Below are 57450 nucleotides of genomic sequence, written 5' to 3' on the forward strand. Positions count from 1 at the left end.
CACGAAAATCGGCCATGTCAGAGCAAAGAGCGTCAGTTTCTTATCCATCTGGTCTCCACTCATCTCTTCTCTAGAAATAAAAACAAAGCCTAGTATACCACTTGACGGACTGCCCTGACACCTGACGACATTTCCCTGAATTCCCCGGGAAATATCGACAGCCTCTGCAAAAAAGGCAACACTCCCCACACAGTATGGGAAGCATTGCCTTCCTATTCTTATCGGATCAACTCCGCGATCTTCTCTTCATCAAGCCCGACGACGATCCCTTTTTCCGTTTGAATGATCGGCCGCTTGATCAGAGTCGGCTCGCAGGCCATCACGTCGGCCAGATCCTGCTCCGTCATCGCCAGCAGCTCTTCCTTGCGCTCCTTGTATACCGGCGAGTTGGATCGTACCAGATCATGCACCCGCAGACCCATCGCCTGCGCGACCTCCAGGATCTCACCGGCATTCAACATGCTGTCCACCAGATTCCGTTCGACAACTTCCGCTCCCGAGAGAACCTCTCTCGTCTTTTTGGTCTTGCTTCAGGTCGGGTGATACATCATCGTGATCGACATACAGACCAACTCCTTTTTTCTTTTATTCTATCATTTCCACCGATCCTTTTGGTATATTTCCCCCGCTCCCGGAGTAGACTGCTACCATATCCCGCAGCCGCAAAAGGAGCGTATCTCTCATGACCCCGACCAAACATCAGCGTCAACTCATCCTCGCCTTCATCCAAAAGAAAATCAGCGAAGACACCCTCCGCCAATCCTTGAAAAAATGATCCCAGGCCCTTCCAAACAGACCTGCCGCCAAAAAGCGCCCCTCGAAAAGCACCGGAGACGCCGTGACTTTCCAAGAGGCGCTTTTTCCGTCGCTCAACTCGACTTGCGCATCTGCGCCTGCTTCTCCTCCTCCGCCTCCTTGCGGGCTGCGGCGAGCTTCTTTTTCCTCAAAAAGCCGGCTGCAAAGACGAGCATCGGCACCCCGAACGCCACCGCGAGCGCGGCCGGCGGCCAGTAGTCGGACAACAGACGCATCGCGCGGCCGTGATCGAGCACCACCCAATAGCCAAATCCGCCGAGCACCAGCGTTGTCGGCAGGATCACCGGGCGATAGTCTTTCAGACCGAGCACATGCGAGACCGACATGCAGGCGCACATCAGGCTCATCATCGTCTGCACCAGCGCCGACGTCGCGAAAAAGGCGATCATGATCATCTCGTAGCGGTGGATAAACTGCCCGATCTCCGCGCTGCGGGCGAGTTGCATGCAAGCGACGATGTACTGCCCCGTCATCTCCGGCGAGAGCACCCCCGCTTCCAAGATCGGCCACTGGAGGACAAACAGCCCGCCGTACACGATCGCCAGCGGCGCAGACTTTTTCCACGTCAGACGATCTCTCACCAGCGGCAAAATCAACGCCGTCATCAACGTGGCCATCGCCCAGTCGGTGTCATTGTGGCGAGACGCCTTGATCGTATTCACAAAGCCGTTTTGAAAGACCGGCAGCAGTTCGCGAATATCAAACTGATAGATCGACCCGAACAACACCAGCACGTTCAGCGCAATGATCGAAAAACTACCGACCAGCGCCATCCGCGCGATCACCTCCAGCCCTTGATACACCGCGTAGACCGCAACCGCGCCTCCGACCAAGATGAACACGATCACCGGCACCTCAGGCAAAAAATAATCCATCAGATGATACACAAACGTGATCATCACCGTGCCAAACGCACCGAGGAAAAAGAGAAAGAGCAAGGCGGCGATCAACTTGCCGCCCCATTTCCCCAGCAACAGTGCCGCCTGCTCCACCATGTTCTTCTCCGGCAACCGCAGCATGACGATCACCGTGATCAGCATCACCGCCATCCCTTGCAGCGTCGATAAGATCGTCGCCATCCACATGTCACTGCCCGCCTCGCGGGCCATGATCCCTTGCGTTAGCCCAATCGCCTTGGCATAGACCATATTCACCACCAAGCCCATCAGCATCCCGTTGGTGATGCGCACCTTCATGAGATCACTTCCTTGATTTTGTCGCCTTGTGCAGCAAAACCGGGCTGTTGATATTGGCTTCCACCGTCACCCGCACCTGCGCCTTTTCAAACGCATCGTCCCAGCTCTGCGCCATCTGCCGCCACTCGGCCGGGTAGTGATTTTCAAACACCTTGCCGAGCTCCAGAAAATCCACGTGATAGCGCTTCTGAGCGGCTTCCAGCACACTCTCGATCTCCCCGCGCAGAAGATCGGCCGCCTCCTTCTCCGCTTGCTGCATCCACACATACTGATCCTCGACATCGGGGCACCCGAGTTCCACCAGATCGATCATGGCCTTCACCCGCACGTCGAACTCGACCTTCCCCTTCTCATACACCGGCTTCACCTGAAATTTCGCGTTCTTCATCTCCAGCGTCGAACTGCGCTCCCGTTGACCTGCGCAAGGCAATGTGATCACTCGTGATTCCACATGTTCGACGAACCAGAGCAGCCCGTGACTCTCCTTGGTCGACAGCCAGCCGACCATCTTGTCCCGGTTAAACACCGCCGTCCCGGACAGTTCCACCTGCGGATTGGACCCAAACTCCCCGTTCGCCTTGGCGGAGATCTGTCGGTTCTTCGGCGATACGCGAGCCAGCACCGGATGCGTCGTGCGGCTGAGATAGGCGGCTTGCAACGTTCTCATATCGGTGCGCGGCGCTTCCGCCACGATCTCGCTGTAGCGAAACAGTTTGTCCATCGACACGCCGGGGATCACCTCAAGACCGGTCTTTGTCGTGATCAAGTGACTGGCCTCATCCTCCGTCACCACCACCCAGGTGCGCATCCGCAACTCATGATTGCGCGAAAAAAAGTCGATGATCTCGCTCACCCCTTCGCGAGCCACCTCCTCGTTGATCACGATCACCTGATTGTGAGCCCAAAACACCCGCCTTGACGAATAGCGAGCCAGATTGCGAATCGCCTCAAAGATCGACCGCCCCTCCGCGCTCGCCGTCCAGATCGGCTGCCCCGTCCCGGCTGTCGGCGCTCCGGTCTGGCCGCGCACATCGCCGGGACGGGCGATCTGCGCCGTCACCTTGATCGTGCCCGGCTCCTTGCCTTTGTCGAGCCCGACCGCCATCACCATCGCCAAATCATCGATCTCACGCGACCCCAGACACCCCGTCATCAGCAGCGATGAGATCACCAGCCACAGAACCAGCGTCGTTCCCTTTACGACTTTCCGCTTCTCCACGGCCGACTCCCCTTTCGCTTCCCTTTGCCAGCGTTTGGCGCCTCCTCCTCATCCGCCATCCGCGATTCCGCACTCTCGTCTCCCTCCCCCTCCTCATCGGGGGGAGCCGGCATCTGATTCGGGCCCATCCTCGTATCATCCGCCCCCGCGACCGCCGGCCGTCGATTCATCATCCAGATCGGCATCCGCAGCACCAGATCCTGTTGCTCGGACGGTTGAAACGGCGCCGCGGGCGACAGGTAGGACTGTCCGAACGAGCGCAAGGACAGCGCATGCAACACCAACAGCGAAAACACCGCCGCAAATCCGAGCAGCCCCAGCGCCCCCGACGCCAGCAACAGCGGAAAGCGCAACACCCGGATCGAAAACGACGCCGCATAATTGGGGATCGCAAACGACGAGATCCCCGTGATCGCCACCACGATCACCATCGTCGGCGACACCAGCCCGGCCTGCACCGCCGCCTGCCCGACGACCAGCGACCCGACAATCGACACCGCCTGCCCGACCGGACGCGGCATGCGCAGCCCCGCCTCACGCATCAGCTCAAACGCCACCTCCATCACCATTGCTTCGAGAAGAGCCGGAAACGGCACAGACTCGCGCCCGGCCGCAATCGACAAGGCAAGTGCCGTCGGGATCATCTCTTGATGAAACGACACCAGCATCACATACATCGACGGAAACGTCAGCGAGATAAAAAACGCGATAAACCGAACCAACCGAAAAAACGACCCGGCCCAATACCGCGAATAAAAATCATCGCTCGCCTGCAAAAACTGCCAAAACGTTGTCGGCAAGATCAGCACAAACGGCGTATTGTCCACAAAGATCGCGACGCGCCCTTCCAGCAGCGACGACGCCACCTTATCCGGTCGCTCCGTACTTTGGATCGTCGTAAACGGCGACAGCGGTGCATCCTCGATCAACTCTTCGATATACCCGCTCTCCAAAATCCCGTCGATCCGAATGCTCTGCAGCCGCTTGTAAACCTCCTCCACCAGACCTTCCCGCACGACGCCTTTGATATAGGCCACATTGATATCCGTGCGCGTCCGATCCCCGATCTGGAGACCCTCGATCTGCAGATTCGCATCCCTGATCCGCCGGCGCATCAGGGCCGTATTCGTCCGGATATTCTCCGTAAACCCGTCGCGCGGCCCGCGGACGACCGGTTCCGTGGTCGGCTCATCGATCGAGCGGGCCTCCCACCCCCTCGTCGAGATGAGAAACCCCTCTCCGCAGCCTTCCAAAAACAGCACCGTATCCCCCGACAACAGCCCGTTGATCGCTGTATCTATCTTGTCAAACAACAGAATTCCCGTATTGGTCAACACATGCTTCTTTATCTCTTCTGCAAACTGCGGCCCGAGATGCGCATGCTGAAACCGCTCCAACTCCGCCGTATGCATCGTCAACGGACGCATGATGCTGTGGTCGATCTCCTTGGGACTCACCAAGCCATCCACAAAAAACACGATCCCGGTCAAATTCCGCTGCTCGTGATACACAAACTCGCGCTTGATCAAATCGGCGTTCCCGCCCAACACATCCTCGACACAGCAGACATTGTCGGCCAGATCAGTCGACACGCGTTCCTTGAGAAGTTCCCCAACATCCCGCATCCCAAACCAACCCTCTTTTTCCATCGTTTTGCTTATCATTCCAAAAACAGGGCAACTTAATCCAAATACTGCGTATCCGGAGGAACGCCAATGGATCTCTATCACAACTGGGTCTACGTCCACGTCCTGAACACCCCTTGGTTTGTCTGGGGCATCGTCCTCATCGTCCTCACCTTCAACCTCCTCTCCCCGGTGATCCTCTGGATCACCTTCAGCGGCCGCAAGATCCGCTGGCAAAGCATCAAAAAACAACTCTGAACTGCGAAAGGAGACCTTCCTCATGAACCAAGCATTCAAATTCCGCGACCGCACCCGCTACATCATCAACACCGACCGGGACGGCCAGCCGTCCCAAAGCGGCCAAGTCCACAGCAGCCCCGAACAACTCCAATCGGTCATCGCCAACATCCTCGACTTCTTTGCCCATCAAGACAACCAAAACACCCCGCCGCGCCTGCTCTTCTACTGCCACGGCGGCCTCGTCGACGAAGCCCGCGCCCTCCAGATCATGCAGCGCCAATACCGCAACTACCTGCAAAACAACATCTACCCCGTCTTCTTCATCTGGGAATCCGGGTTCTTTGACATCCTCGAAGACGTCGGCAACTCCCTCGTCAGCGAAATCTTCGACCCCGTCGCGCCCCAACACACCCGTTTCTTCTCCCACATCTTCCGAGGCGAAGGCCCCCTCGACGAGACCATCGAAGAGCTCGCCAAAGGCTTCTCCGGCGGGTGGTCGGCTTGCAAAGAGCGTGCAAGCCGCGTCTTTGGCGACGGCGGTTTCGGTTGGCAGTTTCTCACCCAACTCCTCACCGCCCTCCGCTCCCGCAACCTCCATCCCGAGTTCCACGTCGTCGGCCACAGCGCGGGCGCGCTCGTCCTCGGCGAGTTGCTGCGCAACCTGCGCACCCACCGGATCGACCTCCCGATCCGCACCTGTTCCCTCTACGCCCCAGCGTGCTCCCTCGCCTACTTCGACGACACCTACATCCCGGAGATCACCGCCCCCACCCAGCGCATCGCCGAATTCTACCTCTACACCTTGACCGACGACGAAGAAAAAGCGGACGCCTGCATCCCCGTCCGCTTCTATCGCTACACCCTCTTTTCCATCTACCGCAAATCCCTGCTCTACCTCATCTCCCGCGGCCTCGAAGGAGCGGCAGAAGACGTGCCGCTCCTCGGCATGGAGCGCTACGCCGTCGAATCGGCCAACCTCGCCCACATCTGGGCGGCAGCCCGAGGTGCCCATGTCACCTCCGGCACGGATGTCACCTGCACCTCCGCCGTCGACGCCTGCACCTTGCATCTCTCCTTCAGCCAGCACACCCACGGCGGCTTCGGCGAGACCGCACAGGTTCTGAGCAGCACCTTAAAGACCATCCGCCGCGAGGACGCCCTCACCTACCCATTTTGACAAAATCCGCGCCCAACCGACAAAAAACGCGCCACACCTCCGAACCATCTCGATGGATAGATTTTCTTTCTGGGGGCCAACAACATGAACAAACAAAAAACAAAACAAAAGCGCCACGCCATCATCCTCTCCTTCATCCAAAAAAAAGTCGACGAAACCACCCTCCGCAACACCCTAAAGAAATAAAAAAGGTGTCCCCAAAAACCGGGACACCTTCTTCCTTTTCTTTTCCGCCGTCAGGCCCCACCCGCCCGCCACCGAGACAATCGCAGGCGGGGGGAGGGGAGGTCCTTTGGAGGAGCGAGTTTTTTACGACACCGTCTTAAATGTCTGAGCGGGGCAAAGGACCTCCCCTCCCCCCGCCGTCACCAGACTAACGCCTACTTCTTCTTCACAAGCCCAATCTCAACCAACCGCTCATACAGGAAATCCCCCGCCGTAATCGCTTCCCACTTCTCCGGATTCTCCTCCGTCACACAAGCCGGAATCGTCTCCAACAGAGCCGCACTGTACGGATGCACAAAATAAGGCATCGAATACCGCGACGTATTTTCCCCCTTCGGATTGACCACCCGATGAGTCGTAGCCGGGATCACACCGTTGGTGACGCGCTGCAACATATCCCCCGCATCAACGACGATCTGCCCTTTCAACGCCTCAACCGGATACCACTCACCTTCACGAGTCAGCAGTTCCAACCCGGAAGCGGTCGCCTCGCACAGCAACGTGATCAAGTTGATATCCTCATGCTGCGCCGCCCGCACTGCATTCGGGTCCATCCCTTCCTCCAGCGGCGGATAGTGAATCGCCCGCAGCACATGGTTGCCGTTGTGAATCATATCGGTAAAGAAATTCAACCGCAGATCAAAATGCAGCGCCAACGCTTCCAGCATATTGCGAGCCACACGCTCCAGCTCATAATACAAATTCAACGCCTGCTTGCGAAGTTCCGGCAATTCCTCCACCCAGATATTCGCCGGATAATCGTCCGTCCCATGAAGCGGATGCCCGACCGGCAGTTCCTGGCCAACATGCCAAAACTCCTTCAGATCGCCGACCGTCCGGTTCTTCGCATGTTCCTTCCCAAACGGCGTATACCCGCGCTGCCCGGAAACAACCGTCACATACTTCCGCTTCGTCTCCTCATCAAGCGAGAAGAACTCCTGAAACAGCGCATAGTTGTTCTTGATGAGATTCGGGTCAATCCCATGACCTTCCAACGTAATAAATCCGGTCTCTTTCAGACCAGCCGCAAACTCATCCGCAAACTTCGCACGCTCGGAAGCATTCCCGTGCGTATAAGATTTCAAATTCAACGTGCGCACCAAATTTTGAGTCATCACCAGATCCCCTTTCAACTGCTGAAAACGGTTTCAAATCACACAAAACACAAAAACTCTTCCTACTAAGTATACCCTTACCATCTCACCTCCTACTCTACCACGCCCCCTACCCCCTCGCAACAAAAATTTGTCCAGACGTCTGACATCTAACCTCTCATTCTCACACTTGTATTCTCTCTCCTGTCCGTGCTATACTGTTTCTCGTGCATTTGAAACGTGCATACCTTGCTCCCACGGGGGCCAAACGTCCAAAAGGAGGGCACGCAATGCGTACCTACGAAACCATGCTTGTTATCAAGACGAGCCTCGAAGAAGAAGCTCGCGACGCAGTGATCGCCAAGTTCGAAGGCGTGATCGCGAAGGAAGGCGGCAACGTACTTCCGACCACGAAACTCGGGAAGCGTCGTCTGGCGTACGAGATCAACAAAAACCGCGAAGGGTTCTACGCTCTGTTGAACTACGAAGCGAACTCGACCACTCCGGCTGAGCTGGAACGCCTGATGAAGATCGATGAGAACATCATCCGCTACCTGACCGTCGTCAAAGAAGAAGTTACGAAAGCCTAATTCCATCAGTGATCAAGGAGGTTCCTTCCATGAGCGAACAACGCGAAGAACGTCAACATCAACCGCGTGAACAACGCGAATCCCGTCCGGGTGGCTTCAACAAGAAGCGCCGCGGCAAGCGCCGCAAAGTCTGCAACTTCTGCGTAGACAAAGTAAAAGTTGTCGACTACAAGGACATCAACCGTCTGGGTCGCTACGTTTCCGAACGTGGCAAGATCCTGCCGCGCCGCATCACCGGCAACTGCGCAGCTCACCAGCGCGCTGTTACCCTGGCGATCAAGAACTCTCGCATCGTAGCTCTGATGCCGTACACCACGGAAGTTTAAGAGCTTAGACATAAAAAGGAAGAGCCTCTCCTCAGAGGACTCTTCCTTTTTTGTGTTGCCGAACCCGTCATCACATTCGCTTAGCGGCGGTGCTCAAACAGATCGATCGCACCGAGCACCACGTGAGCCAGTCCAAAACCGGCCACGCCCCAAGCGACAGCCGGATCGACTTTATCCGTGCCGCGCAGCACAAGGCCCGTGGCGGTGACAGCCGTGCCCAAGACCACCGGGATCAACCCTTCGCGAGTATCCATCACCATGTCTTGACCCATCATGTCACATTCCCCCTCTGCGAGATGTGGAGTTCTTCCCTATCCTCTCTCGCAGCGGGGCCGCTTATGCACTTGTCATAGAATGTTGCGTTGTCGCCACCATCTACCACTTTCGCCATGACCCCCGTAAAGTTACAATAGAATCCTAACTATCTAGTTGGGGGGCACTCTACTCAACAGGGGGCAATATATTGATGAACCAACCGCAACCGTTTGACTTGTTGCGCGAAACTGTTGGCAAACCGCTGAAAAAAGCGATGCAAGACCTCGGCTGCCCGTCGTTGCCGAACGGTCTTTTGACGACAGAACACCGCGTGTTCCTAGATGCAAAACTGGATCACCTGCCGAGCGACCTCGACGCTTTGGACCGTCTGGTCGTCAAGCAAGCGATGAACGGCAAAGTGATCCGCGTCGGCCATGCGCCTGCCGGGGAGAGCCTGTTTACCGTGCGCTTCCCGTTGCAAAAGGCAGCCTGCGTGATCACATTCGCCTACTACCTCGACCAATGGAGTGTACACAGCATCGATGCGATCCAGACCCGCGCGTTTCAACTCAGCCGCGTGCTGATCGGCGGCGCGGTCGGGTCGGCCGTCTCCTTTGTCGTCGCGTTCCTACTCTTTGGCACCCCGGGTGACGACATCGTCGCCCAAGCGAACAAAGAAGGCTACGTCGTCCTGACCAAAGAACAATACGAAGCGAAGACCGGCGAACCGGCACCGGTCCAAAGCGGCGAGTCGAAGGCGAAGACCGCACCGGGTACGTCCGTTCCGACTCACACCGATACCGCCGCCAAAGACAAAGACGGCAACGATCCGAAAAAGGATCAGAAAACAGACGAGCCGGTCTCTTTCACGCTCCAATCCGGCATGACCGTCAACGACCTGACCTCCTTCCTCAAACAAGAAGGCCTGATCGCAGACCAAGCCGCCTTCAACCAAAAGCTCACCCAAGAAGGCATCGACACCAAGATCCAACCCAAAACCTACAATTTCAAAAAAGGCATGACCGAGCAGGAAGTCCTCAACGTCCTGCAAGGCTGACCCCAGACGAAAGCTCCCTCTCCATATGGACAGGGAGCTTTTTCTCATACATATTCCCCTAAACTTTGGAAAAGATAGGATCGACAACACATTTCGGGAAGAGGGATTTCATGAACCCTGTGATCGCATCGGTTGGAACTGCCATACCCCCTTACGAGATCGCGCAGGAAGCGTCCCGTGAGTTCGCCCGCCGACTGTTCGCAGACGCGTACCGCGACATCGACCGGCTGCTGACCGTCTTTGAATCGGCACAGATCGAGAGCCGACGCTTTTGCGTGCCGCTCGACTGGTTTGGCGAAGGGCATACGTTTGCAGAGAAAAACCGCCTGTACATCGCAAACGCGATCTCGCTCGCGATCGAATCGATCCAAAACGCCCTGCGTCCGCTCGGCCTGAGCCCGCAGGACGTCGACCACCTCGTCTTCGTCTCATCGACCGGCATCTCCACGCCGAGCATCGACGCTCACGTCTTCAACCGCCTGCAGATGCGCTCCGATCTCAAGCGCACACCGATCTGGGGCCTCGGCTGCGCAGGCGGTGCGGCCGGGCTCGCTCGCGGCTTCGATCTGGCGGCCGCTCACCCGGAGGAGATCGTCGTCGTCGTCGCGCTGGAACTGTGCGGGCTGACCTTCCTCCACGCCGACCGCTCCAAAAGCAACCTGATCGCCACCTCGCTGTTTGGCGACGGTGCGGCGGCCGTCGTCCTGCTCGGCAGCGAAGCGGCTCGCCATCGCAGCGTCAAAGGGGCGGAAGTGCTCGCCTCGCAATCGACGATCTGGCCGGACACGCTGGACATCATGGGCTGGGATGTGAACGAGCAGGGCCTTGGCGTCATCTTCTCCCGCGATATCCCAAGCCTCGTCGAGTCCAAGGTGCGGCCGGAGGTGGAGCGGCTGTTCGACCGCTGCGGCGTGCCGATCACAGACCTCAAACGCCTGACCGCGCACCCGGGGGGCGCCAAAGTGCTCACCGCCTATGAACACGCCCTCGGCCTGCCTGCGGAGGCGTTCCGCCATTCGCGTGACGTGCTGCAGGCTCACGGCAACATGTCGTCTTGCACCGTGCTGTTCGTGCTGGAGCGCGAACTGCAAGAGACGCACGAAACGGGCGAGCCCGGCCTTGTCCTCGCGCTCGGACCGGGATTTGCCTGCGAACAAGTCTTGCTGCGGTGGTGATGACACATGTCTTGGTTCTGGGTCCTCTTTTTATTCGTGATCCTGCAACGCCTCGCCGAACTGCTGATCGCGCGGCGCAACGCCGCCTGCATCCGCTCGCTGGGCGGCTATGAAGTCGGAGCGGAGCACTACCGCTACATCGTCTGCCTGCACATCGGATTTTTCCTCGCTCTGCTGACAGAAGTCTATGCAAGGGGTTTGGAAGATGCCGTCCCGATGAGCCTGCCGCTGGCGGTCTTTCTCGTCGCCCAAGGGTTGCGCGTCTGGGTGCTGTCCTCGCTCGGGCGGTTCTGGAACACGCGGATCTTCGTCCTGCCCGGTAGCGAGCCGGTGCGTCGCGGCCCGTATCAGTTTCTGCGCCATCCCAACTATGCGGTGGTCGCCCTGGAACTGCTGACCCTGCCGCTGGTCTTTCAAGCCGTGTACACCGCTCTGCTGTTCACCTTGCTCAACGCCTTTGTCCTGCGCGTGCGCATCCGGGCCGAGGAGCGGGCGCTGTGCGAGGCGACCGCCTATGGCGAAGCGATGGCCGAACAGCCGCGCTTTCTCCCCCTGCGGCGCAAATAGCTCCTCAAAAAAAGCCGCTCGGTATCGCACCGAACGGCTTTTGCGTGAAATGGTCCTATGAGGGTTCGTGTTGCACGTCGCCGTTTCCTTCTTCTGCAGGCGCCGCATCCACGGCGAGTTGGTACGCGTCGAGCAGCGATTGGAGCTCCTCAGGATCTTGGATGCCGACCAGCTCTTGATCGTCTCCTTCGCCTTCGACCTTCATCAGCATCGTGTCCTCATCGGAGGCCAGCAACACATAGGACTGGTCGTTCATCTCAAACAGCCCTTCGATCCCAAACTCGCGCTGTTGACCCTGTTCATCTTCCACCACGATCACGTCTCGGATCATCCTTATCACCTCCAGCCCTAGCGTTCCCGGAACTCGCAACCACTACCCAAAACAAAGGAGCGTCGACCATGCGCAAATGGACAGGCCCGCTCGTCTTCCTGCTGTTCTTTCTCGTCCCGTATCTCAATCTGTTTCGCATCGACATTCCGACCGGTCACTACTACTGGTTCACGCGCCGGTTCCCGTTCTCGGAAGCCTTGCCGCTGCTCTTGACGGTGCTCTTGCTCGTCTTCACCGTGTTCGGCCTGTCTTTCTTCCGCCCGCGCCTGTTCTGCTCGCACATGTGCCCGCACAACACGACCTCGCGCTGGTTGCGCAAACTGATGCAATGGAAGCTCGACATCCCGGTCGGCATCCTGCTCTCCCCGCTGGTTTCGTTCACCCTGCTGAGCTACTTCGCCGCTCCGGCCACCGTCTGGGCCGCCCTGACGCGAGGCACGTCCACGATCCTGCTGGTCGCCTTCGTCGTGCTGACAGTGTTCGTCGGCTATCTGCTGCTCCGGTTGCGTCAGGACTTTTGTAAAATGGTTTGCCCGTACGGTTTCTTTCAGCACCTCTTTGCACCGGACGCGCCCAAACGCAGCCAGCAGTGGATCGTCGTCATCGTGCTTCTCCTGCTGACGGCGGGCATGGTCACCACCGCCACGCTGACCTCAAGCGTCGAGATCTCGCTGGTCAGCGGCACCCGCGTCCCGACTCCAAATGCGGTCACGTATACCTACACCGTGACGCTCGCCAACGACAGCGCCGTGCCGGAGACGTTTACCCTGCGCCACCTCGCCGGACCGCCCCCGGCCGGCAGCCCGTTTCTGCCGCCGCCGCTGGTTGCCCCGGGCGAGAGCAAAGGCGTGCCCGTCGCGTTTCAAGTAGCTCGTACAGAAGTTGTACATTTCGAGGTCTGCGCCACGCAGTCGGCGATCTGCAAACCGTTCTCCATCTCCCTCTCCGGCCCCTGAACAGGCCTAAAAAACGGAGTCCCGCGCACCGGCACGGGACTCCGTTTTTTAGGCCATTCGCTTCGACACAAACGAAGCCGCACCGGTCGCCACCACCGAAACGACGTGGAACGCCCCTTCCGGCACCTGCAACGGTGCGAGCATAGCGGCGACAAACTGCTCCTCGACGATCATCGACGAACCGGTCCACGACAGCACCGCCACCCCGGCAAACAGCACGATGGGATAGCGGTGCAACAGCCGCCCGATCAGGCGGCTGCCCCACAGGATGCAAGGGATCGAGACCAAGATCCCGATCGAGAGCAAAAACCAATCGCCGTCCGCGATGCCGACGATGGCGAGCACATTGTCGAGCGACACCATAAAGTCGGCGAGGATGATCACCTGGATCGCCGCGATCAGCCCTTTTCCTTTGCGCATGTCGTGCATCTCCTGCTCATCGCCGAGCATCTTGAACGCGATGTAGAGCAGAAACAGACCGCCGATCAGCTTCAAATACGGCGTATTGATCAACACCACCGCCACCGCAGACAACGCAATGCGCAGCAGGACTGCTCCCATCGTGCCCCAGAAGATCGCCTTCTGACGGATCGGTTCCGGCAAATGACGGGTCGCAAGTCCAATCACCAACGCGTTGTCCACGGAGAGAATGGCCGAGATCAGCAAAATTTCAATCGCCAGCAGCGCCTCGTGCAATCCGACCGCCTCCCTGTCCACCCTTCTACAGGTAAGCGTATGACGGGAATCGCCGGAACTTGTCTACCGCAGCTTTGAAAATACCCCGATGGCAAACTCGCACCAATCGATCCACGTCTGCACAAAGCGCGTCCCGTACTCGATGGTCAGGTATTCACCGATCTCCTGCGGCACCGGGTGATCGTCAGGAAAATGTTCTTGCTTCCACAGATTCATCAGCGAGATGATCTCCTGATGCGCCCGCTTGCTCTCTTCCAAAAAAGCGATCGCCCGCTCCGGCGGGATCAAGTGAAACAAAGAGACGCGCAGCAGAGACTCATTTTTCATCTTCGGCGGCTTCGGACTCTCCGACAGCCACGTCAGCAGCGCTTCCAGACCGGCATCTGTCAGCGAGTAGATCTTTTTATCCGGACGGTCCGACTGCTCCACCACCTGATGATGCAGCAAGCCCTCGTCCTCCAACTTTTGCAATTCGCGATAGATCTGCGTGTGATGGGCGTTCCAAAAATGACTGACCTCCTGCGTAAACCGCTGCGTCAGATCATAGCCGGACATCTCCGCTTTCGAAAGCAACCCGAGCACCGCATAGCGCAAGGCCATCTTTCATCCCTCCTGCCCCTACGAGCATATCACGTTCTGCACCGATTCGTAAAACTTATACAAAATCTATACAAACAGACTTGCCGAAACCAGAACATGGTGATAAGATGATCTCGAATCATATGTGAGTTTGCACATATGGACGACACTCCTACCGGGAAGGAATGACGACACGAGATGAATGCCCTAACTCGCGTATCGCTCAAAAATCCGATCGCGATCTTTATCCTGTCCTTTTTGCTGATCGTCAGCGGCACGTATGCGTTTCAGTCGCTGAAAGTCGACCTGCTGCCCAACATCGATGTGCCGCAGTTGTCGATTGAGGCCGTCTATCCGGGGGCTTCTCCCGATGTGATCGAAAAGCAAGTCACGAGCAAGCTGGAATCGCAACTGAAAAATGTGGAGGGTGTCGACCAGATCACCTCGCAGACGTTTGAGAGCGTCGCGCTGATCCAGCTCACCTTCCCCTTTGACACCGACATGAACGCCACCCAGCAAAAGGTGGAGGACCTGATCGGCAAGACTGTCCTGCCGTCCGAGGTCAAACCGGAAGTCAGCCGCTTCTCCTTCGGCTCCTTCCCGATCATCAACGCGGCGATCACCGCCAAAGGCTCCACCGACGTGCAGAAACTGCTGGAAGAAGAGATCCAGCCCGAATTGGAAAAGATCCCGGGCGTCAACTCCGTCGCCGTCGGCGGCACCGCCAAAGAACTGGTCACGATCACGCTGAACAAAGAGCAGGCGTTAAAATCCGGCCTGACGCTCTCCAAAGTCCAAGAAGCGATCAAAACCAAGTTCCTTTCCATGCCGGCGGGCACCGTGGTCAACGACTCGATCCTCGTGCCGATCCGCGTCGAGGAGAGCCTCGACACCGTCGCCGATCTGGAGTCGCTGAAAATCAACGAAACGCTCACCCTCAAAGACATCGCCACCATCAAAAAAACGACCTCCAAACCGGAGATCATCCGCTACAACGACCAAGAGTCGATCGCCTTGACCGTCACCAAAAAACAGGATGCCAACACGGTCGAACTGGCTGACCAAACGCTCGCGGTCCTCGATTCCTACAGTGACCAAATCGAGTACGGCCTCGTCCTCAACCAGGCGGATTCGATCAAAAAGTCGGTCGAGTCGCTGATCAAAGAAGGACTGCTCGGTGCCCTGTTCGCCTCGCTTGCCGTGCTGCTCTTCCTGCGCAACATCCGGGCGACGATCATCGCCGTGCTCTCGATTCCGCTGTCCCTGCTCGTCTCGGCGATCTTCCTCGCCCAGGCGAACATCACGCTCAACGTGATGACGCTCGGCGGCATGGCGGTCGCGGTCGGTCGCGTCGTCGATGACTCCATCGTCGTCATCGAGAACATCTTCCGCCGCATGAAAAACAACCGCGAGGGGCTGGACCGTCGGGAGTTGACCATCCAAGCCACCGCCGAGATGCTCAAAGCGATCACCTCTTCCACGCTGACGACCATCGTCGTCTTCCTGCCGCTCGGCTTTGTCGGCGGCATCACCGGCGAGTTCTTCCTGCCGTTCGCGCTGACCATCGTCTTTGCCCTGCTCACGTCGCTGATCGTCTCGATCACGCTGACGCCAGTGCTGGCCAAACTGTCGTTCTCCAAAGTCACGCACGAAGAAAAAGAAGACGCGCTTCAACGCTTCTACGCCCGCGTCATCGAAGCGTCGCTCCGCCGCAAATGGGTCGTCTACGTCGTCTCGCTGGTGCTGCTCGTCGGCTCGCTGTCCCTGACCAGCCAACTCGGCTTTGTCTTCCTGCCGAACGAGTCGCAAAAGCTGCTCTCCGCGACCGTCACCCTGCCGCCGTCGACCGTCATTTCCAAAACGAACGACGTGTCGCTGCAGATCGAAAAGATGCTCAAAGAACACGACACCGTCGAAACGGTCTTCGTCGGCCTTGGCTCCCGCAATTTCCAAACGGGTCTCAAGCAAGAAAACACCGCCTCCTACTTCATCTCGCTGCAGGGAGATGCGGTCGTCCAAGAGGAAGTCGACGCCATCGAAGCCAAAATGAGCGAGATCGTCAAACAATCGGCGGAGAAATCCACCGTCTCCGTCATGGAGATGAGCACCGGCGGTCCGCCGAGCAACAACAACGTCAACATCGACCTCTACTCCAACGACCAAGACAAACTGATCGCAGCGTCGCAACAGGTCGAGGAGTTCCTCACCAAACGGGAAGACCTGCGCTATGTGACGAACAACATGCGCGAAAAGCAAAAGACGTGGGTCATCGAGATCGACCCGCAAAAAGCGTCCGACTACGGCGTCTCCGCCTTTACCGTGCTCGGCTTGACGGCCGACCAGACCCGTCCGGTCTCCGTCGGCAACCTGACGCTCGACGGCAAAGACCAATCGGTCGAACTGGTCTATGACCGTCCGCTCGCCTCGAAGAGCGAACTGGAAGACCTGACCCTCTTTGGCACCAAAGGTCCGGTCCCGCTCAAAGAAGTGGCCGCCGTCAAAGAAGTCGAAGCGATCTCCACGATCCAAAAGTTTGACGCCAAAGTGTTCGCCCGCGTCTCCGCAACCATCGACGCGCCGAACGTGCAAGCAGTCTCCGCCGCCACCATCGCTGCCGTCAAAGCGGAAGTCGAACTCCCGGAAGGCGTCTCCTTGGAGGCAGGCGGCGGCAGTGACGAAACCACGCAGACTTTCAAAGACCTCGGCCTCGCGATGCTGGTCGCCGTCGGTCTCGTCTACCTCGTCATGCTGTTCACCTTCGGCCAAGCGCGAGTGCCGATCATCATCCTGTCCTCGCTGCTCTTTGTGCCGGTGGGCGCGGTCCTCGGCCTGTACGTCATGAACGAACCGCTGTCGATCTCGGCGATGATCGGCGTGCTGATGCTGATCGGCATCGTCGTCACCAACGCCATCGTCCTCGTCGACCGCGTCGGCCAAAACCGCGAGCAGGGGATGAAGATCCGCGACGCGCTGATCGAAGCGGGCAAAACGCGCCTGCGCCCGATCCTGATGACCGCCTTTGCCACGATCTGCGCACTGATCCCGCTGGCGCTGACCTCCGCAGAAGGCAACGTCATCTCCAAAGGCCTCGCCGTCGTCGTCATCGGCGGTCTCTTGTTCGCCACCCTGCTGACCTTGGTCATCGTGCCGGTCACCTACGAACTGTTCTTCCTGCGCACGCACCGCAAAGAGCAAGCGGCAAACGAAAACAGCAGGCAATAAAAAAAGCCAACGCGACCGGAAATCCGGAAGCGTTGGCGTTTTTTTTAGGTTTGATTACGCTTTGTAGACGTTAGCAGCTTGCGGGCCGCGGTTGCCGTCAACGATTTCGAAAGTAACAGCTTGACCTTCTTCGAGGGTCTTGAAGCCGTCGCCTTGGATAGCGGAGAAGTGTACGAATACGTCTTCGCCACCGTCAACTGCGATGAAACCGTAACCTTTTTCTGCGGAGAACCATTTAACAGTACCTTGCATGTGAAAAAACCTCCTGCTCGCCCATTTCGGCGATGCGATTTACATCCAAATAGAATCTATCTGGACACTATCAGAATATCACCGATTAGGTGATTCTGTCAAACTTAGAGACCGTATACGGTCTTGTACTTTTCTTCCAGATAGGCGATCAGCGGAGCCGCGTTGAGTTCCTCACCGGTCGCTTTCTTCATGATCTCGCGCGGCGAAAGTGCCTTGCCGTGGCGATGGACGTTTTCGGTCATCCAACCGAGGATCTCGGAGAAATCACCCTCGCGCACTTTGTCCTTGTAGTTCGGCAGCTGTTGTTTCATCGCCGCTTCGAGCTGCGCCGCGTAGATGTTGCCGAGCGTGTAGGTCGGGAAGTAGCCGAACGCCCCGCTCGTCCAGTGGATGTCCTGCAACACGCCGTTTGCGTGGTTGTCCGGCTTGATGCCGAGGTACTCTTCAAACTTGGCTTCCCACACAGCCGGAAGATCTTTGACCTCGATCACGCCGTTGATCAGGTCCTTCTCGATCTCGTAGCGGATCATGATGTGCAGGTTGTAAGTCAGTTCGTCCGCTTCGACGCGGACCAGGCTCGGCTCGACGAGGTTGACCGCTTTATAGAACGCTTCCATCGGCACGTCGTCAAACTGGCCCGGATAGTTGGCTTGCAGGTCGCCGTAGAAGCGCTCCCAGAACTCTTTGCTTCTGCCGACCGCATTTTCCCAGAAGCGGGACTGCGATTCGTGCAGACCCATCGACGCGCCGGTCGCGAGGAATGTGCCGTTCAACTCGGAGGAGACGTTTTGCTCGTACAGCGCGTGGCCGCACTCGTGGATCGTCGCAAACAGCGCCATTTGCAAGTCGTGCTCGTAGTAACGGGTGGTGACGCGCACATCGCCCGGATTGAGCCCGATCATGAACGGATGCGCGCTCGGATCGAGACGGCCCGCATCGAAATCATAGCCGAGCTGTTTGAGGATGTAGTGCGAAAACTCCCTTTGCTTCTCCTCCGGGAACTGTTGATTGAGGAAGCCGCGCTCCACTTGCTCTTTCGCCCCGATGCGCTTGACGAGCTCCACCGTGCGCTCCCGCAGCGGGCCGAACAGCGCGTCGAGCTGGCGGGCGGTCATCTCCGGCTCGTACTGTTGGACAAGCGCGTCATATTTATCTTCTTCGTAGCCCCAGATCTCCACAAATTCTTTTAAGCTCTCGACGATCTGCTCCAGATACGGCGCAAATGCGTTGAAGTCGTTGTTTTTCTTGGCTTCCTGCCAGGCAAATTCCGATTTGGAGGTCAGCGTGACGTACGCTTGGTATTTGTCGGCCGGGATCTTTTTGCTGCGATCGTACTCTTTTTTGCGCTCCAGCACGGAGGCGCGGGTGATCGGGTCGAGACTCGCCAGCGTGTCCGGCGCGCTCAGTTCTTCCAGATAGCGGCCCATCTCTTCGGACGTGCCCAGTTTGAACAGATCACCAGACAGCATGCCGACGACTTCGGCGCGCTGCTCGACCCCTTTTTTCGGGCAGCCGGTGCGCAGATCCCAGAAGATCACGTTGATCGCTTCTTCCACATTCTTCATCCGTGCCACGAGGTCACGGAACTGTTGAGCGGTTTCCATTCGTAAAACATCCTCCTTCAATATGTATCAGTTTCTCAACTGTACCGACAATCGTCAGAAATGTCAAAGAGCCGTTGCTCAGGCGATGAGCAACGGCTCTTCATCAGTTTACTTCACCGTGTTGGTCAGCATGTACTGAACGGAATCGTTCAGCGCTTTCGCAGCCGCTGCCGAGACGTTGCCCGCTTTTTGGTAGGTCGCGAGCGTCTGTTGCAGTTGGGTCAGGTGCTTCGCCGCTTGGTCGGTGTGACCTTTGGCAAATGCACTGTGAGCTGCGTCCAATTTGGCATGCAGGGAGTTTGCGATCCCTTGGTTTTTCACATCGCCGGAAGCCAGGAAGCCGTCCACCAGCGCGTTGGTCGAGCGGAAGTCCGCTTCGATCAGGAAGGAGTACGAGACGGTGGTCACGTTGCCTGCGCGGTCGGTGACGACAGCGCGGACGGTGTGCGCGCCAAGGCCGAGGTCCAGCGCGGACAATTGCGCGTTGTCGGCGATCCGCTTGTCATCGAGGAACAGTTCCTCGGTGAGGATGCCGGACAGCGCGTCGGTCGCCGTCAGATCAAACGTGACGGTGCCGTCGATGGCGACGTTGCGCACGTCTCGGCCGCTGTCGGTCAAGGTGACGACCGGAGCGGATTTGTCGATGTGGACGGTGAACGATTTGGCTTGTTCCGCGTTGCCCGCTTTGTCGGTCGAGCGGTACTCGACGACGGTGGAGCCTTCGGTGCCGACGGTGATCGGCGTGGTGTACTCCGCCCATTCCGCGTTGCCGACTTTTACTTCGGTGTTTGCGACGCCGGAGGTCGCATCAGTGCCGGTCAGGGTGACCGTAACATCTTTATTGAACCAGCCGTATGCACCTGCCAGTTCGGACAGAGACGCATCGGTGGTCGGTGCGGTCTTGTCCACGTTGACGGTGATCGTCTTCACTTCTTCTGCGTTGCCTGCGTTGTCGCGGGAGAGGAAGCGGACGGTGGTGGTGCCTTCGGTGCTGATCGTGAACGGACCGGAGTAGACGTTCCAAATGCCTTCATGGGTCGAGTACTCGGTTTGCTTCACGCCGGACGCGTTGTCGCCCGCGTTGAGGGTGACGGTCACGTCTTGGTTGAAGTAGCCGTTTGCGTTTGCCGTGCCGGAGAGCACCGCTTCGGTGGTCGGAGCGACGGTGTCGGCCGGGACCGTGAAGTCGTTCAAGCCGCGCGGCTTGAGTTGGTTGACCGTCTTGAAGACGGAAGACACGCCGGTGACATTGACCGTTTGGCCGTTTTGGTACGGGAAGCCGCTGAGCGACAGACCCGTGCGGTTGTCCACGCGCACGCGGGTGACCAGGTCACCTTTGACTGCGTTAAACTCAAACGTGCCGGACGTGCCGGTCGGTACGAGGTCTTGGATCGTCACGTTTTCCAGCGTGATCAGTTGACCGTAGGTTTCCGGGGTGATCGTGTTTGCGAGGATCGGAGTGGGCACGTCTGCCGTGCCGGTCTTGGTCAGCGCGACCGGATCGATCAGTTCCAGTTCATTGTTGTACACTTCCAGAGCAGCGGAGATCTTGATCTTGTCGCCGACGTTGTAGCCGGCCGCCGTTTGGAACACGTAGATGCCTGCCGTGCTGTCTTGCAGGTAGAAGCCTTGGCCGCCAAAGGAGCCCGGCTGCGTGGTGACAACGCCTTCGACGGTGACGACAGTGCCCGGGGATTTGGTGCGGGCATCTGCCAGCGTGATCAGCGCCGGTACCGGCACGGTGTCGCCCGGCAACGGCTCAGCCGGCACGTTGGCGATGTTGACCGTCTCGGTTTTGACTGCGGTGGAACCGACGCGCACGCGCAGGTTGGCCGCACCCGTGGTGCCCGGCTTGACGCGCACGGTGACATCCTTGGTCGCGTGACCGTTTTTATCGGCGGTCAGCGAGAACTGCGAGGAGTAGCCGTATGCGGTCGGCCAGGAGCCGTCTGCATTTTGCATTTGCCCCACCTGCGTGCCGCCGGCCAGATAGATGCCGAAGTTCACGCCGGAGACGGTGGAGAACGGTGCCAGGTTGTCCGCGACGATGCGCAGTTGGAACGCCTCTGCGTTCGGCAGGGTCGCCTGTTTCACCGTCGAGTAAGTCGGAGTGGCCGGAGCGACGTTTGCAGAACCGAAGGAGCCCGGAGCAAACGTGCTGCGATCATACCATTTATAGCCGGCAGCCGGTGCTGCCCACGGTTCCGGTTGCGGTTCGGTGGAAGCGGCCGGGTCCTCGATCGGCAGCAGCGGTGTCGGCTGATCCAGCGCGATGCCTGCTTGGTCGAACGAGGTGTAGCTTTCTTTTTTCGTCAGCCAGTCGACCATGTTCAGGAGCAGCGTCGCATCGTCCTGCTCTTTGAAGCCGTCATAGGTCGTCTTGGTTCTGCCGTTTTCTTCACGCAGATATTTCGGAGTCGCGTCTTCCACCGGCGAAGAGTCACCGATGAAGGCTGCCTTGCCAGCGCCGAGCTTTGAGATCGCCGCGTACGGACCTTCTTCCACACCCCCGCCGTTGTAGACGCCTTGGTCTACAGCGTTCGGCCATGCAGCGTTGGTCTTCGGCAGGTAGACGAGACCCTTTGCTTTTTTCGGATCGAGGATCGCCATCGTCGAGCCTGCGTGCATCGCGACGGTGGAGACACCGTTCGTGATGCCGAACGTCTGAGCCGGCGGCACGATGTTGTCGGCCGTGACGTCGCCAAGCGAGTTGTAGCGGAAGCGGATGCCGAAGTTTTCGCCCAACCAGTCGGACGACGTAACGCCTTGCATCGCTTGAGACGCGCGCTCTTCCGCGTTCATGCCTTTCGCCGGGTCGGTCCATGCGCCGCGACGGTAGCCGTTGAACACTTCCGATGCGTCCCAACGGTTTTTGTTGCGGTCGGCGTTGTAGTGGTCGCCGATGAAGAAGATCGAGCCGCCGCCTTGGACGTACTGGATCATCGCTTCTTGTTCGGACGCTTTGTACGGAATGTTTGCTTCGCCGATGACAAACGCATCATACCCTTGCAGGTCGGCCAACGTCAGCGGCGTGGTTTTGCGCAATTCCTTCACATAGTACCCGCGATTCGCCAACCCGTTGCCAAAATCGGAGAAACCGCCGTCGATTACCCAGTCGGCTGCCCCGGCAGTCTGCCCGTGGGTGTTGTCAAACAAAATTTTCTTGCCTGCGTTCTCATTGACCACTTTGGCCTGAATCACAGGTGCCGGGTCGGTCGGACCTTCCGCCTGCGCCAACTGTACCCCGGTCAGCGCGGTCGGGAGCGGCAACGCCAGCGTCATCGCCAGCAAAACACTCAATGCTTGACCTTTGATTCTCAAATTTTACACCTCCACAGGAACGATTCGGTTGTGAATTCGTCCCCTTAGTATCTGCCCTATGAGCTCCCCCATCCCCACTTGCAGTCGGATGCCGCATACAGGCATTACAACCTTATTCTAGCATCTCAAATGCGTGAATGGGTTATTTTTTCGTAAAGTTGCGATTTCACAAAGGCAGAGAAATTTAAGGAGATTTATATAAGGCAAAAAGCCCTTCCATCCGAAGATGGAGGGGCTTTTCTTATCAGTAAACATCCTTACGGAAGCGGTTGAACCGCTACGTTGTCGACCGTCACAGCTTCGGTGAACTTGCTCGTCGTGCTTTGACGGAGGCGCATGTTAGCCGCGCCGTAGTAGCTCGGGTTGAGCTGCACGTTGAGGATTTTCGTCGCGGTGCCGGTGCTGTCGGCCGTCATCGAGAAGTAGGAGCTGTAACCGTACGAGGTCGGCCAGGTGCCGTTCGCGTTCTGCACTTTGGCGATCTGCGAGCCGGAGGTGTTATACACGCCGAGGTTGAAGTTGGACTGGGTCGAACCCGGAGTCCAGCCGGTCGCTACGACTTTGACTTGGAACGTGTATTGGTTCGGCAGGATGGACTGGTGCACGAAGCCCCACGGACCGGACGTCGGCGGCGGGTTGGTGACGGTGCCGCCAGCGCCGTAGGAGCCCGTCTTGAACGTGGTCGGGTCGTACCACTTGTAGCCCGTAGCCGGAGCAGCCCACGGCTCAGCTTGCGGTTCGGTGGAGTTGGCCGGCAGTTCCCAGGAGTACAGAGCGGTCGGCTGGTCGAGCGTCAGACCGGATACTTGGGTCAACGAGGTGTAGCTTTCTTTTTTCGCCAGCCAGTTGACCATGTTGACGAGCAGAGTGGCGTCGTTTTGCTCAGTGAAGCCGTCGTACGTCTTCTTGGTGGTGCCGGTCTCTTCGCGCAGGTACTTCGGCGTCGCGTCTTCTACCGGCGAGGAATCGCCGATGAATGCCGCTTTGCCGGCACCGACTTTGGAGACTGCCGCGTACGGACCTTCTGCCACGCCGCCGCCATTGTAGACGCCTTGGTCAACTGCGTTCGGCCATGCCGCGGTGGTAGCCGGCAGATAGACGATGCCTTTTGCCTTGGTCGGATCGGTGATCGCCACAGTGGAGCCTGCATGCATCGCCACGGTGGAAACGCCGGTCGTGATGCCGAACGCCTGGGACGGAGCGACGATGTTGTTCGCCGTGATGTCGCCGAGCGCGTTGTAACGAATGCGTACGCCGAAGTTGTTCGACAGCCAGTCGGAGGACGTCACGCCTTGCATAGCCGAGGAGTTGCGCTCTTCGGTGGTGAAGCCTTTCGCCGGGTCGGTCCATGCGCCGCGACGATAGCCGTTGAACACTTCCGATGCGTCCCAACGGTTTTTGTTGCGGTCAGCGTTGTAGTGGTCGGCGATGAAGAAGATCGAACCGCCGCCTTGTACGTATTGCAACATTGCGTCTTGCTCGGACGCTTTGTACGGGATGTTCGCTTCCCCGATGACAAACACGTCATAGGCTTGCAGGTCGGTCAGCGTGATCGGCGTCGATTTGCGCAGCTCTTTCACGTAGAAACCGTCGTTTGCCAGTGCGTTGCCGAAATCGGAGAACCCGCCGTCGATGACCCAGTCTGCCGCGCCGGCCGTTTGGCCGTGCGTGTTGTCGAAGAGAACTTTCTTGCCTGCGTTGCCGTTGACCACCTTCGCCGTGATCTCCGGAGCCGGATCGGACGGGCCTTCTGCCGTCGCCAGTTGTCCGCCGCTCCACAGTGCCGGCACTGCCAGCGTCATAGCCAAGATCACCTTGGCCGCTTTGTTTTTCCAAGTCATTTCTCGCACACCTCCGCAAGGATGCAAAACAGTCTATGATTTCAAAACTATTTCATTTTAACACGGATACAGCGGATTTTGGTGTAGAATATGTAAAAATTTTTTGGAAAGAATAATTTCTATTTAATCCCAGATGTTAAAAAAATTCCCTCTTCCGCATCACATCGCGAAAGAGGGGGGAGCTGGATTTGCTTTATTTCACCTGCCGCTGCAGGTTTCGATAGATCACAAACGAATACACCGCCGGGATCAGCGCCGACCCGATCACCACCGGCAGCACCGCGAGCAAGGTCACGTCGGTCAAAAGTGCAAGGACGATCAACACCAGCCCGCCGATCATCATCACCGGGCCGCCCATGCGGTGCGTCCGCCGCCACACTTCCTCGCTCGCCATCGTCCACGGCGTGCGGATGCCGACCATGTAGTTGGGGCGGATCTGTCCGGTCACGTTGCCGATCCAGAGGAACAGGAGTCCAAGCGCTGCCATCACGACGCGCTCCATTTTAAACGGAAACTCATAGCCGAGATTGTAAAAGACCACCATCGTCAGCGAGCCGCTGAGCAACATCGTCGTCGCCACGGCGATCGTTCGCATCGCGGGCGCAAACTTGATATAGTTCTCCTTTTTCGGATCGATCTTGGACAGCCCCAGCAAGAACAGCGGGATCAGGAGATTCATCAACCCGGTCACGATGAGAAACGATGCTTTGTCTTGCGTGTCGTCCGGCTCGCCCTTTTCGTTAAAGTGGCTGGCGACTTGATCGGGCAGCTCTTGATAATAGATCCCGCCGATGACCGACGGCACCAGTGCGATCAACACGATCAGCCACACCGCCACACGATTGCCCTTCATCCACTTCATCTCTGCTCGCCCTCCCGCCCGGTCTCTTCTTCGCCGGACACGATCTCCAAAAACCAGCCCATCACTTCCTGCACCACCGTCGTGTTCAGCGAATAGACGATGTGCTGGCCGTGCCGCTCGTCGAGCACGAGCCGGGCCTGCTTCAGCGAATTGAGGTGATGCGAGATGCTCGGTTTGGTCATGTTGAACTGCTCCGCGATCTCCCCGGCCGTCATATCCCGCTCTCGGAGCAAGCGGATGATCTTCCGGCGCGTGGCGTCTGAGAGAGCTTTGAACGTTTCGTTGATGATCGCCACACCCTTCCGTATTTAGACGTTCTTCTAAGTATCTAAATTTTAGAACGCCCCGCATCGGAAGTCAAGCGACCGACGGCCTGCATCGGTGCGATTGACCGTCTTGATGAAAGAACGCCTCCGGGATATGAGATCCGGAGGCATTCTGTGGCTCACTGTACGGGTTTGTCGTTGAGATAGAGACCGCCTTCCTCACGCCGTTCATAGGTGCTGTACCCGCTTGCCTCTGCCGAGTCGTGGTAGAAGACCTGATAGTGTCTCACCTTGCCCGACGCGTCAAATCCGATCAGCACCTGCATCCGCATCTTCCCGGACGCCAGACCTTGCGAGTCAAACGTGGCGATGCCCTCTTCCGACGGGCTTTTCACATATTTGTAAGCGACCTCGCCCGGAAAGTCATAACGAGAGACGACCGTGCCGGATACGGCGTGCTTCTCGACGACGTACTCCTTGCCCAATTTAAATTCGATCGCGTCTTTCGTGACCGTGTCGCGAAGCATCTCCTTCACATAGTCGACCGAGACGTCCAGCGACCGATTGAACCGGTCGACCTCTTCCTGTGACTGCTCCACGCCGTAGCCGAACGACTGAACAAAATAGTGCCCGTTGCCGTCCGTGGCTACGCGGACCGTCCCGACCAAACCGGTGATCTTCGGATCGTTGGCCACCAGCGGGAACGTGAAAGCCTGCATGCCTCCGGGTTGCGTCGATGGATCCCGTTTCGGCTGCACCCCCTCCGCCGCACGCGGGTCTTCGGACGGCACGCGCCAGGAGGTGCGCTCAAACATCGACCGCTTCTCCGCCTTGCTCTCCGGCGCCATCGCCATATACATCAGCACACCGTTGCGCGTGTACAACGCCTCGACCCACATCCGGGCGGCTTGCTCCGCCGTCGCGGGCTGAGCCAGCGGTTCAAAGTGGGTCACCTGCCACTGTCCTTTAAGCGGCTCCAGCACGATCAGGGACCGCTGTTCGCCTTTCGCAAAGACAGGCGAGAACCCCTCGGGCTTCATCTCCAGCGAGTAGATCAGATCGCCGATCGACCGCTCCTTCGTCGAGCCTTGGTTTTCCACAAATCCGGTGATCGTCATCTTGGTGATCAGATCGCCCGGCAGGTTGTTCTCCAGATAGAGCTTGATCTGCGCCATGTTCGGCACCGCGTCAACTCCAGCCGCCAGCTCGACCGTCACCGGGTCGGTCTCTGCGTCCGGAGTCGGCTTTTGCGGCTCGATCTGCTGCTCCGGCGGCACTTCGGTCACCGGCGGCGGGGTCACCGTCTGTTGCGGCACGCCGTCACCGGGCACGGTGGGATTTTCATTGTTTTGCTGGATCATCAGACCGGTCGTCACGCCGAGCACCAACACCGCAGCGGCGGCTGCCGTGGACATCTTTTGCCAAGGTCGGCGACGGTTCCTGCGAACGGCAGCCTGAATCACTTCCTGACTTGGCAACAGCGAACGCGATGGCGGCGGCACTTCGAGCGCGGAGAGCTTTTGGATCAACAGTTCTTTTTCACGCCATGCGTCGGCGCACTCGGCGCACGTTTGCAAGTGCGTCTCGATCTCCTCGGATCGCAGACCTGCCCAGATCGCTTGGACCCTTTCACGACAGTTGTTCACAGGACTTCACCTCCCTTGAAGAAAAGACTTCGCAATCGATCTTTCAACCGAAACACTTTCGTTTTCACATTAGCTTCCGTCATATTCAAAATCTCCGCCACCTCGCGCACGGAGAGGTCATTTTGGAAACGCAGGATCAAAATGTTGCGGTCCGCTTCCGGCAGTTCCTGCAGCACCGCCTGCCAGATCATCCGCGCATCGGCCGCTTCTTCAAATCCGCCGCTCGACATTCCTTCATCCAAAGGCTCCGTGAGCCGCACTTTCTTTTTGCGCAGGAAATCGCGATACGTGTTCATCACCAGCGAATACACCCACGTCTGCAGCGCACTGTCGCCGCGATACATCGACAGCTTGGTACACACTTTGTACAAAACGTCCTGCGCGATGTCCTCGGCGTCCTGCTGATGATGCGTCAGATGATACGCCACCCGATACACAAACGGTTCCAACTCAGACAGCAAGCTGTGCATCGCCTGCTCATCCACCAAGGCGCGTTTGACGATGTCATCCATCGACCCGTCCGCCTCCTCTCTCTCGCACTGTTTCTGTCAAGTTCGACGCATCTGGGGTACGCGAAGTTACAGGGATGAGGCAGAAAAAATCGCGAAAGAACACAGAGCAACGCCCTGTGTTCTCGTGTTCGTGCAGTTCTCGTGTTGCTACTTAGGATTTCTTTGCGGGCGTTTTTGTTTCTTTCCCTTATCGCCCGGTCACTGCGCCGATCTGCCACAGACCGTCTACGCCTTTGACCATCTCGCGGATCTCCGCAATCGCGTCCGTGTTCAGCGGTCCGTAGATGTGCGGGTAGAGGTTGCCGTCGCTTGCCTGCTCGTATTTCACTTCAGAGCGGACGCGGGACTCGTCGATGACGAGCAACAGCAGTTCGCCTTCATGCGCCGCATATACGCGCTTTGTCACCCGAGCGAGCAGGTCGTCGCCTTTGGTGGCATGGATAAATCCTTCTTCTTCATAATCGCGCGGCACATACTCGTCCTTATCTTTGTAAAGTGCCCAATAAGGCCCCGGCACGAGGCAATAGATCGTGTTCATCGAGTGCAGGTGCTCCTTTTCGCAGTTCCTTGTGATGTCCCTTAGTTTACCACGACAGCCCGAGAAGATCATGCACCTTCAGCGGCTCCACATCCATCCTCACGCGCACCGCCGCGTAGGAGTCCACTCCGTTTACCGTGCCGAAATAGCCCGCTGTCGAGTCCGTTTTGGAAAACGTGAATTTGTAGCCGAACCGTGGCGGCTGACCTTGCTGACCTTTTGTATCCTGTGTATCCTGTCGAGCTTGCTTTTGTTGCCCGCTTTGCCGGAGCATCCACCCGATTTGCGTCTGCGCTGTGTTATCGATAAGGCCAACGGTCATCCCTCGGTGAAACGCATTTGTCTGCGTCAGATCGGTGATCACCCGATTGCCCTTCCGATACTCCTCGCCTTGGCGAATCAACGTCTTCTGTTCGTGGACCCGTATTTCCCCTGTCCGCAGATCATAACGGTCGCCCTCCTGCAAAAGCGTCACCTCCACTCCGCTCACCCTCACCCCGAGCGGCCCTTCTTCCCATGTGGCCCGCGACGCATCGAGGATCATCACCGCACCCGTCCCGATCACCTCAAACGACTCCTCGCCGCACACCGCCATCGCTGTATTTTCATCCACACCAAACCCGAGCGGCACGCCCGTTTCCACCAACACGCGAGCGAGCCGCGCCGGCCGCCCGTCATACGTGTTGAAATGCTGATCGATGATCCCTCCCTTGAACAAGCCCAACCCCGGCGACACATACACCCCGCGCCGATACGGCTGCGTGGCCAGACCCCCGTCGAGCGTATCGAGCGGGACCCCGGACGCCGACATCATCCGCTCGCTCTGCATCGCCGCCCCGGCACTGCTCCCGGCGATCACCCCGCCGGTCGCATAGACCCTGCGGATCGCCGCCATCACCGGTGTATCCCGCCCTTCTGCCGTCAACAACGCCTCCGTGATCCTCAGCTGATCCCCGCCGACAAAATAAAACCCGGTGGAGCGCTCGATCTGCGAAATCAGGTCTGTCCGTGTCAGGTCGGCTATATAAATATGTTCGGGCGGCACCCCGTACCGCACCAGATCATCCATCATCCGCTGCGAAGACGCAAGAGAAGCACTCGCCGTCGGAAAGATCCCGATCCGTGCCCGCTCCATGCCCCCGGCGAAGTCGATGAACCGGCGATACACCGCCACATGGTCGGACCGCAACGCCCCGCCGATCACCAACAGATGCCCTTGTTCACACATCGTCCGCATCGTCGTCCCTCCCTCCCGGTTTATCGTTTTCATTCTTCACAAGCTATGCTATGATTTAAATGGTTATTAATACGAACGCCACCGAAAGGGGACCGTACCACATGAAATTTTCCACCTATCTCCGCGAGAAAGCCAACACTTCCTGGCAAGCGAGCTTCGAGCACCCGTTTGTCACCGGGATCGCCGACGGCAGCCTGCCGCTGGAGAGCTTCAAATATTACGTGCTGAACGACTCCTACTACCTCTCCGTCTTCGCCAAAGTCCAAGCGCTGGGCGCAGCAAAAGCCTCAGACCTGCACACCACGTCCCGCATGGCCGCCCACGCGCAAGGCACCTACGAAGCGGAGCTCGACCTGCACCGCAACTTCACCAAACGCCTCGGCATCACCGAAGAGACGATCGCAACGTTTGAACCGGCACCGACCGCCTACGCGTACTCCACCCACCTGCTGGCCGTCGCCCACACCGGCACGCTCGGCGAGATCATCGCCGCGATCCTCCCTTGCTACTGGCTCTACCAGGAGATCGGCGAACGCCTCCAAGGCTCCACCCCGGCCGAGCCGATCTACCAAGACTGGATCAACGCATACGGCGGTGACTGGTTCGCCACCCTCGTCCAAGAGCAGATCGACCGCCTCGACGCCCTCGCCGAACTCGCCACCCCGGAAGAACGCAAACGCATGGAACGCCACTTCCTGATCTCCAGCCAATACGAGCTCTCCTTCTGGGCGATGGGCTACTCCTTGGAAAAATGGCCGGTGGAGGAACCGGAGACGGTGTAAGTTTTTGGCTGACCAGTAAGTGTGCCAATGAAATATGGATGACGATTCGTCATAAAAAGGTCCGCGATCTACATCGCGGACCTTTTTTGTAACGAGTCACGCTATTTGACCAACTCAACACTCAGACCCGAGTTTGGACCGCTCGGTGCTTTCAACGCAGCATCCACGCCCAAATTACCGCGCAGGTCGGCCAAAAGTTCAACCGGGTCGATGATCTGACCTATTTTCTCCAGCGAATCATGACGGGGTTGAGTGACGGGTTTCGCGCGATAGATGCGCAGTTTGGCTCCGGTCTCTCCGAGGGCTCGACGGCAAAGCGCCCGAACATAAAATTTATTAAACTCGCCTTCCGCCAACATTTCGTGGGCATTGTACGAGACGCGGACCATCTGGACCCCGCCGCTTTTATGTTTGCGCGGTTCCAGATCCGATAACAGACGCTCCTGCAAAATCTTCGAGGCTAACAGGGCTGCATCACCCGTGAGCATCGCTTCCTTCAAAAGAGTCGGGAATCGTCCAAGTCCATCCTCATTCAAACGAGGACTCAGATACAGCCGGCCCGCACTTTGGTCCAGTTCCAGCTCTTCCACCATCAAATGCCGAGTCTGCTCATCTAAATCGTGAAAAGTCAGCGTCACGCCAAATCCCCCTCGACAGAACATTTGTTCTCGTTTATAGTATGATTATACCGCATATTCTGCCACTTGCCTAGCAAAAAAAGGGACAACAGCCCTCGGCCATCGCCCCTTTTTTCACTCGATTTTCCTACTCGATCAGACCCTCTTTTTTCAACCATTCCTCTGCCACAGATTTGGCTTGTTGCTTTTCCACATCCACTTTTGCGTTCAGTTCGGCCATCTCTTGCTCGTCGATCTTGCCTGCGAGCAGATTCAGCGTGTCGCGCATGTCCGGATATTGTTCCAGCGCGTCCTGACGCACCAGCGGGGCCGCATAGTACGGCGGGAAGAAGTGTTTGTCGTCCTCCAGCAGCACGAGGTTGTTCTGGATCAAACGCCCGTCTGTCGAGTACGCGTCGATCAGTTGCACCTGTCCCGAGTTGAGCGCAGTGTACTTCAGACCCGCGTCCATCGACTTGACGTCTTTAAAGTTCAGATCGTACGTCTTCGTCAGACCCGGCATGCCGTCCGGGCGGTCCAGAAACTCCTGATTGGTGCCAAACACCAGCTCGCCCGCGACAGGTCGCAGATCGGATACTTTTTTCAAACCGTACCGCTTCGCCGTCTCCTGCGACACAGCCAGCGCGTACGTGTTGTTAAAGCCGATCGGCTCCAGCCAGTCCATCCGGTACCGCTCGGCAAACGCCTGCTTCACCTCGTCGTACACCTGTTGCGGATCGGATGCCGCTTCCTTGTTGAGGATATTGACATAGCCCGTCCCCGTGTACTCGACGTAGACATCGGCGTTGCCGCTCTTCATCGCACCAAACGCGACATCCGTCCCGCCGAGATACGATTTGACCTCGACCGGCACGTCCAGCTTTTCTTCCAGCAGACGCCCCACCAGATAGGCCATGATGTCCTGCTCGGTAAAGTTTTTGCCGACGACGGTGATCTTCTCACCCGCCGCCGATGAGGTGGTTACCGCCGTATAGCCGAGCGACAGCACCAGCACCGCGCACGCCGTCGCCACGACCGCCTTTTTCCACATCGGCGTCGTCTTCACCTTGCCTTGCTTCACCCGCAGGCCGCGCGGTGTGACCGCCGTGTCGAGCCACGCCAGCAGCATGTCGAACAGGATCGCCATCACCGCCGCCGGGATGGCCCCGGCGAGGATCGTGCCCGTATCGGACGTCGAGATGCCGCGCAGGATCAGATCACCGAGACCGCCCGCGCCGATAAACGCCGCCAGCGTCGCCACGCCGATCGTCATCACCGCCGCCGTGCGGATGCCGGCAAACACCATCGAACGGGCCAGCGGCAGTTCGACCATCCGCAGCATCTGTCCCCGCGTCATGCCCATGCCGCGCCCTGCCTCCAGCAACGCCTTGTCAACGTCGAGGATGCCCGTGTACGTGTTGCGCAGGATCGGCAGGAGCGCGTACATCACCATCGCGATGATCGCCGGCACCGTCCCGATGCCAAACAGCGGAATCAAAAAACCGAGCAACGCCAGCGACGGGATCGTCTGAAACACCGACACCACGCCCATCACCGGACCTGCGATTTTCCGATAGCGGGTCAGCGTGATGCCCAGCGGCACCGCGATCAGCACCGCCCAGAACAACGCCACCATCGACAACCACAGATGCTGCTGCGATGCCGCGAGCAGATCCGGCATGCGTTCCATCCACATCGTCCACATCTCACGCACCGGCGCTCACCTCCTCCAGATAGGGTTTCGCCAGCACATCGACCAGCGACGCACGCGTCAGCAGGCCGGCCAGCTTGCCTTGACTGTCGACGACCGGCACATAGCCGTACGGAGCTTCCTGCACCAGCGAGATCGCCTCCGTCAGTGGAGTGCCCGCCCGCACGGTCACCGCGTCGGTGCGCATCACCTCGCCGAGCGACAGCGACTCCTCTTGATAACGGTCGTAGATGTCGGCCGTGTTGGCGATGCCGAGATACTTGCCGCTCGGATCGGTGACCACGACGCCGGTGACACGCTTTCGGTGCATCGTCTCGACCGCCTCGGCCAGACCTTTTTTCGGGCTCATCTTGACCGGGCTCCTCAGCATCACGTCCTCGACCACCCACGATTGGTGCGACGACAGACGCTTTTCGCCGATAAAGTCCCGGACAAATTCATTGGCCGGACGGCGCAAGATCTGGTCGGGCGTCGCCTGCTGGATCACCTGACCGCCTTGCATCACGATGATCTGATCGGCGATCTTCAACGCTTCATCCATGTCATGCGTGACAAAGATGATCGTTTTGTGCAACTCTTGGTTCAAACGGATCAGCTCGTCTTGCAACCCTTCACGAGTGATCGGATCGAGCGCCGAGAACGGTTCGTCCATCAAAATGATCGGCGGGTCGCTCATCAGCGCCCTCGCCACACCGACACGCTGTTGCTGACCGCCGGACAATTCGCCCGGATAGCGGTCGCGGTAGAGGTTTGGATCGAGTCCGACCGTCTCCAGCAGGAGATCGACCTTGTTCACATCCATCGCGCTCTTGCCGCCTTGCAGCCTCGGCACCAACGAAACATTCTCCGCGATCGTCATGTGCGGAAACAAACCCACTTGCTGAATGACGTAGCCGATGCCGCGACGCAGGTCGACCGGGTTCATCTTTGTGATGTCCTTCCCGTTTACCAGCACGCGCCCTTTCGTCGGCTCGATCAATCGATTGATCATTTTCATCGTCGTTGTCTTGCCGCACCCGGACGGACCGACAAACACCACGATATTACCTTCGGGAATGTTGAGATTCAAGTCTTCGATGACGACTGTCTCCCCGTATGCCTTTCGTACTCCTTCAAATACGACCGCATGGGACAATGATAAACACCCTTTCTCTTTTGGAAGATTGCAAGAAAAAAAGACCCAACTCCGTCGCGAGCAGGGTCCTTTGCAAACAAATAAAAAAGAGACCTTGCCTTTCTGGAAAGAAAGCGGGTCTCCGAACAAATAACGGTACTGTCCATGACCCATCCACACGCTGACGAGGTTAGCTGACGGGCTCGGGATAGATGGTTCCCTACGGTGTCCTGCCGAAACAGAAAACCGATGCGCCCCAGAGAGGAAGTGGTTCCCCCGCTTTCCGACCGGAATGACGGAAATTAAGCGTTGTCACTAGTATATCTATATATCTTCGCTCTGTAAACAGAATCGTGCGAATGGATTATTTTTCTGCCATCTCGCGGGCTCTGGCGTTCGTTGCCACGACTGCGTCCTGCAACGCTTCCGCATAGCCGCGTTCGTCCAGCACGCGCAACCCGGCAGCCGTTGCCCCGCCTGGGGTCGTCACCCCATCGCGCAGTTCGGCTGGCGGGGTCCCCTGCTTGAGCATCTTGGCCGATCCGTAGACCATTTGCGCCACGAGCTTGTTCGCTGTATCTGCCGACAGACCGTAGGAGACGGCCGACGCTTCCAGCGCTTCTACAAACCGATACAAAAACGCAGGTGCGCTGCCCGTCACTGCCGTCAGCTCATGAATTTGCTGTTCGGTGCACTCAGCAGATTCGCCGATCCCTGCGAGCAGCAGCGACAGGATCTCGCGGTGTTCCTCATGCACAGCCTGTCCGTATGTATACAGCGAGATCGACTCTCCGATCATCGCAGCCGTATTCGGCATCACCCACGCCACCGGCGTGCCTGCGGGCAAGCTCGCTTCCAAGAGCTGCGTCCCGACCCCGGCCGCCACCGTGACCACAAATTGTCCGCCGATCTGCGACGCGAGTTCGGCCAGCACCGCCTTGTGATCGCCCGGGGGCATCGCCAGCACGACAACCGTCGAGCGGCCGATCTGCTCCCGCCAGTCCTGCGTCACCGTCACGCCGTAGCGGGCCTGCAACGCAGCCAGCCGCTCCCGGTCGCTGCGGTTGCTGACGATGATCTCCCCGATGCGCGCATCCTCCCGGCGCAGCAGCCCGGCAAAGATCGCCTCCGCCATTCGGCCCGCACCGATAAACAGCACCGTTTGTCTCTGCGTTTGCGTCTCCACGAAAACGCCTCCTCTCCCGTCTCCACGACCTACTTGCCGTCAAACAGCCCGCCTTTTTTCAACTGTTTGCCCACTTTGCGGTTTTTCTCCATCGTGTCTTTCTCCGCTTTGTTGCCAAGGCCTCGCTGTTGGCCGCTTTTCTGTTTCTTTTGATCCACCAGTTTGCGCATCATTTCGATGTTTTTGTTCATAATGTCACCCTCCGGATGATAGAATACTAGCAATTGTACCTGAAAAAGGATGGAGGTGCCCACCATCGTCACGAATTTAGACAAATACTTCACCGTCGAAGGGCTGAACCATGCCTTTGTATTATTCTCGATTCCACACGTTGTCACCCTGCTTTTGCTCGGGTTCTTTTTGCTGCTGATCTGGCTGTACCGAGACCGACTGCGTCTCCCTCGCGCCAACCGGGCATTTCGCTGGTCCCTCGCCGCTCTGCTGCTCCTGTGCGAAGTCGCGCTGGAGGTCTGGCAGGTCTCCATCGGTGCGTGGACGCTGGATCGCTCATTGCCTTTGCAATTGTGTTCGATCTCGCTGTTGCTCGCCACGGTGATGCTGGTGACCAAAAGCTATGCGCTCTTCGAATTTCTCTACCTGCCCGGCATGGCCGGAGCCCTGCAAGCGATCCTGACACCCGATCTCGGTCATTATTCGTATCCGCATTTTCGCACGTTTGAATTCTTCATCGCGCACGGCGCAGTCGTCTCCGCTGCCTTCTTTATGATCGCCGTCGAACGCTATCGCCCCACTTGGCGCTCGCTCGTCCGCGCCTTCGTCGCCCTCAACCTGCTCGCCCTGCTGATCGCCGGGATCAACAAAGGCATCGGCGCCAACTATATGTTCCTCAACGCCAAACCGGAAAATGCCTCCCTGCTGGATCTTCTCGGCCCGTGGCCGTGGTACATCCTCTCCTTGGAAGCGGTCGCGTTGGCGATGTTTCTGCTCCTCTACGCCCCGTTCGCCGTGCGGGATCTGCTCGCTCGCCATTAAATTCACGACGCCTGACAGGATGACAAGAAAAAAGCTGTCGAGCCTTTGTTCTCGACAGCTCTGTTCCTTTATAAGATCAACCGGTTCACATGCTCATCGCCGTAGATCACACCTGTATCCTCGTAACCGAGTGAGCGGTACAACGACTCCGCCACCGAGTTGGCCGGGTTCAGAGTGAGTCGCATCTCCGACGCGTTCGGGAACCGCTCCTTGACCAGCGAGATCGCCGCCTGCACAGCTGCACGGCCGTAGCCCTGTCCCTGCCGCTCTTTGTCGATAAAGAACCCGTTCATCCACACCGCCGTCTCATCTTCAACTTCATAGGCGATCATCAAAAATCCGACGATCTCCTCCCCGTCACAGATCGCAAACGGCTCATACGACACATGATCGCCGTCCGGCCGCAGATAGACCTTCGCGACCGATTCGGCCACCGTCGGCACATACGTCGACTGATGCGGATGCAGCCCCAGAGCGTTGACCGCTTCCCAATTGTCGCGTGTGACGTGCCGCAACGTAACTTGCTGTTCCTTCAATGAAACTCTCCCCTTCTCCAGTGTCCTGTTTCTTCCAGCGTACCAGAAAAGAGGCCAATCGTCCCGCGTTTTTTCTACTCCAGCACCGTCTGCGCCACACCGATGAAATACTCCGACTCGCGCCGGATATGCGCCACGACGACCTTGGCGACCGGATTGCCTTTGATCGCTGTGCTGTTCGCCACCAGATGGTCGAGCACCGCAATAAAATGCTCGCTCTGCTTCACCGCAAAATACGTGAGCGCCAGCGTCTCATCGGAAAACCCTTTCGCTGCCTCCGACCCGGTACGGGCCAAAGACTCAATATAGCGCACCGCCAGCCCCTGCGTCCGGCCCAATGCCAACTCCCACTGCTCCATCGCCTTCACATAGTCCGGCTCCAGCCCTGGCGCGATGGTGCGGATCACCACCGTATGTTCCATCTCCTGCTGTTTCCAAAACTCGATCTCATCCAACACCCGCAACTGCATGTTATCTCCATACAGATATTGCACCGTCAATTCCTCCTGTCATCTGTCCTCCTTCCCAGCGTATTTCCGCGATTGCCCAGACGTACCTTGTCTCAGACAGCAAAAAGACGCCCCGTCAGCAGGCAGAGGCGCCTTTTCTGTTTTCTGTTTTCCATTTTATTCCTCACGGCTTCAATAGTATCGCTTCGTATAGCTCTCCTCCAGCATCACGACGACCTTCTCCTCCGTCACGCCCGGCAGTTTCACGTGATCGGCCAGGATCTGCGCCGGATTGGGCAGTTGCTCTCGCGCCAGCCACGTCTCCGGCTTCCAGATCTTGGATCGCATCAACGCTTTGGCACATTGGAGGAAACATTCCTCAACCTCGACCACGATCCCAAACAACGGACTGCGACCGTTCACCGCCATCTTCGCCAGCAAGTCCGCGTCGCGCACCACAACAGCCCGGCCGTTGATCCGCAGAGTCTCATTGAGACCGGGGATAAGAAACAACAGCCCGATCCGCGGGTTGGCGAGAATGTTGCGGATCGAATCGATGCGCTTGTTGCCCGGCCGTTCCGGGATCACGAGGCGCTTCTCATCCAACACATGCACAAATCCCGGCGCATCCCCGCGCGGCGAGGCATCGCAGTGCCCGTCGCGATCTGCTGTCGAGATCGTCACAAACGGAGACAGCGAGAGGAAATGACGCACATGTTCATCCAAGTGATGGATCACCTTGTTGGCCGACAGCAGCGAAGGTTCTCCCAGCAGATCGTGCAGTTCTTGTGCGGACGACACGATATCCTGCAAATCATCTATTTTCATGGTCAGCCTCCTGTTCACATTTACATATGCATCCAATTCGGCTGATCGTGCTCATTTCCTCCCGACAGACAAAACGAACCCGGTCGTTTACAACCGGGTTCCCTGACAGCTACTTGAGCCTCAGTTCCGTCACGCTCTCGACATGCGCCGTCTGCGGGAACATGTCGACCGGTGTGACTTTCTTGACTTCATACTTCTCCCCCAGCACGCCGCAGTCTTTGCCAAGCGTGGACGGGTTGCAGGAGACGTAGACGATTTTTTTCGGTGCCGTTTTCAGCAGAGCTTGGAGAAGTTCCGGATGAAGTCCCGTGCGGGGCGGGTCGACGACAACGACGTCGGGACGGAGCCCTTTTTTCATCCAGTCGACGAGGATCTGCTCCGCCGCGCCCACGACAAAGCGGGTGTTGGTGATCCCCGACTTTTCCGCGTTGCGCTTTGCATCGGCGATCGCTTCCGGGACGATGTCCATGCCGTGGACTTCCCGCGCTTTCGGAGCGAGCCACAGCCCGATGGTGCCGACGCCGCAGTACGCGTCGACGAGGACTTCCTTGCCGGTGAGAGCCGCTGCGTCGGCCACGAGGTTGTAGAGCTTGGTCGTCTGCTCCGGGTTGAGTTGGAAGAACGCACGCGGCGAGAGGGAAAATTGCACGTCGCCAAGTCGCTCTTCCATCACGTCCGCGCCCCAGAGCGGGAACGTCTCGTCGCCGAAGATCAGCGAGGTGCGGGCCGGATTGACATTTTGCATGATCGAGGTCAGTTCCGGCACTTGTTCCGCCATGCGCTTGACCAGTTCCTGTCGGTGGGACAGCTCTTTGGTCCGCGTGACGAGGGTGAGTTGGCACTCCCCCGTTTCAAATCCGACGCGGGCGACGACCGTCCGCAGCTCGCCTTTGTGCGTTTTTTCGTCGTAGAGTTTGACGCCGAGGTCGCGGGCGATGTCGCGGACTTCCTGCACGATGCGGTTGGTCAGCGGGTGTTGCACGTGGCAGCCGCTGACGTCGACGATGTTGTGGGAGCCAGCTTGGAACAGGCCGACGACCACATCGCCTTTGTGTTGGACGATGGGGAGTTGGGCTTTGTTGCGGTAGGACCACGGGTCGGACATCCCAACCGTCCGCTCGACCGGAGCTTTCGGCAGCTTGGCATAGCGGGCGAACGACTCGCGCACCAATTCTCGCTTCATATCCAGTTGCAGATCATACGACGCGTGCTGCAGCGAGCAACCGCCGCACTCCGCATAGACCGGGCAGCGGGGCTCGACCCGTTTGGGCGAGGCTTTGACGACCATCTGCAGTTCGGCGACGGCGTGCTTCGCCTCGACCTTGGTCACTTTGACGCGCACTTTTTCCTCCGGCAAGGCGCCTGGGATGAAGACGACTTGGCGGTCGATGTAGCCGATGCCTTCGCCGTTGATGCCGGTCCGCTTGATCTCCGTTTCGGCGATCTGGCCGACCTGCAATTTGATCGCTGTCGGTGCAGCGGCGGCCTGCTGTTTGCGGGGGCCTCCAGCCGGTTTTTTCTTATATGTAGTCACAAACGTGTGCCTCCTGTGATTGCGGTTGTGATTTAGGATACCACAATTTGCATCTGACAGTTGTGCCAAACAGAAATTGGGAGTATTCTTTTTAACAGATTGTTTCGAATCGCGAAGAAAAGGGGGAATCGCTGTGATTTCCGGGGTGCAACATCCGCAAGTGAAGACACAAGAGAACGTCACCGTCTATAAGATCTTGGTCGCGATTTCCTTGATCCATCTGCTGAACGACTCCCTGCAGGCCGTGATCCCGGCTGCCTTTCCGGTGTTGCAGCAGAGCATGAGCTTGACGTATGCGCAGATCGGGCTGCTCTCGTTTACGTTGTCGATGACCTCATCGGTGCTCCAGCCGGTCGTCGGTCTGTATACGGACAAACGGCCGACACCGCGCCTGCTGGCACTCGGGATGATGATGAGCATGATCGGGATGATCGGCATCGCCCTCGCTCCGAGCTATCTGCTGGTCATCTTCGCCATCTTCTTCGTCGGGCTCGGTTCGGCCGTGTTCCACCCGGAAGGCTCGCGCGTGGCGTACATGGCGTCCGGCGGGCGACGGGGATTTGCCCAGTCGATCTATCAGGTCGGCGGCAATGCCGGGAGCGCGATGGCGCCGCTGTTGACGGCGTTGCTGTTTGTCCCGTTCGGACAGTTCGGCGCGATCTGGTGCACAGGTCTCGCGCTGCTGGCGATCCCGGTCTGTCTGTATGTGGCGCGGTGGTATCAAGGGCAGCTCGACGCCGGTCTGTTCCGGGCGAAACCTAAAAAGACCGTCGCATCCGGAACGGCGGAAGCGGCCAACCGCCGCAAGATCGGATTTGCCATCGTCCTGCTGGTGTTTCTCGTCTTTGCCCGCAGTTGGACGTCGTCAGGCTTTCACAATTACTACCAGTTCTATCTGATCCACGACTACGGCATCTCGATCACCAACGCCCAAGCGTACGTCTTTACACTCGCCGTCGCCATCGTCGTCGGCACGCTGGTCGGCGGTCCGCTCGGCGACCGGGTCGGGCGGCGCAACGTGCTTCTGGTCTCGCTGCTCGGTGCGCTCCCGGTGACACTGCTCCTGCCGCACGTCTCGCTGTTCTGGGCCTATCCGCTGCTCTTCCTGCTCGGTGTCGTGCTCGCCTCATCCTCGGCGGCGACCGTCGTCTACGCGCAGGAACTCCTGCCGGGCAAAGTCGGCGTCGCCTCCGGGCTGATCGTCGGCCTCGCCTTCGGTCTGGGCGGGATCGGCTCCGTCGTGCTGGGCAATCTCGCCGACTGGTACGGATTAAAATTTGTCATGTGGTTCTGCTCCCTGTTGCCGCTGCTCGGGTTCCTCGCGTTCTTGCTCCCGAGCGACCGGAAATTGCGGGAGATGGTCGAGTAAATGAGCAGTATGAAAAACAGCACTCTGCATCGGAGTGCTGTTTTTCTGTGCTTTATTTCTCTTCCAGCGGCCATCTCGTGGCGTTGATCGCCATCTTGTCCTGCACGGCCTGCGCCAGATCGATGTCCTTGTGCTTGCAGAACTGGAGCAGGTAGATCAAAATATCGGCCGCTTCCAAACGGATTTCCTCGTACTTCTCCGGCCCTGGCTCAATCCATTGGAAATGCTCCAACAGCTCAGCCGCCTCGATGGCGACCGACGTCGAGAGCGTGCGACCGCTGTGATAGTTGTTCCAGCCGTGAGCATACGTGAAGTCGCAGATCATCTCTTGCAGTTGTGAGAGCGTGGGCTCGCTCTCTTTTTTAATGGTGGTCATCCTAGTACACCTCTCCCCATTGATCCAGCATGTTGCGTGCTTGTCGGATATTATACTCTTTTTCCTCGCGGCGCAAAAGGGCATGCACGGCGGGGATGCAGCGGCGGTCGTCGATCTTTTCCAGCGCCTTCAGCGCATACTGGCGGACCTGCGGATTGCTGTCCTGCAGGCGCGGGAGCAGATGCGGCACCGCGTCCGGGTGACCGATCTTGCCCAGCGCGGAACAGGCCATGCGCCGCGTGGTGACAGACGGCGAACCGAGCAACTCAAAGAGACGCGGCAGTTCGTCCGTATTTTTCTCGTTGCCGACGCGCAGCGCTTCCTCGCCCTCGGTCATCGAGAGGCGCATGTCTTGCGCTTGGTTCGGATCGAGGCGGTGCATCGGCATCAGGTCGGCGAGGATCTGCTGCCAGTCCAGCCTGTGCAGCGCGGCGTCGACGAGCGTCGGATTGAGGTGCAACTCCGGGTTGCAGACGTCGCAGCAGACGTCCGGACGCGACCGCAGGACTTCACCGAAGTAGGCGAGGATGCCTTCCCGACGGCAGACCGGCGAGCGCAGCAGGTCCACCACGCGGTTCAATTTGCCAAAGCGGCGCATCTTCAACCGCTCCACCTGCTGGAGCACGTCGGTGCGGCGTCCCTGCATCCGGTCGAGCTCCGGGCGGATCGCCACGCTGTCACCGGCCATGTCGAGCACGGTCAGGCAGCCGTAGCTCTCCCAGTGGTGGATCAACAGGGACAATTTATCATCGTCAAGCCCCGGCCAGCGGGTCATCTCCCGCCATGAGCCGCGAAACACACCGTCGGGCGAGATGCCGTACGCGATCCGGTCGAAGGCGGTGTCAAACTCGCGCTCGGTGGGAAATTCCCGTTTCAAGAAAAAGTGGTGGATGGCGCGGTCCTGCTCGTTGTAGATCGTCATGCACAAAGCGGGCTGCCCGTCCCGTCCGGCGCGTCCGGCTTCTTGGTAATAGCCTTCGACGCTGGCCGGCACGTGCAGATGCAGGACGAAGCGGATATCCGATTTGTCGATGCCCATGCCAAACGCATTGGTCGCCACGACGATCCTTGTCTGTCCGCGCATAAATTCGTCCTGCACGATCCGCCGCTCCTCCGGGTGGAGACCTGCGTGGTAAAAGGCGATGGAAGAGTCGGGCAACATCCGTTGCAGAAAGCGCGCGACCTCCTCGCATTCATTGCGCGAGGGGGCGTAGATGATGCCGGTGCCCTGCTGTTTGCGCAGAAAGGCGAGGGCTTCGCGGTATTTGTCTTCGCGAGTCTCTTCCCGCTTGAAAAGGAAGGTCAGATTGGGCCGGTCAAATCCGGTGACAAATTTGCGGCAGTCCTCCATCCGCAGGTGGATCAAGATGTCCTCCTGCACCTCGCGGGTCGCCGTCGCGGTCAGAGCGAGCACCGGGACGCGTCCGAGACGTTTGCGCACATCGCCGATCTGGAGATAGTCGGTACGGAAGTCATGCCCCCACTCGGAGATGCAATGCGCTTCGTCGACGACAAACAGCGAAACGGGGATCTCTTGCAACAGCGAGACGAACTCCTGCGAGCGCAGTCGCTCCGGGGCGATGTAGACCAGTTTGTAGCGGCCTTGACGCATGCCGTCCATGCGTTGACGCAGTTCGTTGTAGTTGAGCGAGGAGTTGATATAGGTCGCCTGAGGGATGCCGCGTCGGTGCAGTTGGTCGACTTGGTCTTGCATCAAGGCGATCAACGGAGAGATGACGAGCGTCACACCCGGCAAGAGCAGAGCGGGCAATTGGTAACAGAGCGACTTGCCCGCACCGGTCGTCATGATCCCGAGCACGTTTTCGCCTGCGAGCAGGTCGCGGATGATCGCTTCCTGTGCGCCGCGAAACTCGGCAAATCCAAAATGTTGTTGCAACGCCCCGCGAAGATCGATCATTTGCAGATCATGCATCCGGCGTCTCCTCCTCTCCGCCTGCCGTCTCCAACTCGATGCGTCGAAGCACGAGATCGACAGCCAGTTGCTCTGTGGTAGAAAATAAAGGTCTGACCCTTTCCGGGGAGTGAACGCCGTGTCGATGGAACGCCTGACGAATGGCGAGTTCCAACGCCGGGGCCATATAGCGTCGCAGATCGAAGTCAGCATCGACCGCTGCCCGGTCGAGCAGGTCTTCCGGCTGTTCAGCGTCTGCGTCTGCAGGTTCGATGACGGGCGTTTGGGCGGTTGAAAGCGCCTGATTTGTCTCAAGCAGACAGTCACTCTCCGGCACATTTTCGTATCCTGACTGTGGTGTTTGGGCGGTTGAAAGTGCCGAGTATGCCTCAGGCAGACAGTCACTCTCCGGCACATTTTCGCTCCTGAACTGTGAGATGATCGCCACGAGCCCCTCTCGCTCCAGCCCGGTTGCGCGGTCCGGCCTGTCCACCGCGTCGACGGGCGCGGGTTCCCACTCCTCGATCTGCTCCCACAGTTCGGCGCGGTCCGACGCTGCCTGCCGAACGGCATCGAGCAACGGCAACCGCTCCGTCACTTGACCGGCCGCCGCTTCATACGCGGTGCGCTCCCATTCGCGCACCGCCGACTCCGATGTGCCGAGCCGGGCTGCCAGCCGATGCGTGGCATAGCCGAGCCTCGCCGCACTCGGCAGTCCGCACAGGATCGCGGTCGCCTGCACAGGCTCCAGCGCGCCGAGCAACGCCGTCATCTCCTCGCGCGCCTGACGCGCCACCCATTGAAACGGCTCCCGGCGTTCGGCCAATTCCCGCAGCACGGCCGCGTCCGCAAATCGCTCCACGCCCTCACAGACCAGCGTAAATAGCGGCTCCCTCACACCGCTCTGCTGCCTCAGTTCATCCAGAGAGATCTGCTCCGCCCACACCGCTTCCGTCAGCACCTGCAGGGTCGCCCGCACCAGTTGCGCCTCGCGCTTCATCCTCACTCACCTCATCCCAGTTTGTGTCCGTACACAGGCTTGCTCCTCTGTTACTGTACCACATCCGCTCGATTTGAAAAGTGAAAAATAACTCTTGTTTTTACGAACGCCCGTTTGCTATAATGAGCGCAACCTCGTGTATTCCCCGATAAAAAATCCCCCTGCACCTAGCTCAGGGGGACCTGCCGATCTTTTCTTTCCCACATGCGATTACCCGACCTGCACCAACCGCTCCAGCGTGTTCACAAACCGATTCAGATCCAGTTCTGCCAACTTTTCTCTCGCCGTCTCCATCCGGAACGACAGACGGCACTGCTCCAACTCATGAACCAGCGGCACATCGGTGACGATCGTCGCCAACTGCTTGCTGAGCAGCGCGATCTCGCGGTGCGTTTCGATCTTTTCTTTCATCTTGCCTTTGAGCAGGTGCGTGTTGGCGATCAGGTTCTCCAGCGTGCCGTACTCATCGAGCAGTTTCTTCGCCGTCTTCTCGCCGATGCCCGGTACGCCGGGGATGTTGTCACTGGTATCGCCCATCAGCCCTTTCAGGTCGATGATCTGCTCTGCTGTCAGCCCCCACGTCTCCTGCAGGAACGCAGGCGTGTAGTAGTCCATCTCGGAGATGCCCTTCTTCATGATCGCGACGGTGATCCCGTCACGCACCAGTTGCAGCGCGTCGCGGTCGCCGGTCAGCACGAGCACGTCATGCCCGCCGTCCGCCGCCTGATGCGCGAGCGTCCCGATGATGTCATCCGCCTCATAGCGCTCGTCAAAGTGTTGCGGCACGCCCAGCGCGTTCAGCACATCCTTCATCGTCTCAAACTGCGGATGCAGTTCATCCGGCAGTTCACCGCGCGTTCCTTTGTAGGCCGGGTACAGTTCGCGGCGGAACGTATCGCGTGACACATCCCATGCCACAAACAGATGAGACGGCTGCATCTGCTCCACCGCGCGCAACATCATGTTCAAAAATCCAAAAACGCCGTTCGTGTATACACCTCGCGACGACTGCATGATCCGCCCGCGAAACGCACTGGCAAAGTACGCGCGCACCAGCATCGAGCTGCCGTCGACGATCAGAAATTTTGATTGGTTGTTCATCTTCGTCTGTCTCCTCGTCTCTATACTCGCTGTCCACTATTATAGCACATGGGAAAGGAGAGACTTTACAGACATCTCGATCTGGGAAGTTTTACGCAAAAGGCCTGCGTCATCTCCCTTTGTAGACCCCTTGCCGCTTTTCAAACAGCGCGTTCATCGCTTCGAGGTGGTCTTCCGTCTCGGTCACCACGGCCATATGCGAGGACACGAGGTCGAGTGCCGTGCGCAGATCGGTGCGCGCGCTCTGGTAGGCTGCCCGCTTGATCAATTGCACGGCGACGGGCGGTTGTGCGGCGATCTTGCGAGCGAGCGCGTACGTCTCCTCCATCAACCGCTCCTGCGGCACCGTGCGGTTGACCAGTCCGATCCGCTCCGCTTCCGCCGCATCGATCAAGTCACCGGTCAGCAGCAGTTCCAACGCCTTTGCCATCCCGACCAGTCGCGGCAGAAAATACGCCCCGCCGTCGCCCGGCACGATCCCCAGTTTCACATACGCCTCCGCAAATCGCGCCTTATCGGACGCGATCCGCAGATCGCACATCAGCGCCATGTCGCAGCCGGCTCCGATGGCGTCTCCGTTGACGGCGGCGATCACCGGCTTGTCGACCTGCTCCAACGTCAGCGGCACGCGCTGAATCAGTTTCCACAGCGAGTTTTTGCGGGCGAGCCCGGTCGAATGCGTATCGACCTCCTCCTCCCCCTGCTCCAAAAATCCGCGCCCTTCGCGCATCGCCCGCACGTCACCGCCCGCACAGAACGACTGCCCCGCTCCGGTGACCACCACCACGCGGATGTCTTCCCGGTCGCGGCAGGCTTCCAACGCTTGCACCCATGCCTCGATCATCGGAATGCTGAACGCGTTGCGCGCGTCCGGTCGATTCAGTGTGATCGTCGCGATCCCGTCTTGCACGTCAAACAGCAGATGGCTCATCAGTTGTCTCCTCCTCGTCCTTACAAAACGTCGAGATCTTCCGCGATATGTCCTGGCACAAAGAACGTCGCGATCGGATTGATCATCTCTTCCTCCGGCAGCCAGCGACCTTCGATGCCGAGCGCCCGCGTTGCCACTTTAAAATGAAGCATTGCGATCCCGCAACAAAGCCGACTGGAATTGGGCGCGCCCGGATAGACCAGCTTTTTTTCCTTGTACTCCTGGGTCGCGGACATCGAGATACGGCCGTCTTTGTGATAAAAGACATGCCAAGGCTGGGCATTGTACGAAGACGGGGCGATCTGCACGCATTCCATCCCCCGGTCAAACCAGCGCGGTGGCACCGTGTCTTCCAGATACGAGATCTCCTCCACCGCTTTTCGCTGGCCGCGGTTGGTGCCAAATTTAAACAATCCTTCATACAGCCCGCTCATCCCGGTCTTTTTCGCATAGCCGACTGGACTGACAGCCACGACCCGCTCGTTGTCCGCCAGCCCGATCATCTTCGCCGCCGCATCCGGCCGGAAAAAGCCGCCGATCCAGCAGGTATCAAATCCGAGCCGTGTCGCGTACAGGACGACCTGCTCGCCCATGTACCCGGCCGCTTCATAAAAATAAGGGTCCTCGATGTTTACCACAAATGCCACCAATGCCGGTGCGTTCTGAACCGCTCCGTAGCTGCCGATCACACCTTTAAAGATCTTCTTGGTCTTGTCCGTTCCTTCCAGCAACACCGTACGCGCTCTGACTCCGGGATACGGCTCCCAGCCCTTTTCAATAAAATCGGTCAATTTTTGCCGCAAGTCTTCGGGCAACGGCTCGCCCGTATAGGAACGCAACGAGTGGCGGTGTTCCGCCGCCTCGTACAGGGAAATCGCAGTCTCTCGCGTCATCTCGCGTGTCGCGTCTTGCATGAACTCAAACTCCTCTCCAGTTTCTGTTACTAGCATACCATAAAAAAGACACCCGGCTCTGCTGCTGCCGAGTGTCTCTAAAGTTGTTTTCGATCTAGTCGCGAACCACTTTCGAGATAAACGTCGTCGTCGCCGTTGCGAGATCGACCTCTTTCACATCGTGCGATTCCCACTCGCTGTCCTCGCGAGTGAACACGCGAATCACCGGACGGGCAGGCAGCCCTTTGTGCTGTGCGACCACGATGCCGACCTTGCCGTTGTCGAGCTTGACCGAGACGCCGGTCGGATAGACAGCGACAGAGCGCAGGAACTGGATCACCACTTCATGGTCAAACTTTTTCCCGGCCTGACTCATCAGATACTCGGTCGCCTCATGCGGCAACATCGTCTTGCGATCACCGCTGCCGTTGATCAGGTTGTCAAACTCATTGGCCACCGCGACGATCTTTGCGAACAGATGGATTTCATCGCCGCTGATCCCGCGCGGATAGCCGGACCCGTCCAGAAACTCATGATGCTGGAGCGCCACGTGTGCTGCGACGATGCTGACCTCGTTTTTCTTGCGCAGTCGCTTGTAGCCGCGCCACGTGTGCTTTTCATCATTGGCGAGTCCTTGCGGTACTTCCTTATCCTCTTCTTTGCGCAGCCGGTCCGGCAGTTCGATCTTGCCGATATCGTGCAGCAACGCCCCAAGGGCCAAATCACTCAGTTGTGCTCGGTTGAGCTTGAGGTTGACACCGATCACGATGGAGAGGATGCAGACGTTGACTGCGTGCATGAACAGTTCGTTGTCCCGCGTGCGAATGTCGGACAGGTTGACCAACACTTTGCGGTTGGTCAAGATCTCATCGATCACCGAACCGGTCGTCTGCTGGATCTGCTTGGTGTTGAAGTCCCCGGAGTTTTGGATATGCTGGACCGCCGTGGAGAAATTGTTTAACGCCTCCCGCCGAGTCTGTTCGGAGACGACTTCTTCGACGACCACATCCTGAAACCGCGCGTCCTGAATATAGATATAGGTGACGCCGAGACGGCGCAGCGTGCTGAGCATCCCGACGGTCAGTTGCACACCGGTATTTAGCAGGGGCCGGCCGTCGCTGGAGTAGATGGTTCTGGCCAGCACGTTGCCCGGCTGAACCTGATCGAGCGTAACATGGCGCATGTATAAACAACCCCATTTCTTTTCCTAAACGCTATTCTACTACAAATTTACCACAACTATGATGTTTAGGAAATCAAAGAAAAGTTCTAGTGGCGTGCCACTTTGCCCGCACCCGCTTGATCGAGCGGCTTGACGATGATCGTGTCGAGATTGACATGCGCCGGACGAGTCGCTGCAAAGACCACGCAGTCCGCAATGTCATCTGCTGTCAGAGGTGTCATGCCCGCATAGACCTCGTCCGCTTTCGATTGATCTTCAAGACGCACGACGCTGAAGTTCGTCTCGACCATCCCCGGATCGATCGACGTGACGCGCACCGGCTTGCCGAGCAACTCCTGACGCAGCGCCGTCGTGATCGCCCGCACAGCAAATTTGGTCGCGCAATACACAGCACCGCCCGCGTACGACTCCCAGCCGGCGACAGAGCCGATGTTGATCACGTGCCCGTTGCCGCCCTCGATCATGTTCGGTACTGCCTCGCGGGTCATCAACAGCAACCCTTTGACGTTGGTGTCGATCATCTGGTCCCAGTTGTCCGGGTCCGTCTCTTCGATCACCGGCGTCACGCCTTTGGCGAGCCCCGCGTTGTTCACCAGCACGTCGATGCGTCCATACGTCTCCATCGTCGCCGTTACGAACGCCTTGACCTGTGCACCGTCCCGCACGTCGAGCGGCAGCAACAGCGGTGCCGTGCCCGCCTCCCGCTCGATCTCTTGCGCCAGTTCGGTCAGCTTGGCCACGTCTCGCGCGCCGATGACGACGCGAAACCCTTCACGCGCCAACGCCACAGCCGTTGCCCGGCCGATCCCGCTCGACGCCCCTGTGATGATCGCGACATGATCTTTCCATCTGCTCATTTCCAACACACTCCTTGTCTTCTCTTCATCTAGCTTTTCCAATTCGCGACGAATGCCCCGGTTCCTGTCGATTTTTCCAAACAAAAAACCCCGGCAGATCACCGGAGTTATTTGCAAAGTTACATCTATATCTCTTGCGAATCCCTTGCGATCCCGCTTACAGATCCTTCGCCAGCCACTTGATGGTGTTGATCGCGAGCTTTGCATGGCTGTGCTGGGTGTAGCTGTAATAGGAAGCCACCGACGTGTAACCGGTGCCGTCGTTGTACGGCGAAGAGTCGCCGATCGCGGAGACACGGCCGCCGGACGGAAGTTGGGACGCGACGATGTACGGGTTGGTCGTGTCGCCGGACACATACGCGACGCCTTTCGCGTATGTCGAGTTGGTGATCTTGAAGGTGGCGCCGTTGTATACGCCGACTGCGGTTACGCCCGACGTGATCGCATGAGAGCGGATATCGGTCACCGGATCTTGGAACTTGTCGTTTTCGTTCACGCGGAAGCCAAAGTATTTGCCCACCCACTCGCTGGTCGAGGAGTAGTTGCCGAGGGTGTAGCCGTTGAAGATCTCGACCGAGTCCCAACCATCGCTGTTGCGGTCGGAGTTTGCATGGTCAGCAATCACGTACAAGCCTTTGCCCTTGTTGATGACAAAATCGTTGATCGCCGATTTCTCCGTCGAGGAGAAGTTGGTGTTCGGCTCCGGCAGGACCAGCACATCGACAGAAGACAGCAGTGTCGAGGTGATCGTGCTCTTGTTTTCGATGACATTGTAACCGGCGTTGCGCAGGTCGCGAGCCCAGTCGGAGTACGCGCCGTTGATCACCCAGTCCGCGTTGCCGCAGGTGTTGCACTTGGAGTTGTCAAACAGGATCGTCTTGCCAACTGCTTGCGCGGTATTGACAGCCTTCACGCCGTCAAACGCGAACGTTCCTGCCACAAGAGTGGATAACGTCAAGGAAAATACAAAGGAACGAGCGAATTTCATATGTGGATAGCCTCCAATGTTCGGGTTTTAGACTCTACCCCTATTATAAGACAATCCCTGTGAAAGTCTAGCTGTATTTTGAAAATGTTTTATTAATTATCGCCCCCCATCATTTCAACATCTATCCAAAAAAACAACCCGCTGCTAGAGCGGGTCTGAATATTTTTCTAAAACGTCCAAAGTCGCCACAAAATGTTCCAGCAACGGCTCGACGTCTTCAATATTGTGTTCGTCGATCTTGTCGCGAAACTCCAGCAGAACCCGGTACTTCCCGGTTCCCCCGTCGGGGAGCAGGATGCGCGTTTGTTCATGCACGATCTCCGCCACTTCGCCCCAAACCGACTCCAGGTGCCCTTGGATCGATGGGCTGTGGTTGCCATATTCATACGGCAGGTCAAAGCTCAATCTCAACCGGCAGCCCGGCAGTTCGTCGGCCAAGCGGATGTGCCGCAGCTCGCCAGCAAAGTCGAGCAGGCCGCTCGACAGCTCGAGACAGGCGGAGCAACATCCTTCCCGTTTGCGCACTTGCATGCGGAATGTCCGCGACATCGAGGCGAGATCCACGAGGTCCTCCCGGCCGGAGACCACCGCCCGCCCCTCTTCGTCCAGATCATACAGCCCCCCTTCAAACACCACTTTCAAATTGTCATAGATCGTTGGGTCAAACATCTGCCCACCGCCTTTCATTTCCATATGTTACAATAAAGAGATGTGAGAAGAAACCGTTCACATGTACTTCAGATTCTGCCATTCGTGGAGGGATATACTTTGAACCAACAGATGCAAAATTTTCTGGATCGCGTGATTCCGCAGGTCCGTGACTTGTACCGCGGTTACTCCATCGCCTATTGGGATGCGACCACCTCTGGAAATCCGGAAGCCGAGCAACGCTACTCCGACCTCAAAGGCCAGTTGCTCAAGGTCTTCGCCGACCCGGCCGCATATGCCGAACTGAAAGAGCTGAACCAACAAGGCGGCGTGACCGACCCGCTGCTCGGCCGTCAACTGGAAATGCTGCTCAACGAGTTTGCCGCGCAGCAGATCGATCCGGCCGATATCGAAGAGATCGTCAAGCGCGAGGCGGAGATCGAAGGCATCTTCACCGCGTTTCGCGCCACCGTCGGCGGCGAAAAAGTGTCGGACAACGAGATCTACCACATCCTCGAGACGGAAACCGACCCGGCCAAACGCCGCGAAACGTGGGAAGCGAGCAAGCAGGTCGGCGCACAGGTGGCAGACAAAGTGCTGTCGCTGGTCAAGTTCCGCAACGAGACGGCGAAAAAGCTCGGCTTTGACAACTACTACACGATGGGCCTGACCTTGCAGGAACTGGACCAGACCGACCTGTTCCGCCTGCTCGGAGAGCTGGAAGAAGCGACCCGCGCTCCGTTTGCCGCGATGAAAAAGGAACTGGACGCCGAACTGGCCGAACGCCTTGGCATCCAGCCGGACGAGATGCGCCCGTGGCACTATGTCGACCCGTTCTTCCAGGAGACGCCGGCCAGCGCCGCACTGAACCTCAACACCTATTTTGAAGGCAAAGACGTCGTCGCGATCTCCAAGCGCTATTTTGACGGCATCGGCCTCGACGTGCAGGCGATCCTAGACCGCTCCGACCTCTATGAGCGCGAAGGCAAAAACCAGCACGCCTACTGCATCGACATCGACCACGAAGGCGACGTGCGGATGCTCTGCAACGTGCGCGACAACGAATACTGGATGTCGACGATGCTGCACGAACTCGGCCACGCCGTCTACGATGTGTACCACGACGCCGACCTGCCGTGGCAACTTCGCCAACCGGCGCACATCCTGACCACCGAAGCGATCGCCATGCTGTTCGGCCGCCTCACCCGCGACGCCGATTGGCTGATGAAAGTGGCTGACGTACCGGCCGATGAAGTCAAACGCCTGCAGCCGCACATCGTCAAACAGCTGACCCGCTCGATGCTGATCTTCGTCCGCTGGGGACTGGTCATGACCCACTTCGAGCGCGACATGTATGCCAACCCGGATCAAGACCTGAACACGCTCTGGTGGGACTATGTCGAGCGCTTCCAGATGGTGCCGCGTCCGGAAGGCCGCCATCTCCCGGACTGGGCGGCCAAGATCCACCTCGGCGCATCGCCGGTCTACTACCAGAACTACATCCTCGGCGAACTGACCGCTTCGCAGTTGCTCGCCTCGATGCAGAGCGACCTCGGTGTCACCGACCTGATCGGCGACACGCGCATCGGCCAGTGGCTGTCGGAAAAAGTCTTCCGCCCCGGTGCCCGCTACTCCTGGAACGGCATGATCAAAAAAGCGACCGGCCATCCGCTCTCGGCCGAGCACTTCGTCCATCAGTTTGTCAAATCTTAATCACGCTGCACAAAAAATCGCCCCTGTCTCCTGACAGAGGCGATTTTTATCCTGCTCTACTGCTTGGGCAGTCGGACGGTGATCGTCGTGCCGACGCCTTTTTCGCTGACCACGTCAAACCGACCGCGATGCTCGCGGATGATCTTCATCGAAACGGTGAGGCCAAGGCCTGTCCCTTCCGTCTTGGTCGAGTAAAACGGGCTGCCGAGGTTGGCCACTTCCTCCTCGGTCATTCCGCAGCCGGTGTCGTGCACGCACACCCACACATACTCCGGCTCCTCCCCCGTCCGGATCGACAGCGTGCCGCCGATGTTCATCGCTTCCAGCGCATTTTGCATCAGATTGAGCACCACCTGCTGGATCGCTTCTTTGTGCATGTGCACGCTGGAAAGCGGCGTCAGATCGGTGCTCACCTCGATGTTGCGCAGGATCGCTTGATTTTCGATCAGCACCAGCACCCGCTCGATCACCCCGTTCAGACACGCTTCCTCACGCATCACATCGCTTGGCTTGGTCATCAGGAGGAAATCGCGGATGATCTTCTCCATCCGGTCGACCTCCTCGACCATGATCGTGGTGTACTGCGTGATCTCATCCTCACGGTCGTTGCCTTGCAGCCGCTGATTGATCAGCTGCAAAAACCCTTTGATCGACGTCAGCGGATTGCGGATTTCGTGAGCCGTGGCCGCCGCCAACTGACCGACGACCGCCAGCTTTTCCGACTGGATGATCTCCCGCTGAAACTTCTTTTCCTCGGTGATGTCGCGAAAACTGCACATATAGCCGAGCATGCGCCCCCGCTCATCCCGTAATTCCGTCCACTCAAACTCACCGAGTATGCGCTCTCCTTGCTTTATCTCAATCGCATCCCGCACTTGCATGCGTCGAATCAGATCGCTGGCCGTCTCCGGCGAGTCCGGGTACAGCCTGCCCAGCACCTCAGGAGCCATCTGTCCGATCAGATCGATCTCTTCTGCCGCCAACAGTTCCCGAGCCTGACGGTTGATCTCCGCCAGTTTCCAGTGCGTACCGTCAAAGAGCAAGATCGCTCGCGGATCTGCCTCGATCACATAGCGGTAGCGGGCATGCAGTCCGGAGACGACCGCCGCTTGTTGCAGCCGTTCGGTGCGCTCCGTGACCAGCAACAACGCCAACACCCCGATCACGCAGATGATATTTTGCCAAGTCTCCACCTGCCGTTCCGACAGGGACAGATCGATCCAAGATCCGGACATGTACCCTGCCTTCGCCGTATAGTAGAGTGCCGCATAAAACGACGTGACCACGAGAGCCGAGAGAATCAAGACCAGCGGCAGGACCCAGACCTGCAACCCGGCAGTGCGCAGGCGACCGAACCTCTTCCATGTAAAGAGGGCAACCCCCAACCAAACACCCGCAAACCCCCAGTGTAACCCAGGCAGTAAAAGGTCCAATCCAATCTCCTCCAACATGTCGTAACAACAAGAAAGAGATTCGTCAATCAAATCATATTTTCCTGTCACTTTCTAAATATTACAGACAATTTTTCGGTTTTCGAATCGGTGTACTTATTTAGTAGCGCAGTCGAATCAACAGCGATCTGATCTTCTCGTTGTGGACCAGCACGTCGTCATAATACTGGTTGGTAATCTCCGTCAGCGCGACATCGTGATAGAAAAAGTCAATAAAAAACTGCACAAACGGCACCGCCGACGTCATCATGCCTTTCATCTCACCGCCGTGAAACAGCGCGAGCATCATCTTCGACTCGTCGACGATCAACATCCGCCAGCGTTCCAGCGAGTGCTGCTCCTTGGACGGCACCGGAAACGTGTAGAGTCCCGACAGAGTGGTTTCCAACTCGCCGAGCGTCAGCGCTTCCACCCGCACGCCCTCCCGCTCTTTTTGTTCCAACAGCGGCAGGACGGCCGCATACTCGTCCGACCACAGCGAGAGGCGGATGGAGGAGGTGGCTTTCTTGATCCACTCCTCCATCGTCAGCAGCATCGACTGGTCGTCCTTGAGCATCCAGACGCGGTCGTCCGCCTCTGCTCGCTCCTCCCGGTAGGCGTCGCGCAAGTCCTTCACATTGTCAAAAAAGGTGCGGGTCAACGCGTTGATCACGATCTCGACGTCGACCGCTTGGTACTCGCTTTTGTTGCCGGTCATCGATTCGAGCACGATACCCTTGTCGACGAGGCGGTGCAGCACCTCGTAGATCTTGCCGCGCGGCACGCTCGACTCTTTGGCCAGCGCGTAGCCGGTCATCGGCACCCCTATACGGTGCAGGGTCTCGTAGACCTTGTTCTCGTAATCGGTGAAGCCGAAGCGGGTGAGCATGAACTACATCTCCTTCGGCGCGCCAAGGCCCAGCAGGCGCAACGCTTCACGCAGCACGACTGCGGTCGCTGCGACCAGATGCAGACGCGCCGTCTTGACCGCTTCCTCCTCCGCCAGCACGCGGACATGCGCGTAAAACTTATTGAACGACTGCGCCAGGTCGATCACATATTTGCCGACAACCGACGGATCGAAATCTTCGCCCGCGCGCTTGATCACGTTCGGGAAGTTTTGCAACAGCGTCACGACCGCCCACGCTTCCGGGCCTTCCAGCGCAGCTTCCGGGATCACGATCTCGCCGTTTACGCCTTCATAGCCGCCGCGACGCAGCAGCGAGTTGGCGCGAGCATGGGTGTATTGCACATACGGGCCGGTCTCGCCGTCAAAGTTCAGCATGTCTTCCAGCGAGAAGTTGATATCGTTCAGACGGTAGTTTTTCAAGTCGTGGAAGATGACCGCCCCGACGCCGACCTGCTTTGCCACTTCCTCTGCGTTGGCAAGGCCCGGGTTTTTCTCCGCGATGACCTTCTGCACGTCTTCGATCGCTTGCTTGAGCACCTCGTCGAGCAGGATGACCTTGCCTTTGCGGGTGGACATCTTTTTGCCGTCTTTGAGCATCATGCCAAACGGGATGTGGTGCATCTCTTTGGCCCACTGATAGCCCATCTTTTCCAGCACGGCAAACACTTGGCGGAAATGCAGGCGTTGCTCGCCGCCGACCACATACAGGGCTTTGACAAAGTTGTAGTTGTCCTGACGATACAACGCTGCTGCCAGATCGCGGGTCGCGTACAGCGTCGCGCCGTCCGACTTGCGGATCAGGCACGGCGGCATGTCGAGTTCGGAGAGGTCGACGACCTGCGCGCCTTCGTCCTCGACGAGCAGCCCTTTTTCTTGCAGCTCACGGATCGGGCGATCCATCTTGTCATTGTAGAACGCCTCGCCGTGCAAAGAGTCAAAGCGAATGTTCATCAGTTCATACGTCTTGTTGAACTCCTTCAGCGACTCATCGCGGAACCACTGCCACAGTTGCTGCGCTTCCTCATCGCCGTCTTCGAGCTTCTTGAACCACGCGCGGCCTTGGTCTTCCAGCGACGCATCTTCCTTTGCTTCGTCATGGAATTTCACATACAGGCGCAGCAGTTCCGGGATCGGATTTTCCCGCACCGCTTCTTCGCTGCCCCATTTTTTGTAGGCGACGATCAACTTGCCGAACTGGGTGCCCCAGTCGCCGAGGTGGTTGATGCGGATCGGCTGATAGCCGAGCTTTTCGAAGATGTTGGCAATCGCATTGCCGATAACCGTCGAGCGCAGATGGCCCATCGAGAACGGCTTGGCGATGTTCGGCGAGGACAGGTCGATGGTGACCTTGCCTCCTTCACCGATGTTTTGGTTGCCGTATGCTTCCTGCTGTGCGAGCACGGCAGCGATCACATCGCGGGCGACCGACTGTTGATCGAGGTACAGGTTGATATACGCGCCGACGACTTGGATCTCTGCCACCGGGTAGCCTGCCTCTTTCAAGACCGGTCCGATCTTCTCCGCCAGTTCCGCCGCGATCACCGGCGGTGCTTTGCGCAGCGTCTTCGCCAGTTGGAACGTCGGGAAGGCGATATCGCCCATCTTCGGATCTTTCGGCGTCTCCAGCAGGCGCAGCACATCCGCCTCCGTCAGTTCGAGCACAGGCGCGACGAGGCTTGCGAGTTGTTTTCTATAATCCATGATTGGTCCCCTCACCTTTTCAGAAAGTTTGAACAATATAAAAAGCCCCCGTCTCCAGATAAGAGACGAGAGCTGTCACTCCCGCGGTACCACTCTTGTTGCGCTGTCCGTTTGATCTGACATACCAGATCGGACAACGCCGGCTTTCCACTCTGCTGTAACGGGCAGTCCCGGCCCACCCTACACACAAACATGCTTCAGGCGGCATCTCCAAGGTGCGCTTCCCCTCTTCCCCATCCACCAGGCTCCCACCGCCCCCGGCTCGCTGTTTCAGAATGTCATTGAAAAAGGGTACTGTCCTCTTCGTCGATTGCGATATATTGGGTTTCATTATATAGATCGCAAGGTACTTTTGCAACTTACTTCCACTTCCACTCCTGCTCCGCCACCACATCCGACCGCCGTACATAGTTGTTGTACGAACGCCGAAACACGCGATACGTCCCAATCAACACTGCCAGGTCATCCGTATACCCGAGCAGCATGATCAGATCCGGCACGAGATCGACCGGCGACAAGATATAAACGGTGCCGCCGGCGATGAGCAGTTTGTCGCGCAACGGGGTGTGTTTGTCTTTGAACATGCCGACGACGTTTTGGAAAAAGGATGGTTTGTTCATAGTGGCCTCCCTTTTACTGTCCGTAAATGTTTCCCCCATCGTAGCACAAAAAGGCTGACAGCATCCACTGCCAGCCCTCACCTGTCAACTATCGGACAAACTCCTTGCCGTTCACCAGCACCTTTTCCACCCGTGCCGAGCCGTTCCACAGCCGGATCTGCACATCGACGCTGTCCTGCGGGCTGCGTTCGATCTCGATGGCGCGACCTTGCGGGGTGAAATATTGCTCGATGCCGTACGTGACGCCGATCGTATTCTCCGACCGCCATTCCACGCGGCCTTGTATCCTCGGGCCGCCGAGCATGAACGGGATCTCCGTCCAGACGGAGTTCGCCTTGTGGTACTTCCCGTCCGGGAACAGATCGACATACACGGTGTCGCCCCGCTCGATCCCCGCCGCTCCTTCGTCCACGTTCACCGCACTCAGGTCAATCGTCGAGATCTCGTAATTCAGCGAAACATACTCGCCGCGAAATGGATCGGACGGGTCAACCGGCGCTGTCTGGAGCAGAATCGGCTCGCCGTTGTCCAAAATGCGCTGGTTGGTCAGCGCGATCCAAACCAGCACCGCCACTTGCAGCACCACCGCCAGACCCAAGAGGAGACTGCGTGTTTTGCTCACGATCCGTCGCCCCCTTTCATC

Annotated in this window: 57 protein-coding genes, 1 pseudogene, 1 riboswitch and 1 other annotated feature (2 of these 60 running past the window's edge); of the genes and pseudogenes, 13 read left to right on the forward strand and 45 right to left on the reverse strand. The window is 58.2% G+C overall.

Translation table 11 applies throughout. The features are described 5' to 3' along the window. From OS242_RS14550 to OS242_RS14570, 5 genes and pseudogenes are all read right to left on the reverse strand, one after another. Positions 1–48 carry the start of an MATE family efflux transporter gene (locus OS242_RS14550; protein WP_267152418.1) on the reverse strand. 1311 nt of this gene lie to the left of the window's left edge, so 48 of the gene's 1359 nt are visible here — the first part of the coding sequence; it begins with the start codon at positions 46–48; its stop codon lies beyond the left edge, outside the window. A 170-nt stretch (positions 49–218) separates the two neighbouring features. Further along, positions 219–515: pseudogene (locus OS242_RS14555) on the reverse strand (arsenate reductase family protein); the annotation flags it as partial. Between the two features lie 354 nt (positions 516–869). Continuing rightward, positions 870–2012 (reverse strand): GerAB/ArcD/ProY family transporter, encoded by a 1143-nt coding sequence (locus tag OS242_RS14560; RefSeq protein WP_267152420.1) that lies wholly within the window; start codon positions 2010–2012, stop codon positions 870–872. Between the two features lie 4 nt (positions 2013–2016). Then, complete coding sequence (locus tag OS242_RS14565) at positions 2017–3231, reverse strand: Ger(x)C family spore germination protein (RefSeq protein ID WP_267152421.1); 1215 nt, start codon at positions 3229–3231, stop codon at positions 2017–2019. Next, positions 3210–4856 (reverse strand): spore germination protein, encoded by a 1647-nt coding sequence (locus OS242_RS14570; protein WP_267152422.1) that lies wholly within the window; start codon positions 4854–4856, stop codon positions 3210–3212. Before OS242_RS14570 ends, OS242_RS14565 begins: the two co-directional genes overlap by 22 nt. 90 nt (positions 4857–4946) lie before the next feature. Here OS242_RS14570 and OS242_RS14575 point away from each other — a divergent pair, with 90 nt between their 5' ends. Both OS242_RS14575 and OS242_RS14580 read left to right on the forward strand, forming a co-directional pair. Next, positions 4947–5114, forward strand: a complete 168-nt coding sequence (locus OS242_RS14575) for a hypothetical protein (protein WP_267152423.1) — start codon at positions 4947–4949, stop codon at positions 5112–5114. A gap of 22 nt (positions 5115–5136) precedes the next feature. After that, positions 5137–6273: a hypothetical protein gene (locus tag OS242_RS14580; protein ID WP_267152424.1), complete on the forward strand. Its 1137-nt coding sequence runs from the start codon at positions 5137–5139 to the stop codon at positions 6271–6273. 380 nt (positions 6274–6653) lie between these two features. Here the strand turns inward: OS242_RS14580 and OS242_RS14585 are convergent, their stop codons facing one another. Further along, positions 6654–7613, reverse strand: a complete 960-nt coding sequence (locus OS242_RS14585) for an isopenicillin N synthase family dioxygenase (RefSeq protein WP_267152425.1) — start codon at positions 7611–7613, stop codon at positions 6654–6656. 269 nt (positions 7614–7882) lie between these two features. Between OS242_RS14585 and rpsF the strand changes: the two genes are divergently transcribed. Continuing rightward, a complete protein-coding gene (gene rpsF, locus OS242_RS14590) occupies positions 7883–8182 on the forward strand; it encodes a 30S ribosomal protein S6 (protein WP_267152426.1) in 300 nt (99 codons plus the stop codon). Between the two features lie 29 nt (positions 8183–8211). Then, positions 8212–8508 (forward strand): 30S ribosomal protein S18, encoded by a 297-nt coding sequence (gene rpsR / locus OS242_RS14595; protein WP_267152427.1) that lies wholly within the window; start codon positions 8212–8214, stop codon positions 8506–8508. An 80-nt stretch (positions 8509–8588) separates the two neighbouring features. Here rpsR and OS242_RS14600 read toward each other — a convergent pair whose 3' ends face one another. Continuing rightward, the gene (locus tag OS242_RS14600) at positions 8589–8762 is read right to left on the reverse strand and encodes an asparagine synthase (protein WP_267152527.1); all 174 of its coding nucleotides are present in this window, start codon (positions 8760–8762) and stop codon (positions 8589–8591) included. Positions 8763–8974: 212 nt separating this feature from the next. Between OS242_RS14600 and OS242_RS14605 the strand changes: the two genes are divergently transcribed. From OS242_RS14605 to OS242_RS14615, 3 genes are all read left to right on the forward strand, one after another. Continuing rightward, positions 8975–9820: an MltG/YceG/YrrL family protein gene (locus OS242_RS14605; protein WP_267152428.1), complete on the forward strand. Its 846-nt coding sequence runs from the start codon at positions 8975–8977 to the stop codon at positions 9818–9820. A 110-nt stretch (positions 9821–9930) separates the two neighbouring features. Then, a complete protein-coding gene (locus tag OS242_RS14610) occupies positions 9931–10995 on the forward strand; it encodes a type III polyketide synthase (RefSeq protein ID WP_267152429.1) in 1065 nt (354 codons plus the stop codon). Between the two features lie 6 nt (positions 10996–11001). Beyond that, the gene (locus tag OS242_RS14615; protein ID WP_267152430.1) at positions 11002–11562 is read left to right on the forward strand and encodes an isoprenylcysteine carboxyl methyltransferase family protein; all 561 of its coding nucleotides are present in this window, start codon (positions 11002–11004) and stop codon (positions 11560–11562) included. A gap of 55 nt (positions 11563–11617) precedes the next feature. On the opposite strand, the gene OS242_RS14620 is transcribed toward OS242_RS14615, so the two are convergent. Further along, the gene (locus tag OS242_RS14620) at positions 11618–11893 is read right to left on the reverse strand and encodes a DUF1292 domain-containing protein (protein WP_267152431.1); all 276 of its coding nucleotides are present in this window, start codon (positions 11891–11893) and stop codon (positions 11618–11620) included. A 68-nt stretch (positions 11894–11961) separates the two neighbouring features. Here OS242_RS14620 and OS242_RS14625 point away from each other — a divergent pair, with 68 nt between their 5' ends. Next, positions 11962–12849: a 4Fe-4S binding protein gene (locus OS242_RS14625; protein WP_267152432.1), complete on the forward strand. Its 888-nt coding sequence runs from the start codon at positions 11962–11964 to the stop codon at positions 12847–12849. Between the two features lie 48 nt (positions 12850–12897). On the opposite strand, the gene OS242_RS14630 is transcribed toward OS242_RS14625, so the two are convergent. Together OS242_RS14630 and OS242_RS14635 are read right to left on the reverse strand one after the other, a co-directional pair. Then, entirely contained in the window at positions 12898–13545 is a 648-nt protein-coding gene (locus OS242_RS14630; RefSeq protein ID WP_267152433.1) for a TerC family protein, read from the reverse strand. Positions 13546–13608: 63 nt separating this feature from the next. Next, complete coding sequence (locus OS242_RS14635) at positions 13609–14145, reverse strand: PadR family transcriptional regulator (RefSeq protein ID WP_267152434.1); 537 nt, start codon at positions 14143–14145, stop codon at positions 13609–13611. Between the two features lie 177 nt (positions 14146–14322). Here OS242_RS14635 and OS242_RS14640 point away from each other — a divergent pair, with 177 nt between their 5' ends. Next, complete coding sequence (locus OS242_RS14640; RefSeq protein WP_267152435.1) at positions 14323–17346, forward strand: efflux RND transporter permease subunit; 3024 nt, start codon at positions 14323–14325, stop codon at positions 17344–17346. Positions 17347–17400: 54 nt separating this feature from the next. On the opposite strand, the gene OS242_RS14645 is transcribed toward OS242_RS14640, so the two are convergent. The 10 genes from OS242_RS14645 to OS242_RS14690 form a co-directional block, all read right to left on the reverse strand. Next, a complete protein-coding gene (locus OS242_RS14645) occupies positions 17401–17598 on the reverse strand; it encodes a cold shock domain-containing protein (protein WP_267152436.1) in 198 nt (65 codons plus the stop codon). Between the two features lie 104 nt (positions 17599–17702). Continuing rightward, on the reverse strand, positions 17703–19202 hold the full coding sequence (locus OS242_RS14650) for a carboxypeptidase M32 (protein ID WP_267152437.1): 1500 nt from the start codon (positions 19200–19202) through the stop codon (positions 17703–17705). Positions 19203–19310: 108 nt separating this feature from the next. Then, positions 19311–22484 carry an OmpL47-type beta-barrel domain-containing protein gene (locus tag OS242_RS14655; RefSeq protein WP_267152528.1) on the reverse strand — a complete coding sequence of 1058 codons (3174 nt, stop codon included), beginning with the start codon at positions 22482–22484 and terminating at the stop codon, positions 19311–19313. 296 nt (positions 22485–22780) lie between these two features. Then, complete coding sequence (locus OS242_RS14660) at positions 22781–24364, reverse strand: DNA-binding protein (RefSeq protein WP_267152438.1); 1584 nt, start codon at positions 24362–24364, stop codon at positions 22781–22783. A gap of 193 nt (positions 24365–24557) precedes the next feature. Next, positions 24558–25226 carry an SdpI family protein gene (locus OS242_RS14665; protein ID WP_267152439.1) on the reverse strand — a complete coding sequence of 223 codons (669 nt, stop codon included), beginning with the start codon at positions 25224–25226 and terminating at the stop codon, positions 24558–24560. Beyond that, the gene (locus tag OS242_RS14670) at positions 25223–25513 is read right to left on the reverse strand and encodes an autorepressor SdpR family transcription factor (RefSeq protein ID WP_267152529.1); all 291 of its coding nucleotides are present in this window, start codon (positions 25511–25513) and stop codon (positions 25223–25225) included. The genes OS242_RS14665 and OS242_RS14670 overlap by 4 nt, the downstream gene beginning before the upstream one ends. A gap of 158 nt (positions 25514–25671) precedes the next feature. Next, positions 25672–27138, reverse strand: coding sequence for an anti-sigma factor family protein (locus OS242_RS14675; protein WP_267152440.1), 1467 nt, complete (start codon positions 27136–27138; stop codon positions 25672–25674). Further along, a complete protein-coding gene (locus OS242_RS14680; RefSeq protein ID WP_267152441.1) occupies positions 27135–27650 on the reverse strand; it encodes an RNA polymerase sigma factor in 516 nt (171 codons plus the stop codon). Before OS242_RS14680 ends, OS242_RS14675 begins: the two co-directional genes overlap by 4 nt. Positions 27651–27837: 187 nt before the next feature. Beyond that, the gene (locus OS242_RS14685) at positions 27838–28188 is read right to left on the reverse strand and encodes a DUF952 domain-containing protein (protein WP_267152442.1); all 351 of its coding nucleotides are present in this window, start codon (positions 28186–28188) and stop codon (positions 27838–27840) included. A gap of 46 nt (positions 28189–28234) precedes the next feature. After that, positions 28235–29425, reverse strand: coding sequence for a cyanophycinase (locus OS242_RS14690; protein ID WP_267152443.1), 1191 nt, complete (start codon positions 29423–29425; stop codon positions 28235–28237). A 101-nt stretch (positions 29426–29526) separates the two neighbouring features. Here OS242_RS14690 and tenA point away from each other — a divergent pair, with 101 nt between their 5' ends. Further along, the gene (gene tenA, locus OS242_RS14695; protein WP_267152444.1) at positions 29527–30207 is read left to right on the forward strand and encodes a thiaminase II; all 681 of its coding nucleotides are present in this window, start codon (positions 29527–29529) and stop codon (positions 30205–30207) included. 101 nt (positions 30208–30308) lie between these two features. Here the strand turns inward: tenA and OS242_RS14700 are convergent, their stop codons facing one another. From OS242_RS14700 to OS242_RS14725, 5 genes are all read right to left on the reverse strand, one after another. Then, positions 30309–30845 carry a hypothetical protein gene (locus tag OS242_RS14700; RefSeq protein ID WP_267152445.1) on the reverse strand — a complete coding sequence of 179 codons (537 nt, stop codon included), beginning with the start codon at positions 30843–30845 and terminating at the stop codon, positions 30309–30311. 127 nt (positions 30846–30972) lie between these two features. Continuing rightward, complete coding sequence (locus OS242_RS21330; protein ID WP_323372961.1) at positions 30973–32529, reverse strand: glycine betaine ABC transporter substrate-binding protein; 1557 nt, start codon at positions 32527–32529, stop codon at positions 30973–30975. Position 32530: 1 nt separating this feature from the next. Then, positions 32531–33670: an ABC transporter ATP-binding protein gene (locus tag OS242_RS14715; protein ID WP_267152446.1), complete on the reverse strand. Its 1140-nt coding sequence runs from the start codon at positions 33668–33670 to the stop codon at positions 32531–32533. 144 nt (positions 33671–33814) lie between these two features. After that, positions 33815–33968: riboswitch (cyclic di-AMP (ydaO/yuaA leader) on the reverse strand. A gap of 45 nt (positions 33969–34013) precedes the next feature. Beyond that, entirely contained in the window at positions 34014–34835 is an 822-nt protein-coding gene (proC, locus tag OS242_RS14720) for a pyrroline-5-carboxylate reductase (RefSeq protein WP_267152447.1), read from the reverse strand. Between the two features lie 29 nt (positions 34836–34864). Continuing rightward, positions 34865–35026, reverse strand: a complete 162-nt coding sequence (locus OS242_RS14725) for a hypothetical protein (protein WP_267152448.1) — start codon at positions 35024–35026, stop codon at positions 34865–34867. Between the two features lie 55 nt (positions 35027–35081). On the opposite strand from OS242_RS14725, the gene OS242_RS14730 reads away from it, so the two are divergent. After that, positions 35082–35828 carry a YwaF family protein gene (locus tag OS242_RS14730; protein ID WP_267152449.1) on the forward strand — a complete coding sequence of 249 codons (747 nt, stop codon included), beginning with the start codon at positions 35082–35084 and terminating at the stop codon, positions 35826–35828. 68 nt (positions 35829–35896) lie between these two features. On the opposite strand, the gene OS242_RS14735 is transcribed toward OS242_RS14730, so the two are convergent. The 4 genes from OS242_RS14735 to rlmD form a co-directional block, all read right to left on the reverse strand. Continuing rightward, positions 35897–36364: a GNAT family N-acetyltransferase gene (locus OS242_RS14735; protein WP_267152450.1), complete on the reverse strand. Its 468-nt coding sequence runs from the start codon at positions 36362–36364 to the stop codon at positions 35897–35899. A gap of 74 nt (positions 36365–36438) precedes the next feature. After that, positions 36439–36858 (reverse strand): DUF2935 domain-containing protein, encoded by a 420-nt coding sequence (locus tag OS242_RS14740; RefSeq protein ID WP_267152451.1) that lies wholly within the window; start codon positions 36856–36858, stop codon positions 36439–36441. A 147-nt stretch (positions 36859–37005) separates the two neighbouring features. Beyond that, on the reverse strand, positions 37006–37641 hold the full coding sequence (locus OS242_RS14745) for a pyridoxamine 5'-phosphate oxidase family protein (protein WP_267152452.1): 636 nt from the start codon (positions 37639–37641) through the stop codon (positions 37006–37008). Positions 37642–37750: 109 nt separating this feature from the next. After that, the gene (gene rlmD, locus OS242_RS14750) at positions 37751–39175 is read right to left on the reverse strand and encodes a 23S rRNA (uracil(1939)-C(5))-methyltransferase RlmD (RefSeq protein WP_267152453.1); all 1425 of its coding nucleotides are present in this window, start codon (positions 39173–39175) and stop codon (positions 37751–37753) included. Positions 39176–39311: 136 nt separating this feature from the next. Between rlmD and OS242_RS14755 the strand changes: the two genes are divergently transcribed. After that, on the forward strand, positions 39312–40544 hold the full coding sequence (locus OS242_RS14755) for an MFS transporter (RefSeq protein ID WP_407702117.1): 1233 nt from the start codon (positions 39312–39314) through the stop codon (positions 40542–40544). Positions 40545–40596: 52 nt separating this feature from the next. Here OS242_RS14755 and OS242_RS14760 read toward each other — a convergent pair whose 3' ends face one another. From OS242_RS14760 to OS242_RS14805, 10 genes are all read right to left on the reverse strand, one after another. Continuing rightward, a complete protein-coding gene (locus OS242_RS14760; RefSeq protein ID WP_267152454.1) occupies positions 40597–40920 on the reverse strand; it encodes a nucleotide pyrophosphohydrolase in 324 nt (107 codons plus the stop codon). A 1-nt stretch (position 40921) separates the two neighbouring features. Further along, positions 40922–42853, reverse strand: a complete 1932-nt coding sequence (locus OS242_RS14765) for a RecQ family ATP-dependent DNA helicase (RefSeq protein WP_267152455.1) — start codon at positions 42851–42853, stop codon at positions 40922–40924. Next, complete coding sequence (locus tag OS242_RS14770) at positions 42846–43832, reverse strand: hypothetical protein (RefSeq protein WP_267152456.1); 987 nt, start codon at positions 43830–43832, stop codon at positions 42846–42848. Before OS242_RS14770 ends, OS242_RS14765 begins: the two co-directional genes overlap by 8 nt. Before the next feature lie 210 nt (positions 43833–44042). Next, positions 44043–44933, reverse strand: coding sequence for a 5'-3' exonuclease (locus tag OS242_RS14775; RefSeq protein ID WP_267152457.1), 891 nt, complete (start codon positions 44931–44933; stop codon positions 44043–44045). A 109-nt stretch (positions 44934–45042) separates the two neighbouring features. Continuing rightward, positions 45043–45864, reverse strand: coding sequence for an enoyl-CoA hydratase-related protein (locus tag OS242_RS14780; RefSeq protein ID WP_267152458.1), 822 nt, complete (start codon positions 45862–45864; stop codon positions 45043–45045). Positions 45865–45884: 20 nt separating this feature from the next. Further along, on the reverse strand, positions 45885–46778 hold the full coding sequence (locus OS242_RS14785; RefSeq protein ID WP_267152459.1) for a nitroreductase family protein: 894 nt from the start codon (positions 46776–46778) through the stop codon (positions 45885–45887). Between the two features lie 94 nt (positions 46779–46872). Then, positions 46873–47940: an HD-GYP domain-containing protein gene (locus OS242_RS14790; protein WP_267152460.1), complete on the reverse strand. Its 1068-nt coding sequence runs from the start codon at positions 47938–47940 to the stop codon at positions 46873–46875. An 86-nt stretch (positions 47941–48026) separates the two neighbouring features. Continuing rightward, positions 48027–48797 (reverse strand): SDR family NAD(P)-dependent oxidoreductase, encoded by a 771-nt coding sequence (locus OS242_RS14795; RefSeq protein ID WP_267152461.1) that lies wholly within the window; start codon positions 48795–48797, stop codon positions 48027–48029. Between the two features lie 157 nt (positions 48798–48954). Next, positions 48955–49785 carry a hypothetical protein gene (locus OS242_RS14800; protein ID WP_267152462.1) on the reverse strand — a complete coding sequence of 277 codons (831 nt, stop codon included), beginning with the start codon at positions 49783–49785 and terminating at the stop codon, positions 48955–48957. A 144-nt stretch (positions 49786–49929) separates the two neighbouring features. Beyond that, a complete protein-coding gene (locus OS242_RS14805) occupies positions 49930–50454 on the reverse strand; it encodes a hypothetical protein (protein WP_267152463.1) in 525 nt (174 codons plus the stop codon). Between the two features lie 99 nt (positions 50455–50553). Between OS242_RS14805 and OS242_RS14810 the strand changes: the two genes are divergently transcribed. Next, the gene (locus tag OS242_RS14810) at positions 50554–52146 is read left to right on the forward strand and encodes a M2 family metallopeptidase (RefSeq protein ID WP_267152464.1); all 1593 of its coding nucleotides are present in this window, start codon (positions 50554–50556) and stop codon (positions 52144–52146) included. Positions 52147–52202: 56 nt separating this feature from the next. On the opposite strand, the gene OS242_RS14815 is transcribed toward OS242_RS14810, so the two are convergent. The 6 genes from OS242_RS14815 to OS242_RS14840 form a co-directional block, all read right to left on the reverse strand. Beyond that, complete coding sequence (locus OS242_RS14815; RefSeq protein WP_267152465.1) at positions 52203–53531, reverse strand: ATP-binding protein; 1329 nt, start codon at positions 53529–53531, stop codon at positions 52203–52205. Between the two features lie 166 nt (positions 53532–53697). Beyond that, positions 53698–54465 (reverse strand): TrmB family transcriptional regulator, encoded by a 768-nt coding sequence (locus tag OS242_RS14820; RefSeq protein ID WP_267152466.1) that lies wholly within the window; start codon positions 54463–54465, stop codon positions 53698–53700. A gap of 3 nt (positions 54466–54468) precedes the next feature. After that, positions 54469–56187: an arginine--tRNA ligase gene (gene argS, locus OS242_RS14825; protein ID WP_267152467.1), complete on the reverse strand. Its 1719-nt coding sequence runs from the start codon at positions 56185–56187 to the stop codon at positions 54469–54471. A 58-nt stretch (positions 56188–56245) separates the two neighbouring features. Further along, positions 56246–56503, reverse strand: a binding site (T-box leader). A gap of 43 nt (positions 56504–56546) precedes the next feature. After that, on the reverse strand, positions 56547–56807 hold the full coding sequence (locus OS242_RS14830; protein ID WP_267152468.1) for a YkvA family protein: 261 nt from the start codon (positions 56805–56807) through the stop codon (positions 56547–56549). Between the two features lie 88 nt (positions 56808–56895). Next, on the reverse strand, positions 56896–57429 hold the full coding sequence (locus tag OS242_RS14835; protein WP_267152469.1) for a GDYXXLXY domain-containing protein: 534 nt from the start codon (positions 57427–57429) through the stop codon (positions 56896–56898). Then, positions 57426–57450: the 3' portion of a DUF2157 domain-containing protein gene (locus OS242_RS14840; RefSeq protein ID WP_267152470.1), read on the reverse strand. Its footprint extends 1241 nt past the window's final position; 25 of the gene's 1266 nt are visible here — the last part of the coding sequence; its start codon lies beyond the right edge, outside the window — the gene reads right to left on this strand; its stop codon occupies positions 57426–57428. Before OS242_RS14840 ends, OS242_RS14835 begins: the two co-directional genes overlap by 4 nt.

Source organism: Tumebacillus lacus, assembly GCF_026410385.1.
GTDB classification, from domain to species: Bacteria; Bacillota; Bacilli; order Tumebacillales; family Tumebacillaceae; genus Tumebacillus; species Tumebacillus lacus.

What these genes read in the sequence shown, in the direction of transcription:
- OS242_RS14660 (WP_267152438.1), bottom strand. Translation starts at nt 24,364, where the DNA reads ATGACTTGGAAAAACAAAGCGGCCAAGGTGATCTTGGCTATGACGCTG.
- rpsF (WP_267152426.1), top strand. Translation starts at nt 7,883, where the DNA reads ATGCGTACCTACGAAACCATGCTTGTTATCAAGACGAGCCTCGAAGAA.
- OS242_RS14745 (WP_267152452.1), bottom strand. Translation starts at nt 37,641, where the DNA reads ATGAAAATAGATGATTTGCAGGATATCGTGTCGTCCGCACAAGAACTG.
- OS242_RS14620 (WP_267152431.1), bottom strand. Translation starts at nt 11,893, where the DNA reads ATGATCCGAGACGTGATCGTGGTGGAAGATGAACAGGGTCAACAGCGC.
- OS242_RS14640 (WP_267152435.1), top strand. Translation starts at nt 14,323, where the DNA reads ATGAATGCCCTAACTCGCGTATCGCTCAAAAATCCGATCGCGATCTTT.
- OS242_RS14645 (WP_267152436.1), bottom strand. Translation starts at nt 17,598, where the DNA reads ATGCAAGGTACTGTTAAATGGTTCTCCGCAGAAAAAGGTTACGGTTTC.
- OS242_RS14820 (WP_267152466.1), bottom strand. Translation starts at nt 54,465, where the DNA reads ATGCTCACCCGCTTCGGCTTCACCGATTACGAGAACAAGGTCTACGAG.
- OS242_RS14655 (WP_267152528.1), bottom strand. Translation starts at nt 22,484, where the DNA reads ATGACGCTGGCGTTGCCGCTCCCGACCGCGCTGACCGGGGTACAGTTG.
- OS242_RS14570 (WP_267152422.1), bottom strand. Translation starts at nt 4,856, where the DNA reads ATGCGGGATGTTGGGGAACTTCTCAAGGAACGCGTGTCGACTGATCTG.
- OS242_RS14575 (WP_267152423.1), top strand. Translation starts at nt 4,947, where the DNA reads ATGGATCTCTATCACAACTGGGTCTACGTCCACGTCCTGAACACCCCT.
- OS242_RS14680 (WP_267152441.1), bottom strand. Translation starts at nt 27,650, where the DNA reads ATGGATGACATCGTCAAACGCGCCTTGGTGGATGAGCAGGCGATGCAC.
- OS242_RS14775 (WP_267152457.1), bottom strand. Translation starts at nt 44,933, where the DNA reads ATGAACAACCAATCAAAATTTCTGATCGTCGACGGCAGCTCGATGCTG.
- OS242_RS14615 (WP_267152430.1), top strand. Translation starts at nt 11,002, where the DNA reads ATGTCTTGGTTCTGGGTCCTCTTTTTATTCGTGATCCTGCAACGCCTC.
- OS242_RS14800 (WP_267152462.1), bottom strand. Translation starts at nt 49,785, where the DNA reads ATGAAATTCGCTCGTTCCTTTGTATTTTCCTTGACGTTATCCACTCTT.
- OS242_RS14830 (WP_267152468.1), bottom strand. Translation starts at nt 56,807, where the DNA reads ATGAACAAACCATCCTTTTTCCAAAACGTCGTCGGCATGTTCAAAGAC.
- argS (WP_267152467.1), bottom strand. Translation starts at nt 56,187, where the DNA reads ATGGATTATAGAAAACAACTCGCAAGCCTCGTCGCGCCTGTGCTCGAA.
- OS242_RS14760 (WP_267152454.1), bottom strand. Translation starts at nt 40,920, where the DNA reads ATGACCACCATTAAAAAAGAGAGCGAGCCCACGCTCTCACAACTGCAA.
- OS242_RS14805 (WP_267152463.1), bottom strand. Translation starts at nt 50,454, where the DNA reads ATGTTTGACCCAACGATCTATGACAATTTGAAAGTGGTGTTTGAAGGG.
- OS242_RS14560 (WP_267152420.1), bottom strand. Translation starts at nt 2,012, where the DNA reads ATGAAGGTGCGCATCACCAACGGGATGCTGATGGGCTTGGTGGTGAAT.
- OS242_RS14650 (WP_267152437.1), bottom strand. Translation starts at nt 19,202, where the DNA reads ATGGAAACCGCTCAACAGTTCCGTGACCTCGTGGCACGGATGAAGAAT.
- OS242_RS14785 (WP_267152459.1), bottom strand. Translation starts at nt 46,778, where the DNA reads ATGCAAGACGCGACACGCGAGATGACGCGAGAGACTGCGATTTCCCTG.
- tenA (WP_267152444.1), top strand. Translation starts at nt 29,527, where the DNA reads ATGAAATTTTCCACCTATCTCCGCGAGAAAGCCAACACTTCCTGGCAA.
- OS242_RS14665 (WP_267152439.1), bottom strand. Translation starts at nt 25,226, where the DNA reads ATGAAGTGGATGAAGGGCAATCGTGTGGCGGTGTGGCTGATCGTGTTG.
- OS242_RS14770 (WP_267152456.1), bottom strand. Translation starts at nt 43,832, where the DNA reads ATGAAGCGCGAGGCGCAACTGGTGCGGGCGACCCTGCAGGTGCTGACG.
- rpsR (WP_267152427.1), top strand. Translation starts at nt 8,212, where the DNA reads ATGAGCGAACAACGCGAAGAACGTCAACATCAACCGCGTGAACAACGC.
- OS242_RS14600 (WP_267152527.1), bottom strand. Translation starts at nt 8,762, where the DNA reads ATGGATACTCGCGAAGGGTTGATCCCGGTGGTCTTGGGCACGGCTGTC.
- OS242_RS14725 (WP_267152448.1), bottom strand. Translation starts at nt 35,026, where the DNA reads ATGAACAAAAACATCGAAATGATGCGCAAACTGGTGGATCAAAAGAAA.
- OS242_RS14780 (WP_267152458.1), bottom strand. Translation starts at nt 45,864, where the DNA reads ATGAGCCATCTGCTGTTTGACGTGCAAGACGGGATCGCGACGATCACA.
- OS242_RS14580 (WP_267152424.1), top strand. Translation starts at nt 5,137, where the DNA reads ATGAACCAAGCATTCAAATTCCGCGACCGCACCCGCTACATCATCAAC.
- OS242_RS14625 (WP_267152432.1), top strand. Translation starts at nt 11,962, where the DNA reads ATGCGCAAATGGACAGGCCCGCTCGTCTTCCTGCTGTTCTTTCTCGTC.
- OS242_RS21330 (WP_323372961.1), bottom strand. Translation starts at nt 32,529, where the DNA reads ATGTGGACGATGTGGATGGAACGCATGCCGGATCTGCTCGCGGCATCG.
- OS242_RS14685 (WP_267152442.1), bottom strand. Translation starts at nt 28,188, where the DNA reads ATGAACACGATCTATTGCCTCGTGCCGGGGCCTTATTGGGCACTTTAC.
- OS242_RS14585 (WP_267152425.1), bottom strand. Translation starts at nt 7,613, where the DNA reads ATGACTCAAAATTTGGTGCGCACGTTGAATTTGAAATCTTATACGCAC.
- OS242_RS14690 (WP_267152443.1), bottom strand. Translation starts at nt 29,425, where the DNA reads ATGCGGACGATGTGTGAACAAGGGCATCTGTTGGTGATCGGCGGGGCG.
- OS242_RS14635 (WP_267152434.1), bottom strand. Translation starts at nt 14,145, where the DNA reads ATGGCCTTGCGCTATGCGGTGCTCGGGTTGCTTTCGAAAGCGGAGATG.
- OS242_RS14795 (WP_267152461.1), bottom strand. Translation starts at nt 48,797, where the DNA reads ATGAGCAGATGGAAAGATCATGTCGCGATCATCACAGGGGCGTCGAGC.
- OS242_RS14790 (WP_267152460.1), bottom strand. Translation starts at nt 47,940, where the DNA reads ATGCGCCATGTTACGCTCGATCAGGTTCAGCCGGGCAACGTGCTGGCC.
- OS242_RS14605 (WP_267152428.1), top strand. Translation starts at nt 8,975, where the DNA reads ATGAACCAACCGCAACCGTTTGACTTGTTGCGCGAAACTGTTGGCAAA.
- OS242_RS14765 (WP_267152455.1), bottom strand. Translation starts at nt 42,853, where the DNA reads ATGCATGATCTGCAAATGATCGATCTTCGCGGGGCGTTGCAACAACAT.
- OS242_RS14610 (WP_267152429.1), top strand. Translation starts at nt 9,931, where the DNA reads ATGAACCCTGTGATCGCATCGGTTGGAACTGCCATACCCCCTTACGAG.